The sequence below is a fragment of the Streptomyces sp. NPDC018833 genome, from assembly GCF_044390825.1.
Classification (GTDB): domain Bacteria; phylum Actinomycetota; class Actinomycetes; order Streptomycetales; family Streptomycetaceae; genus Streptomyces.
Genome location: NZ_JBIRZM010000001.1, coordinates 352,352 through 410,022 on the forward strand (window position 1 = coordinate 352,352; position 57,671 = coordinate 410,022).

Below are 57,671 nucleotides of genomic sequence, written 5' to 3' on the forward strand. Positions count from 1 at the left end.
GGGGCGTTGTTGGCGGCCATCCCGCCCCCCGCCGCGGGCCCGGCGGCGGGCCCGGGGGGGGGGCGGGCCCCCGCCGCGGGGGGGGGGGGCGCCTTTGGGCCCCCCCCCCCTCGTCGTACCCCTGCGTCAGCCGCGCAGCTCGTCGGCGACCAGCTCCGCGATCTGCACCGCGTTCAGCGCCGCGCCCTTGCGCAGGTTGTCGTTGGACACGAACAGCGCCAGGCCGTTGTCCACCGTCTCGTCCACGCGGATGCGGCCCACGTAGGAGGCGTCCTTGCCGGCGGCCTGGAGCGGGGTGGGGATCTCGGAGAGCTCCACGCCCGGCGCGTCCTTCAGCAGCTCGTAGGCGCGCTCCACGGTGATCGGACGCTCGAAGCGGACGTTGACCTGGAGCGAGTGGCCGGAGAAGACCGGTACGCGGACGCAGGTGCCCGACACCTTGAGCTCCGGGATCTCGAGGATCTTGCGGGACTCGTTGCGGAGCTTCTGCTCCTCGTCCGTCTCGTGCGAGCCGTCGTCGACGAGGTTGCCGGCGAGGGGCAGCACGTTGAAGGCGATCGTCCGCTGGTAGACGCCGGGCTCGGGGAAGACCACGGCCTGGCCGTCGTGGGTCAGCTCGGCGGCACGGTCGGCGACGGCCTTGACCTGGCCCTCGAGCTCGGCGACGCCCGCGACCCCGGAACCGGACACGGCCTGGTAGGTCGTGGCGATCATCGAGGTCAGGCCCGCCTCCTGGTGCAGCGGCTTGAGGACCGGCATGGCGGCCATCGTGGTGCAGTTCGGGTTGGCGATGATCCCCTTGGGGCGGTCCTTGACCGCGTGCGGGTTCACCTCGGACACGACCAGCGGGACCTCGGGGTCGCGGCGCCAGGCCGAGGAGTTGTCGATCACGACCGCGCCCTGAGAGGCGACCTTCTCGGCGAGGGCCTTGGAGGTCGCGCCGCCCGCCGAGAAGATCACGATGTCGAGGCCGGCGTAGTCCGCGACAGCCGCGTCCTCGACCGTGATCTCGCGGCCCTCCCACTCGATGGTGGAGCCCGCCGAGCGGGCGGAGGCGAACAGCCTGAGCTCGTCGACCGGGAACTTCCGCTCGGCAAGGATCTTGCGCATGACCGTGCCGACCTGCCCGGTGGCTCCGACGATTCCGACGTTCACGGGGACTCCTCCGTACGTTTGTGCACCAGCTGCGGCATGGGATGCCGCTCCATGATGCGTATGTCCCCGGTCGCCTTGTCCAATCGGTTGTCCGAGGAACGGGACACATTCGGGACACGAGGAAGGGCGGGCACCCCTTGGGCGCCCGCCCTCCACCTGCGTCGCACCCGTTACGGCGCGACCTTCTCGATCACGACACTGCCGGTGCCCGCGGCGGTGCCGCGGGCATTCAGCAGCCGCACCTCACCGAAGAACTGCCGTCCCTCGGGAGCGGCGCCGCTCACCAGCACCTCGGCGTTGACCTGCACCGTTGCGCCGTTTGCGAGCCGGACCGGCTCCGCGCCGACCTTGACCTCGCCGAGCGAGGGCGCGAAGTACACATCGCGGTAGTCGTACGTGGTGCTCCCGGCCGGGACCGAGTAGCCGTCGACCTCGATGGTGTACGTACCGGCGGCCGGCTTCACCAGACTGACGGCCTCCTCCGAGTCGCCGTCAGCGGACGAGCCGACCGTCACGCCGTCCTTTTTGACCGTTAGGTCCAGGTCGGCGGACTTGTCGGAGACGTTGCCGATGACGACGTCGAGGCGTTCGACGCCCTCCCCGACGACGACCGTGGTCGTCTGCGTCTCGCGGTGGGCGATCGTCGGCTCCGTGACCTTCGAGGAGCCGAGCGAGCCGCCCACGAGCTTGCCGTCGATGGCGGCGAAGCCGTTGGTCACGTCCCAGCGCACCGCGGCCGGGGTGCCGGTCTTCGCCTCGGGCAGTACCTGGACGGCCGGGTCGAAGGAGGCTCCGAGCACGGCGACGTCCAGCTCGTACGGGTTGTCCAGCAGCGGCGACGTACGGCGCGACTCGACCTCGATCTCCCAGACACCCGGCTGCGGGTCCGCGTAGGACCGCAGGTCGGGGCGGCAGGTGTTGCTGGGACTGGCGTAGTTCGGGTAGCAGTTCACCGTCGATGTCGGGTCCGACGGGACGCCGTAGGGGTGGATCGCGATGAAGCGGGTCTGGCTGCCCGCCGCGAGACCGCCCAGGGCGACCTCGAGGCTCTTCGCGTCCTCGGGGACCGTGACGAAGTACGACCGGTGGCTGTTGCGCTGCACCGAGTCCGCCGCCGAGATCGCGTACGACGGCCTGACCAGCTCCTGCGCGGCGACCACGGTGGTGAGCACCTGCTTGTCGAGGCCCTCGGTGCGCGGGTCGTCGACCTCCAGGATCGCGCTGCGCACACCGGCGGAACGCGGCGTGGCGGCGACCTTGACGGTGACCGGCTGGTTCAGCGGGAGCCTGACCTCGTCGTCACCGACGATCCGGAAGGTGCCGTCGTTGTTCTCGAAGTGCAGCTCGTGGTACACGGGACGGTCCGGCCCGGTGGTCCGGGTGACGGTGATCTCGTAGGTCTTCTTCTTGCCGACGGTCGCCCCGCCCTCGCGGTCGTACAGGCCGGCGCCGAAGCCCGGCTCCTTGAGCGCGAAGTCGATCGCGGTGTCGACCGGGGCCTTGACCCGGTACTCGTGGGCGGTGGCACCCTCCTCGACGGCCTCCCAGGCGTCCACGATGTTGATCCGGCCGGTGCCTTCCTCGTGCGCCTGGACACCGCGGATGTGGTCGGCCGTGCTGACGAGCGCGGTCCGCAGCTTCGCCGGGGTCAGCTCGATGCCACGCTGCTTGGCCGCGGAGAGCAGCAGCGCGGCCGCGCCCGCCGTCTGCGGCGAGGACATCGAGGTGCCCTGCAGCATCGAGTAGCCGGCCGGGAGCTCGTAACCGGCCTCCTTGACCGGGCCGCCGGGCGCCCAGGTCTGCGTGGTGTTTATGGAGGCGCCGGGCGCGGTGACGGTCGGCACGAAGCCGCCGTCCTCGCGCGGGCCGCGGGAGGAGAAGGGCAGCATGGCGTACCTCTTCTCCACGGCCGAGCCGTAGTTCGCCGCCCACGTCTCCTTGGAGATCGAGGCGCCGACGCTGATGACCTTGTCGGCCAGGGCCGGGTCACCGATCGTGTTCACGCCGGGGCCGCTGTTGCCGGCCGAGATGACCAGCTGGACACCGTAGGTGTCGATGAGCCTGCCGTAGAGCTCGGCACGCGCGTTGTTGCCGTCGTTCAGCGCGGGCAGGCCCCCTATGGACATGTTGACGATGTCCACACCGCGGTTGATGACCAGGTCGGCCATGCCCTCGGTGAGCGCGACGTTGGTGCAGCCGCCGCTCCAGGTGCAGGCGCGCGAGGAGACCAGTTTGGCGCCGGGCGCGGCGCCGTTCATCCGGCCGCCGAAGAGGCTGTTGGCGGCGGTGATGCCGGCCACGTGGGTGCCGTGCGAGCCCTCGATGACGCCGATGTTGACGTAGTCGGACTTCGCGCCCGCGGCGTTGTGGACGACGTCCTTGCGGACCTCGATCACGAACGGGATGCGCTCGACGACGTCGGTCGCCGGGTCGTCCGTGCCGAAGTAGCCGACCTGGAAGCCGTTCTTGTACGGCTTCATCACCGTTTCGTCGGTGAAGTCGGCGTCGTTGTCGAGGTCCACCCGGGCGGTGCGGGTGCCCGCGTCGTAAAGCACGCCCCAGACGTCGGTGGTGTCACCGTCCCGGTTGAGGTCGCCATTCATGTCGCCGCCCTTGGTGGCGGCTTCCGCGAACGCGCGGTACTTGAAGGAACCGGCCGGAGCGGTGAAGGTGCGGCCGCCGGCCGTGAACGTCGGACCGGTCACGTCCGTGTTCATCCGCAGCCAGGTGCCGTCGCCGTCGGCCACCGGGTCGGTCGCCGTCACCCAGTCGACGATCTTGCGCTCGCCGGTGGTGGTCTTCTGCAGCGCCGGGTGGGCGATGTCGACACCCGAGTCGAGGATGCCGATGGTCACCCCGCGGCCGTCGGCCTTCGGGTTGTCCTGGACGAAGTCCACCGCGCCGGTCTCGAAGGACGGGTTGTACGGGTTCTTCGCGGGCGTGTGCCTGCCGGGCGCCGGGTATGTGGCGGACTGCGCGCCGGCGGTCCGCGCGGCCCTGGTGGTGTCCGCGGCCGGCGTCGGGTCGTCCAGCTCGATCTCGTGCTTGAGGTCGATGCCGTGGACGCTGGAGAGCTTGGCCGCCGCCTTCAGTGCGCTCTCGGCTTTCTCGGTGGGCAGCGTCGCGCGCACATAGCCGAGCTTGTCGAAGGTCCTGCCGACGGTGGCGCCCTCGACCGCGGCCAGCTGGCCGGCGACCTGCTCGGTCGCCCCGGGGGCGGTGGCGACCATGACGGTCACGTTCTTGGCACCACTGGCGTCGGCCTCGGCGAGCAGGTCGGCGTCGGCCGCACCGAGCTTGTCCGCATCGGACGCCGCGGTCTTGAGGCCCTTGGGGGCGGCGGGGTCGTGGGCGGGTGCCGAGGCGACGGCCGGAACGATGCCGGCGGCGGCCAGCGCGGCCACCAGCGAGGCGGCTGCCGCCACGCGCGCCGCGCGTCTGTGGCCGGGTACGGAGCGCTCTGGACTCGGGCTCTGGGACTGGGGGGTCATCTGCATCCCTGTTGGTGAAAGAGAGGGTCCGGAATTCGGTACCGGATGACCGCTCAGCCTTTCGTAAATGACACAGGTTTGTGGAGACTTGACCCAGGGATGATGTCGTCATGGCGGAGATCCGCCAGTGCGATGCATACGCCACGGCAGCCGAATCGGGCGCCGGGGCCCGCGATTCACCGCTCGCGGGCCGACTGTGCGTGCGCAGGTTGGGGGGCGCCTAGCGCGGGCTGACTGTGTGTTCGGTTGGGGGCGCCTTGCGCGGGCCGGTGTGCGTGCGCAGGTGCGAGTCGCTCTTCGCGGCCGACTGTGCGAGCGCTGGTACGAGTCGCCCTGCGCGGGCTGACTGTGTGTTCGGTGCGAGTCGCCCTTCGCGGGTACGCGTTACTGCTCTCGGGTCCGCGCGTAGTGGCGGGACGCCTTCGCGCGGTTGCCGCACAGGGTCATGGAGCACCAGCGGCGGGTGCCGTTGCGCGAGGTGTCGAAGAAGTGCAGGACGCAGGCGTCGTGCGCGCAGGCGCGGATCCGCTCGGGTGCGGTCCGCATCAGGTCGAGGTGGCCGCGGGCGGCGAGCCAGCCGGGGCCCCACGCCGGGTCGGCGAACTCCGCCTCCTCACCGGGCCCTTCGTCCGTCAGCGTGGCGCGGATGCGTCCGTGCGCGAGCACCGCGTCGACGCGGGCGGCGGCGCCGTCGTCCGTGCGGTCGATCAGTGCCGCCAGGGCGTCCCGGGCGGCACGGGTGTTCTCCAGCGTGGCCGCGTCGGCGGCGAACCGGTCGGCGAGGCCGTTCGTCCGCAGCCAGATCCCCAGGCCGTCGGTGTCCTTGAGCAGGTCCTGCAGCTCGCCGTCGTGAACCCAGCGGGTGTTGAGGAGGTCGAGCGAGATCGGCTCACCGAGAAGGGGGCGGGGATCGGCGGCGGGCATAGGGCTTCCTTCGCTCCGTTGCGGCTAACCCCTCAAGGGTACGTTGCCGGTTGCGCCGCTCACGTCTAACCGCTAAATTGAATGTGAGCGGTTAGCCACTGGAGCGGGACCGCACGACGCAGAGAGGTCTTCCATGACGTCCACCAGCACACTCGCGGCCGGCCATGTCGGGCTGAACGTGACCGATCTCGGCCGCTCCCTCCCCTTCTATGCCGACGCGCTCGGCTTCGAAGTCCTCGGCGAGGGCAAAGAGGACGGTCGGCGCTTCGCCTTCCTCGGCCGCGACGGCACCCTCGCCCTCGCCCTGTGGCAGCAGGCCGGCTCCGCCTTCGACACCACCCGCGCCGGACTGCACCACCTCGCCTTCGAGGCCGCGTCCATCGACGACGTCAGGGCGGCCGAGGCACGCCTGAAGGACCTCGGGGTCGACTTCGCCTACGACGGAGTCGTGGCGCACCGGGAAGGCGCGGCATCCGGCGGCATCTTCTTCCACGACCCCGACGGCACCCGCCTGGAGATCTACGCGCCTTCCGGCGCCGAGGAGTCGCCCGCCCCCAGCGCCGCAGCGCCCACCTGCGGTTTCTTCTAGCCGTCCGCGGCTGCCCCGCCAGGAGCTGACTCCCATGGACCTCGCACCGAGCCCTTACCACCACGGTTCACTCGCCGTGCAGCACCGCGTCGGCGTCGCGGAGCAGGCCGCCCACGTCGGCCGTTCCATCGGCTCCGGCATCAAACCGGTCGCCGCGGCCTTCCTCGGGCTGCAACCCATGCTCGTGCTCGGTGCCGCCGACGCGGCGGGCCGGATGTGGGCCTCGCTGCTCACCGGACGGCCCGGGTTCCTGCGGGCCACGGGAGCACACTCCGTCTCGATCGCCGCGAATGTCTCCGGGCACGATCCGCTCGCGGAGACACTGGCCGGCGGTCCCGTGGCGGCCGGGGCCATCGCGCTGGACCCGCGCACCCGGCGCCGGATGCGGATGGGCGGCACGGTCCGCCCGTCCGCCCGCGGACTGCTCGTCGAGACCGAAAGGGTCTTCGCCAACTGCCCCAAGTACCTCCAGAAAAGAGAGCTGTACGAGACCGGGCCCGAGACGCCCGAGACCGGTGCCGTGCGGCGCGGCGAACGCCTCGACCCCGACCAGACGGCCTTCGTCCGCGCCGCCGACACCTTCTTCGTCGCCACCGGCACGCCCGACGGCGCCGACGCCAGCCACCGGGGCGGCAACCCCGGCTTCCTCCGTGTCTCCTCGCCCACCGAACTGAGCTGGCAGGACTATCCCGGCAACGCGATGTTCCTGACCCTCGGCAACCTGGAGCGCGACCCGCATGCCGGACTGCTCCTGCTCGACTGGGCCACCGGCACCACGCTCCAGCTCACCGGCACGGCCCGCACCGAGCACACACCCGGCGGCGGCCGCACCGTCCGGTTCTCCGTGTCCGGCGTCGTACACGCCGAGGCGGCCTCACCGCTGCGCTGGTCCGAGCCCGAGTACTCCCCGGCGAACCCGCCCGTCCGCACGGGACCGCCGATGGCCTCACCGGATGAACAGGGAGCCGAGGGCAGCGGCGTACGCCCTCGGCATACCGGATGAACGGATCCTGCTCGCCTGCTGGGGGCGGCCGACGGCACCAGGAAGGGGACGCAGCCCGGCGGCGGCATGGACCACGGCGCGGGGCCCCTGGACACGGTCGTCCGCGAGGCCGAAGGGGGGTATCTCCCGGACGGAGTCCGGGGGAGGGGCCGACTGCGCGGCGGAGACGACCGCCCTGCCCGGCATCGACTCGATGCGCCGCCGCCACCTGCGCCGACTCGGGCACGTTCGCGGCCTTCCAGGGTCTGCGGATCGTCTACGAGGGCCGCGTCACGGTGGTGAACTGCGGTCCGAGACAAAATGGGCGGCCGATCCGGCCGCATGGCATTCCTGGACGCGGTACCGGGACTCGACCGGGTCACCGTGGTCGACAGCGGACTCCAGCCGTGGCGCTCCCGGCCGGCGCTCGGTCGTGTCTTTCAGCGCGGCAGCACCACCACATAGGCCGCCGGCTCCCGGTCCGCCGCGGCCATCAGGGCCGTACGCACCACGACCGCCTGTTGCTCGGGCGACTCCCGCAGCTTGCGGGGCGTGATGTGCACGACGGTGATGCCCAGGCCTTCGAGAACGTCCCGCTTGCGGGCGTACTCCGACCACAGGGCGTCCTCGTCGTGCCGGGGGGTGCGGGTGTCCAGCTCGACGGCGACGGCCTGATCGGGCCAGTACGCGTCGACCCCGCCCAGGTGGGGACCGCCGGGCAGCCGCAGATCCACGTTCCACAGCGGCTCGGACAGGTTGTGGGCGCGCACCAGCTCGTACAGCCGGCCCTCGGACAGTGACCGGCACTCGGCGAGCAGCGCGTCGACGGCGGCCATGACGTGGGGGAGGTTCAGCAGCCGGGCGTCGGTCAACTCCCGTACGACAGCGGCCGGTTCGCAGTGACCGCCGCGAACGGCCTCCGTGAGCAGCAGCCGGACCCGCTGCGGGTCCTCGGTGAGCCGGCCGACGGCGTCGGCGAGGGCGCGCGCCACAGGAGCGACCGGCACGCCGGTGACCGCTTCGGCCTTCGGCAGCACCTGCCCGCGCACCACCCGGACGTACCCGGTGGACCGCAGCCGCCGCGTACGGGGCACGAGCACGTCGATCACATCGAGAGAGGTCAGCGAGGGGGCGCTGGAGAACCCGTGCAGCGCGAGGGCGGCCAGTCCGGTGACCATCGCCTCGCCGTGGCGCACCGTCTGCGTCCGCTGGGCCGGTACCGCGGGCCGCCCGGCGTACAGGAGCGCGGCGCGCAGCCGCTCGTCATCGGTCGCGGGGCCGGACCGCAGGAGGTACACCCCGGGCAGCAGCACCTGCCAGGGCCCACCGGCACGGCACTGCGCGGCGGCACGCGCCGGAGTCACACCCTGGGCACGCAACTCGGCCCCGGAGACGACGAGCCGGGTGAGGCGGCGGGGGAGGAGGGGGAGGGGAGTGTCGCACTGTTCCATGCCGAGGGGATGCCCCTGGGTGTGCGGTGGGCTAACCGCTGTTACAAGCTCGTCGGCATTTCGGGACAAGGCCGCACTAAAGTACGCGCGTTCGAGTTCCGATGGGGGCGCGGGTGGGGGGCTGCTGCGCGGTGGCCCTTCCCCCACCCCGCCCCTTCCCGAACTGGGGCTTCGCCCCACACCCCGGTACCGCCCTTCGAGCGGTGTCCTCGAACTCCTCCTGGACTTCGCCCGGGAGGACCCCAGAGCCCCACCGGCCTCGGCTGCTCCGGCGTCGTCACTGCCGACCTCGCCGCCCGAACCCCTGCGCGACCTGGTCCGACAGTCCGGCGCGTCCTCCGGGCGTCGCCCGGCTCCCTGGCGGGCTGGATCCGGCCCGTCGGCGTTTGAGGCGCCGAGGTGCCCACCGGCCTTGGCGGGGCCGGGGGCTGCGTCGGCTCCGGCGTCGTCACTGCCGACCTCGCCGCCCGCACCCCTGCGCGACCTGGTCGCCCCAGGCGGGCTGGAATCCAGCCTCGCCGGCGATTGAGGCGCAGAGGGCCCACGCCCGCAGGGCGTAGGGCGAGGGTCCGGGGGCGGAGCCCCCGGGTCACGGGAAGGCACGGGGGACAAGCTCCTGTGGCGGTCACCGCCACACGAGCGCGGCCCCCATCCTCACGCGCCGTCCCGCTCCTGCGCGCGCAGTGCCCGAGCCAGGTCGTCGCGGGCCTCGAGCACCAGCCGCCGCAGCGCCGGCGCCGCCGACTCGTGTGCGGCCAGCCACTCGTCCGTCGCCGAGAGCGTCTGCGGTGAGTCCTGGAGCGACGGGTACAGGCCGCGCACCACGTCCATCCCGATCTGGATCGACCGCTCCGACCAGAGCCGCTCGATCGCCTCGAAGTACTTCGGGGCGTACGGCGCCACAAGATCACGCTGTGACGGCTGGACGAAGCCCGCGATAGTCGCCTCCACCAGTGCGTTGGACAGCGCGTCCGACTCCACCACCGCCGCCCACGCCTGTGCCTTCACCGCCGGGGACGGCCGTGCCGCGAGGCAGCGCACCTCGTGCCGCTTACCCGACGCCGTGTCGTCCCGCGCCAGCTCCGCCGCGATCGCCGACTCCTCCGCCCGGCCGTGCGCGGCCAGCGGCTCCAGGAACGCCCAGCGCAGCTCCTGGTCCACGTCCAGGCCGTCGATCGTCGCCGTACCGTCCAGCAGTCCGGACAGCAGCCCGAAGTCCGCCTCCCGGGCCGCGACCGACGCGAAGAACCGTGCCCACGTCAGCTGGTGCTGGCTGCCCGGCTCCGCGCGCCGCAGCCCCGCGAGCGCCCCCTCGGCCAGCAGCCGGCCGCCCTCCTCGCGCCATGCCGGCGCCGCGTAGTTCACCAGCGCGGAGCGGGCCCACGCGTGCAGCATCTGCAGCACACCGATGTCCGATTCGCGTCCAGCGAACCGCAGCACCAGGTCCATGAAGTCCCGCGCCGGCAACTGCGCGTCCCGCGTCAGGTTCCACAGCGCCGACCAGGCCAGCGCCCGCGCCAGGGGGTCGTCGATGTCGCCCAGGTGCGCCCGCAGGGTCGCGAGCGAGTCCTCGTCGAAGCGGACCTTGCAGTACGTCAGGTCCTCGTCGTTGACGAGAACGAGCGACGGCCGCTCCGCACCCGCCAGCTCGGACACCACCGTGCGCGCCCCGGCGACGTCCACTTCGGCGCGCGCGTACCGGACGAGTTTGGTTTCCTCCACCCGGTACAGGCCGACGGCCACCCGGTGCGGGCGGAGCGTGTCGCCGTCCTGGGCGATCGCGAGCTCGGCGATCCTGCCGCTCGCGTCGTACACGGCCTGCGGCGTCAGGGAGTTGACACCCGACGTCTCCAGCCAGGAACGCGACCACTCCTTCATGTCCCGCCCGGAGGTCTCCTGGAGCACCGAGAGCAGGTCGCCGAGGCGGGTGTTGCCGTACGCATGGCGCTTGAAGTAGCGCCGCGCGCCCTCCAGGAACGCCTCCCGCCCCACGTACGCCACCAGCTGCTTGAGCGCCGAGGCGCCCTTGGCGTAGGTGATGCCGTCGAAGTTGAGCTTGGCGTCCTCCAGGTCACGGATGTCGGCCGTGATCGGGTGCGTGGACGGCAGCTGGTCGGCGCGGTACGCCCAGGCCTTGCGGTTGTTGGCGAAGGTGACCCAGCCACTCGTGAACCGGGTGGCCTCCACCATCGAGAACGAGCCCATGAAGTCCGCGAAGGACTCCTTGAGCCACAGGTCGTCCCACCACTGCATGGTGACCAGGTCACCGAACCACATGTGCGCCATCTCGTGGAGGATCACGTTCGCCCGGCGCTCGTACGACGCCTGCGTCACCCGGCCGCGGAAGACGAATTCCTCACGGAAGGTCACACAGCCCGGGTTCTCCATCGCGCCGATGTTGTACTCGGGCACGAAGGCCTGGTCGTACTTCCCGAACGGGTACGGGTAGTCGAAGTGGTCGTGGAAGAAGTCCAGACCCTGCTTGGTGACCAGGAAGATGTCGTCGGCGTCGAAGTGCCTGGCCAGACCCCTGCGGCACATCGCGCCCAGCGGGATCCGCAGCACGGTGCCGTCGGCGAGCTCCCGCTCGTACAGATCCGTCTCGTAGTGGTACGGGCCGGCGACGACGGCCGTGATGTACGTGGAGATCGGCCACGTCTCGGCGAAGCGCCACACCCCGTCCTCGGCGCGGGCGCCCTCCCCGTTGCTCCACACGGTCCAGCCCTCGGGTGCGGTCACCTCGAAGCGGAACGGGGCCTTTAGGTCGGGCTGCTCGAAGTTCGCGAACACCCGGCGCGCGTCGGCCGGTTCGTACTGCGTGTAGAGGTAGACCTCGCCGTCCTCGGGGTCGACGAAGCGGTGCAGCCCCTCGCCGGTGCGGCTGTACGCGCACTGCGCGTCCACGACGAGCACGTTCTCGGCGGCCAGGGAGTCGAGCGCGATCCGGGACCCGTCGAACGCCGCGGCGGGATCGAGCTCCCGGCCATTGAGCGTGATGCTGCTCACGGACGGGGCGATCAGGTCGACGAAGGTCGGCGCCCCCGGCTCGGCGGCACGGAAGCGGATCGTGGTCACCGAGCGGAACGTGCGCGGCCCGGACCCCTCCTCGGCGTCCCCGGCCGCGGACCGCACGTCGAGGGCGATGTCGTACCCGTCGACGGACAGCAGCTCGGCCCGGGCGCGGGCCTCGTCGCGGGACAGATTCTCACCGGGCACGGGCACTCCTTCGTGTCTCGTTCGAACAGCAGCGATCCTCCCATGTGGTCCTGGCAGCCGGTACGGGGGAATCCCTCGCGCGCGGGTCGCGTTGCCCCGGGGAGGCAGGCAGGGTGCCGCCCTTCACAAGGAGTGACATGTCCGACAACGGCAAGACGCCAGTTGACTTCTGGTTCGATCCCCTGTGCCCCTGGGCCTGGATGACCTCCCGCTGGATGCTGGAGGTCGAGAAGGTCCGCGACGTCGAGGTCCGCTGGCATGTGATGAGCCTCGCGGTGCTGAACGAGAACAAGCTGGACGAGCTTCCCGAGGAGTACCGGGAGATGCTCGCCACCAAGGCATGGGGCCCGGTGCGGGTCGTCGTCGCCGCCGCGCAGGAGCACGGCGAGGAGGTGCTCGGCAAGCTGTACACCGCGCTCGGCACCCGCTTCCACAACAAGGGCGAGGGGCCGACCACGGCGGCGATCCGCGAGGCGCTGGAGGACGTCGGCCTGCCCGTCTCGCTCGCCGAGTACGCCGACAAGGACACCTACGACGCCGAGCTGCGCGCCTCCCACGACGAGGGGATCAGCAAGGTCGGCCAGGAGGTCGGCACGCCGGTCATCGCGGTGCCCGGTTCCGACGGCGAGCAGATCGCCTTCTTCGGTCCGGTGGTCACCCCCGCGCCAAAGGGTGAGGAGGCCGCCCGCCTGTGGGACGGCACGCTGATGGTCGCGTCGATTCCGGGCTTCTACGAGATCAAGCGGACCCGCACGCAGGGGCCGATCTTCGACTGAGCCCGGGTACGGAAGACGGCCCCCGCGAGTCACTCCCCCAGAGCATCGCCCGGGAGGGGTGCCCACGCGGGGGCTGTCCTTCTTCCGCCTGCCCGGTGAAGGTTGAGAAGACGATCACGAGCAGGACCTCCTCACCGCCGGTCAGGGAGCGATCAACGAGGTGCAGTCGGCCCCGGCCTCGACGGCCGCGGTGTACGAGGCCGCGGTCTCCTCGGGCCACCGGCCCACCGCGCCGCGGTGGCCGATCACCAGCGGCCCCTCGGGCCGCTTCGCCGCCTCCGCGGCGGCGGGCGCGGCGGGCAGCGCGGTGGCGGCGGCGGCCGCCCCGGAGGCGGACAGCAGCGAACGGCGCAGGTGCCGACGATCAGCCGACCGTCGCCGGGTGCGGTGCCCCCCGCTCCGAGAGCGCAGGCCGCCAGATCGTAGGGCCCGTTGGCGATGGGTGCGCCGGAGGGGAGCGTGCCCTCTGGATTCGTTTGAGCTCACGGCGCGTCGTGTCGCGCTGGCCGCGTCCAGGTGGGACAGCGGCTCGTCCAGCAGCAGGACGTCGGGTTCGCGGATCAGCGCCCTCCCGAGTGCCACCCGCTGGCGCTGCCCGTTGGACAGTTCGCCCACGGGCCGCTCCAGCAGGGCCTCGATGCCGAGCAGGCCGGCGATCTCACCGATCCGCTCGCGCGCCTGGTGTGCGGGGAGGCGGTGGCGCGGCGAGCGGAGCGGGGAGGCGAGATTGTCATATGCAGAGCGGTGTGGATAGAGGGCGTACGACTCGAAGCACATGGCGACGCCCCGGTCGTACGGCTCCACTCCTGTCACGTCCTCGCCGTCGAGCTACGACCCGGCCGGGGCGATCGCGTATCCCCTGGCGTCCCGCGGCGAACGGTTCCCCTTCGTCGCCCCCGACGCCACCGCCTTCCTGCTCGGCACCCTGGCGAACGACGCCGACCAGTGGGCCGCCCTGCTCCAGGGCGTGGGCCTCGTCGAACGGCTGTGCCTGGACTACCTCGACCACCTCGGCGCGCCTCTGCACGGACCGTTCACCTTCACCGGCGGCGCGGTGCGCAGCGACCACTGGAACCAGCTGCGCGCCGACATCCTCGGCCGGGAGGTCCGTATTCCGCGCGCCGCGGAACCGGCCCTCGGCATGGCCGTCCTCGCGGCGTACGGAGCGGACGGCGCGGCCACCTTGAGCGGGGCAGCCGAGCGGATGGTGCGCCTGCGCGGGACGGTACGGCCGCGTCGCGGCGAACGCTTCACCGAGCCGTACCTGACGATGGTGGCCGAACTGGAGCGGCGCGGTTGGCTCCCGGAGCCGGTCGCCGCGCACGCCCGAGCCCGTACGGAGGAATCCCGATGACCGCCACCCTGCTTCTCGCCCGCCACGGGCAGACCCTCTGGCACGCGGAGAACCGCTACGCGGGCGTCAGCGACGTCGCCCTGACCGACGAGGGCCGCCGCCAGGCGGAGGCCCTCGGTTCCTGGGTGAAGGTGTACCCCGTCGACGCCGTCTGGACCTCCACGGTCTCCCGGGCGATCGAGACCGCGGAGCCGGCGTGCCGGGCCCTCGGGCTCGTACCACGGACCGAACACGCCCTGCGTGAATGCGACTTCGGCGCCGTCGAGGGCCGCACGCTCGCCGAGTTCGCGGCCGACGACCCGGCCGGGGCGGACGCCTTCCGCGCCGATCCGGTGGCGCACCCCTTCCCGGACGCGGAGGACCCCCGGGCCGCGGCGGCCCGGGGGTCGGCAGCGCTGCGCCGGATCGCCGGCGCGCACGAGGGGGAGCGGGTGCTGGTGGTCGCCCACAACACCCTGCTGCGGCTGGTCCTCTGCGACCTGCTCGGCATTGAGCTCGCCGACTACCGCAGGGTCTTCCCGCAGCTGCGGAACGCGGCGGTCAGCGAGCTGCGCCTGCGGGCGGACTCCGAGCGGGCCGCGCTGATCAGTCTCAATCTGCCGTGCTGAACTCGGTGGCTTCGGTGGCCACGGTCGCCGCGCGGGACTCGCGCACCTTCTGGAGCGCGAAGCCGATCGCGGCCAGCACCAGGGTCAGGACGCCGGTCCCCAGCAGCTGGAGCCGGGTCTCCTCCTGGCGCAGCATCAGCAGGAAGACCGCGGCCATGCCCAGCAGGGCGATCCAGGTCAGGGCCGGGTACAGCCACATCTTCACGACCAGCTTCTCGGGCGCCTCGCGCTCGGTGCGGCGGCGCAGGATCAGCTGGGAGACGGCGATGAAGATCCAGACGACGAGGATGATCGCGCCGATGGTGTTCAGCAGCCACATGAAGACGTCGTCGGGGCGCCAGTAGCTCAGCAGAACGCACAGGAAGCCGAAGGCGGACGAGACGAGCACCGCGGTACGCGGCACGCCGCCGTTGACCCGGCCGAGCGCCTTCGGGCCCTCCCCGCGTGCCACCAGCGAGCAGGCCATGCGGGAGGCGCCGTAGATGTTGGCGTTCATCGCCGACAGCAGGGCGACGAGCACGACCACGTTCATGATCTGTCCGGCCGCCGGGATGCCCAGGTGGTTCAGCGTCGCGACGTACGGGCCGAGCTCGACGACCTTCGGGTCGTTCCACGGCACGAGCGTGACGATGAGGGCCATCGAACCGATGTAGAAGACCGCGATGCGCCACATCGCCGTGCGCACGGCCTTGGCGACGCCCTGCACGGGGTGCTCGGACTCGGCGGCGGCGATGGTCACCGTCTCCAGGCCGCCGTAGGCGAAGACCGAGGCGAGCAGACCGACGACCAGGCCTTCGGAGCCGTTCGGCAGGAAGCCGCCGTCACCGGTGAGGTTCCCCGTGCCCGGCGCATCGCTGCCGGGCAGGACCCCGACGATGGCGAGCACGCCGATGCCCAGGAAGAGGACGATCGCGCCGACCTTGAGGGCGGCGAACCAGAACTCGAACTCGCCGAAGTTCTTCACCGCCGCCAGGTTCGTGGCGCAGAAGACCAGCATGAACAGGGCGACCCAGGCCCACTCGGGGGTTCCCGGCAGCCAGCCCGTCATGATCTTGGCGGCTCCGATCCCCTCCAGACCCACGGCCACGCAGAGCAGGAACCAGAAGGACCAGCCCGCGGTGAAGCCCGCCCACGGCCCGATGGCACGCTCGGCGTGCACGGAGAAGGAGCCGGAGGCCGGGTTCGCGGCCGACATCTCGCCGAGCATGCGCATCACCAGCATGACGAGCAGGCCGGAGAGCGCGTAGGCGATGACGATGGACGGGCCGGCCGCGGCGATGCCGGCGCCCGAGCCGACGAAGAGCCCGGCGCCGATGACACCGCCGAGGGCGATCATCGACAGATGGCGTTGTTTGAGTTCGTGCGTGAGCACGCCGTCGGCCTTCTGGTCGACGGGCGCGGGCACGGGGGTCCGGGACATGGGCGGCCTTGTTTTTCAGCTGACGGGGGAGCAGCCGACAGTCTGGGCGCCATGTCCTCTCAGAGGGAACACATGTCCGCTATACGGTCACGATGTTCACGCAAGGTCAGCACGCCGACACATCGCGCCCGCCCAATCACCCTTCCCGTGACCGCACTTCGCGGATGGCCGACACCAGCAGCACGGCGGCGGTCGCCCCGGCCGACCACAGCACCTGAGGACGGGCCGCGTCGTCGTCCCGTGTCCGTGACATAGCCCTCGTCGCCGGCGGCGCCGTCATCACCGGCATAGCGGCCCGGATCTCCGTGCCGGTCCCCGGCTCCCCGGTCCCGGTCTCCGGCCAGACCTTCGCGGCCCTCCTCGTCGGCACGGCGCTCGGTACCCGCCGGGGCTTCGCCGCCCTCGGCCTGTACGCGGTGGCGGGCGTGGCCGGTGTGCCCTGGTTCGCCGAGGGCGCCTCGGGCCATGCGATGCCGTCCTTCGGCTACATCCTCGGGATGCTGCTCGCCGCGACCGTGGTGGGCGCCCTCGCCCGGCGCCGACCGGAGCGTGCTGCGCACGGCGGGCGCGATGGCCGCGGGCTCCGCGATCATCTGCGCGGTCGGCGTCCCGAACCTGGCGCTGGCGACGGGCATGTCGTTCGGCGAGGCGGTCATGGCCGGCCTGGTCCCGTTCCTGATCGGTGACGCGCTGAAGACGGCCCTGGCGATGGGCGCACTGCCGACGGCGTGGAAGCCGGCCGGCCGGCGCGGCTGAGTCCCGCACCGGCGAACGCCGCAGCCCCGGCCCGCCAAGCGGACCGGGGCTGCGGCGTTGCGGTGTGTCAGCCGGAGACGGGAGCGGCGGCCGCCTTGCGCTTGCGCAGGACGTCGAGCACCACGACGATGCTCACGACGATCGCGGCGACGAGCACCGACAGGAGTGCGACCTGCCGGTTGGCGTCGTCGTAGACCATGTAGCCCAGGACGAACGTGATCACCGCGGCGGTCGCCCAGGTCAGGTACGGGAAGAGCCACATCTTCTCGCCGAAGACGGCCAGCAGGCTGATGACGACGAAGGCGCCGATGGCGACGACCTTGATCCCGGCGAACCAGAATTCGAACGCGCCGCAGGAGGCGACCGACGCCAGGTTGGTCGCGGTCAGCACGACCATGACGATCAGCGCCCAGCCCCACTGGGGCACCGCTGGTATCCAGCTCTCCAGGATCGCGGTGCCCGCCGTCGCCTCCACGGCGAGGACCACGACCCAGAAGAACCAGTACAGCCAGCCGATCGAGAAACCGGCCCAGCGGCCGAGGACGCGGTCCGCGTAGGCGGAGAAGGATCCGGAGTTCGGGCTGGCGGCCGCCATCTCGCCCAGCATCCGCATCACGAAGACGACCAGCAGGCCGACGAGCGCGTACGACACGAGGATGGCGGGCCCCGCCGCCGCGATGCCGGAGCTGGATGCCGCACTCGTCGCTCCGACCCGGTCCGGGCCGAGCAGGGCCCCGGACCGGTGTGCGCCTGCCCCGCATGCCACACTCGAACCATGCGCGTGTACCTCGGCTCCGACCATGCCGGCTTCGAACTCAAGAACCACCTCGTCGAGTGGCTCAGGGCCCATGGCCACGAGCCTGTGGACTGCGGTCCCCACATCTACGACGCCCAGGACGACTACCCGCCGTTCTGCCTGCGTGCCGCCGAGCGGACGGCAGCGGACAAGGACAGCCTCGGCATCGTGATCGGCGGCTCCGGCAACGGCGAGCAGATCGCCGCCAACAAGGTCAAGGGCGTCCGTGCCGCCCTCGCCTGGAGCGAGCAGACCGCAGCGCTCGGCCGCGAGCACAACAACGCCAACGTCGTCGCCATCGGCGGCCGCATGCACTCCCTGGAGGAGTCGACGAAGTTCGTCGAGATCTTCCTGAACACGCCGTACTCGGGTGAGGAGCGTCACACCCGCCGCATCGAGATGCTCTCCGCGTACGAGACCACCGGCGACCTCCCCCCGATCCCGGCGCACCACCCGCAGGAGCCGACCGCCTGATGCCCGAAGGGCACACCATCCACCGACTGGCCGCCGACCACTTGGAGAGGTTCGGCGGCCGGTCCGTGCGCGCCACCAGCCCCCAGGGCAAGTTCTCCGACTCGGCCGCCCTCGTCGACGGCCAGACGCTGGAGACCACCGAAGCCCACGGCAAGCACCTCTTCCTCGGCTTCGGGCCGCTCGGCTGGGTCCACATCCACCTGGGCCTGTTCGGCAAGGTGAACTTCGGCGACGCACCCGCGCCCCCGCCCACCGACACGGTGCGGCTGCGCCTGGCGAACCCGGACTCGTACGTCGATTTGCGCGGTCCCACCACCTGCGCGCTGCTCACCGACGGCGAGAAACGGGCGATACACGACCGCCTCGGCCCCGATCCGCTGCGTGACGACGACGGACCAGGGCGGGCCTGGGCGCGGATCTCCCGCTCCCGTACCACGATCGCCGCCCTCCTCATGGACCAGAAGATCGTCGCGGGCGTCGGGAACGTCTACCGCGCCGAGGTCCTCTTCCGCCACGGCATGGACCCGTATCGCGCGGGCAAGGACCTCACCCGGCGTGAATGGGACGCGATCTGGGACGATCTGGTGGCCTTGATGCGCGAGGGCGTGCGCAACAACCGCATCGACACCGTCCGTCCCGAGCACACCCCCGAGGCGATGGGCCGCCTGCCGCGCGTCGACGACCACGGCGGCGAGGTCTACGTCTACCGCCGGGCGAACATGCCGTGCCACATCTGTGGCGGCGAGATCCGCACCGCCGGTCTCGCCGCCCGCAATCTCTTCTGGTGCCCGTCCTGTCAGGGGAACTCAGGTCCCAAGGGAGCACCTCCCACGGCGGCCAGGCCGTAGAGGTCAATTCGAGGCGGGGGGCCGGGGGTTACAGCCCGCGGCCGCATCGTCCCGCGCCCTAGAACCCGTGCGGCAACCACGGCGCCACAGCAGAGCCGAAGGCGACATCCGCCTCCGCCAGCGCCCCCTCCCGCAGCTCCCGCACCCGCCCCGCACCCGCCAGCGACGACAGCGACACGCCGCCCAGGTACGCCGCCCCCAACTCCCGTACCGAGAGAGCCAGTTCGGCGGCATCCTCGGTCCGCTCGCAGGACGCGGCCTTCGCGTCGCCGGTCAGCCGCCAGCGCCCGCCGTTCCAGGGGCAGAAGGCGTCCTCGACGTCGAGGACCACATCCACCTGCGCCTGGTAGGTCCGCGCCGCCAGCGCGGCACCCACGTCCACCAGCCGCACGTGCAGCGAGTCCCTCAGCCGTACGTTGCACCGGCGCACGTCCGTCACCAGGTGCAGCAGCGGGTCGTCCACCGGCCGGTTGCGCGCCTGCACGGTCGACGTCAGGTCGATCTCGCACAGGAACCGCCACAGCGCCGCGTACGCCGCGGGATCCAGCGCGTCGATGTGCCGGACCGAGACGGAGCCCTCCGGGCCCGCCGGTGACCACTCGGGTTTGTTGTGGAAGCGGACGTAGCCCACGACCTCGCCGTCCCGCTCGGCGAGGACGCACTGCATCGGCGACGCCCCCTCGCGCTCGCTCGGCGGATCGAGCAGCGCCAGGCCCTCCCAGCCCGGGGTACGGGCGAGCATTCCGGGCCGTGAGCCGATCGTGCGCCGGTACACCCGCTCACAGGCGTCGGCGCCCTCCTCGACCGTCACGAAGCGCAGCCGTACGTCGTCCGTGCCCGGCGGGACGAGGAGCCGCACCCGTGAGGAGTCGATCTCCACGGACATCTGGTGGCTTGCGGTGCCGTACCCGAACCGCCCGTAGATCACGGGCTCGGATGCGGTGAGCACCGCGAGCGGCTCGCCCAGGGCGCGGACGTCGTCGAGTTGGCGGCGCATCATCGCGGTGAGGATGCCGCGCCGGCGGTGCGTCGCCGCGACGCTCACCATCGTCACGCCCGCCGCGGGCACCATGGCGCCGCCCGGCACCGACACCTGGAACGTGAACGCCCCGGCCGTGCCGACGCACTCGTCGCCGTCCCACGCGGCCAGCGACCGGTCGAGCTCGGTCAGCGACTCGAACAGCCTGCGCTCCTGCCGGGAGTCGGCGACACCGCCGAAGGCGCGTTCCAGTTTTCCGTACCACTGATCCCACTCGGACCGCTGCAACACCCGGAGTTGAGTCGTCATATGCCATGCCTACCAGCGGCGACCTGCCCGTCGCGACCCAGTTTCGAACGCATTGTCGCGGGGGTCCCCCTGCACGCGGGCCGCGCCGGATGGATAGGGTCCACCGCAATGGCCCGCGGCGCAGCAGCAGACTCGTTCACGGCCCGGATGCGGAAAGCCGTGTACCGGGTCCGCACCGCCCTGCGCCGGTCCGCCGTCGACTATTTCCGCGGCGGCGGCTCCGACCGGATCGCGTTCGCCGGACTGCTGTTGACGATCCCCGCCATCACCTTGGGCACGATCGCCTCGCCGGTGTGGTTCTCACCGGTCGCCCTGGTGCTGCCGATCGTCGCCGGCGGTCTGCTGCTGCGGCCCGCCAGCCTCATCGGCCTGTACGCCACGGCGGCGGGCGCGCTGATAGTGGAATCCATAGTGCTGGGGCCGTACAGCGAGGGCCCGGCCAGGGTCACTCCCGGCACGGTGCTGGTCGTGGCGGCCTGTGGCTTCTTCGGGCTGCTGATCGCGCAGTTCCGGGCCAGGGTCGGCGTGCCGTGGCGGCGCGGTGGCACCATGCTCTTCGACCTGCGCGAACGCATCCGCGTCCAGAGCGCGCTGCCGCGGCTGCCGCAGGGCTGGCACCGTGAGATGGCCCTGCGCCCGGCGGGCGGTCAGTCCTTCTCCGGCGACTTCGTGGTCGCGGCCCGCACGAACGGCGGCCGGACCCTGGAGGTCGTCCTCACCGACGTCTCCGGCAAGGGCATGGACGCGGCATCCCGGGCGCTGTTGCTGTCCGGCGCCTTCGGCGGACTGCTCGGCTCGCTCCCGCCGCACGGCTTCCTGCCCGCGGCCAACGGCTACCTCCTGCGCCAGGACTGGGACGAGGGCTTCGCGACCTCCATCCATCTGGTCCTCGACCTGGAGTCCGGCGACTACGAGCTGCTGTCCGCGGGCCATCTGCCCGCGCTCCAGCTGCACGCGGGCAGCGGCCGCTGGGAGGAGAAGGCGGCCGAGGGCCCGCTCCTCGGGATCTACGACGGGGCGCAGTTCGACCCGGTCAAGGGCACTCTGCGCCCCGGCGACGTACTGATGCTGTTCACCGACGGCCTGGTGGAGGCGTCGGGGCGGGACATCAGCGAGGGCATCGACCGCCTCACCGGCGAGGCCGACCTCTATGTGGGCCCCGGCTTCGAGGGCGCGGCCTGGCACCTGATCGAGGCGGTCGCCAAGGACGTCAACGACGACCGGGCGCTGCTTCTGCTGTGCCGCCGGCCCTAGTGTCGCGCCCCGGCCGCCGGCGTTCTTCGGGGTGCGGCGGCTTCCGGAGCCGTACAGTCGTGCCATGCCGCAGAACTTGAGCCCGGCCGAGATCGAGGCCATCGCCCGCGAGGCCCACGCCGGCCAGACGGACAAGGCCGGACGCCCGTACGCCGAGCACATCGCCGCCGTGGCGGAGGGCGTACGCGCCCGGGGCGGTAGCGAAGAGCAGATCGCCGCGGCCTGGCTGCACGACGCCGTCGAGGACGACGCCCTGAGCCGTGAATGGCTGGAAGGCGCGGCGCTGCCGCAGTCCGTGAAGGACATGGTCCTCGCCCTCACCAAGGGTGAGGGCGAGGACCTGACGTCGTACACCCGGCGCATCCTGGCCACACCGGGCGCGCTCGTGGTGAAGGAGGCGGACCTGGCGCACAACTCCGACCCCGCGCGCCTGGCCCTGCTCGACGAGGAGACGCGCGCCAGGCTGACCGAGAAGTACGCGAGGACGCGGCGGCTGCTGGGCCTGGAGGACGCAGGGACCTGAAGCCCTGGCGCCCTCAGGGCGTCTCAGCGACGCGCGCCGACCTCGCCCGCGTCCCTGCGGAACGCCCACGTCATCTCGGGCTCGGTGACGGGCCGCAGCACCCGCCGGACCGGCGGGGTGCACAGCAGCGTGACCGCACCCGCCGCGAACAGCGAGACAAGGACCAGGCCGAGCGGGCTGCCGAGCCAGGCGTTCTCCTCGAAGACGCCGAAGTAGTCGCCGCCCTTGACCAGGAAGCCGTGCAGCAGATAGCCGCAGATGGTCCCGGCGCCCAGGGCCGTCATCCAGTTCCTGCGGCCCGGCACCCAGGCGAGGAAGGCGACCGACAGGACCAGCGCACAGGCGAGAAGGCCGAGGAAGACCACGACCCCCGACCACCACGGGGCCCCGAGTTCCTGCACGCTGCTCGACCGGTAGAACCAGTTGAGCCTCATCCGCGGCGCGGCCCAGTACGCGAACAGTGCCGTGCCGGCGAGCAGCGGCAGCGTCAGCAGCCGCACCTCGCGTCGTCGCACCAGCTGGAAGTGCTCCGGCTTGAGGCACAGGCCCAGCACGAAGAAGGGCAGGAACTGCAGCACCCGCTGCAGATTGAGGTCCGCCCCGATGTTCGGCGTGAGCGCCGCGAGGGTGGCGATGACCAGCGCGATCGGCAGCGGCCGGCGGACGATGCGCCACAGCGGTGTGGTCAGCCGCCAGATGAAGAGCGCGGCCAGGAACCAGGTCAGATAGAAGGGGTCGAGCAGGCTGACCGGATGCCCGGGGTCGTCGTTCGCGTACCGGGCGAACAGGGAGTACATCACCTCGAAGACGACGTACGGCAGCGCGATCCCGGTCAGCAGCCTGCGCAGCTGATGCGGCTTGCCCTGGTAACTGCGCGAGAAGTAGCCGGAGACGATGATGAACGCCGGCATGTGGAACGTGTAGACGATCATGTACAGCGCGCGGGCCGCCCGACTGCCGTCCATCACCGGCTCCCAGGCGTGCGCGACGGCCACCAGCACGATGGCCAGGTACTTCGCGTTGTCGAAGTAGGCGTCGCGGTCGGCGGACTGCTTCGGCTCCGGAGCCGGCCCCGGAGCCGACTTCAGGCCGGTCCCGGCCGTGGCGGGAGCGGTCGCCGCCCGGGCGGCTGGGGTGGGTCCCGACTCCGGAGCCTCGGGGATCGGAGCCCTCTGATATCCGTGCGCAGCGTGGAACATTCAATGCACCTTAGCCGCGCGGATTCGATTTCGTAAAACACCCAGACGTTCGGTCCATTCGAACCTGAAACCGCCACCAACCGCCCCCTATGCCCCAATTAATCCCCATTGAACAGGGCATATCGCAGCACCGGGGAGGTGACATGAATTACATCGCCAAACAGCCTTCGAATTTCGTGTGACCAACATGTGGGGGCATCGAAACGATCACGTCGTATTCCTTCTCCTATTTCACTCCGCCGGCCCATCGGCCGGCCGGCGCCGCCGTGCGGCGACTGCGCGGCCGACTCCGGCTTGGCGTGATCTTGACATCGACGATTCGTCACCCGGCAGCAAGGGCAGGGAGGTTGGTGGCACGATGGTGCAGGCGGGGGTGTGCTGGGCCGCACGTCCCCAGGCCGGCAAGGCGGACCGACCGAGGGTGTGATCAGTTGTGGCCATTTCACTGTCTGTGGTGCTGCTGTTGGCGATCGTCCTCGTGGTGCTGATCCGCAGTGGTTCCATCAAGCCGGGGCCGGCCATTGTGGCGGCGCTGTTCGGGTTCTTTCTCGCATCGACGGGCATGGCCCCGTCGATCGAGAGATTCATGAACTCGATAGCGGAGACGATCAACCAGATCAGGTTCTGAGCGCCCGGCCCCGGGCGCGCGACGACTGCGGGCCCTGCCCGGTGGAATCCACCGGGCAGGGCCCGCAGTGCGCCGATCGCACCGGATGCGAAAAACGCGTCAGGGCCAGGCTGGAGGATGAACCTCCGACCTGGCCCTGAGCCATGTGGAGCGGGCGACGGGAATCGAACCCGCGTAGCTAGTTTGGAAGACTAGGGCTCTACCATTGAGCTACGCCCGCACGCATGCGCCGCAGGTCACGACCGCGCGGCACGAAGAGCATCGTAGCGGGTCCGTGCCGCCGGGTGCACACATTGTTCCGCGCCCCCCTGAAGACGTCCGTAAAGGGGCCGGTCCACAGCCCCGGGGCATGTACCCTACGGTTCGCACCGACGGGGTGTGGCGCAGCTTGGTAGCGCGTCCGCTTTGGGAGCGGAAGGTCGTCGGTTCGAATCCGGCCACCCCGACCAGCAAGATCACGTTGTGAGGCTCCTCCTGCTTGCCGTTACTATGCAAGCTGCGTGCCCGTGTGTCTGATGTACCGGGCCCGATGCGCTGAACCGCTGAATCGCAGCGTCAGCGAACCCAAGAAGTCAGCCACCAAGGAGACCGAACCGTGAAGAGCGCCGTGGAGACCCTGAACCCGACCCGGGTTCGGCTCACTGTCGAGGTGCCCTTCGAGGAGCTCAAGGCCAGCCTCGACGCGGCGTACAAGAAGATCAACCAGCAGGTCACGGTCAAGGGCTTCCGCAAGGGCAAGATCCCGGCCAGGGTCATCGACCAGCGGTTCGGCCGCGGTGCGGTGCTGGAGGAGGCCGTCAACGACGCCCTCCCGAAGTTCTACACCGAGGCGGTCAACGAGGCCGAGATCAACCCGCTCGGCCAGCCCGAGGTCGACATCACGGAGCTGAAGGACGGCGAGACGCTGAACTTCACCGCCGAGGTGGACGTCCGCCCGACCATCGAGATCCCGGACTACTCCGGCATCGAGGTCACCGTCGACGCCGTCGAGGTCACCGACGAGGACATCGAGAAGTCCGTGGAGCAGCTGCGCGAGCGCTTCGCCTCCACGAACCCCGTCGAGCGCGCCGCCGCCGAGGGCGACGTCGTCACGATCGACCTCGAGGCCAAGGTCGACGGCGAGGTCCTGCCCGACGGTGTCGCGAACGGCGTTTCGTACACCATCGGTTCCGGCGAGCTCCTCGACGGTATCGACGAGGCCGTCACCGGCCTGGAGGCCGGCGGCGAGGCCACCTTCACCTCGCAGCTGAAGGGCGGCTCCGCCGAGGGCAAGGACGCCGAGGTCACCGTCAAGGTCACCGCCGTCGCCGCCCGTGAGCTCCCCGAGCTCGACGACGACTTCGCCCAGATGGCGAGCGAGTTCGACACCCTCGAGGAGCTGAAGGCCGACAGCCGCAAGCGCCTCGAGAACATGAAGCAGTACGACCAGGCCACGCAGGCCCAGGAGCGCGTCCTGGAGAAGCTGCTCGAGCTGGTCGAGGTCCCGGTCCCCGAGAAGCTGCTCGAGGACGAGGTCAACACCCGCAAGCACAACCTCGAGCACCACCAGCTCGGTCAGATGGGCCTGACCCTCGACAAGTACCTGGAGATCCAGGGCAAGACCGCCGAGGAGTTCGACGCCGAGACCAAGGAGCAGGCGGTCAAGGGCATCAAGACCCAGTTCGTCCTGGACGAGCTGGTCAACCGGGAGAAGCTCAACGTCAACCAGGAGGAGCTCACCGAGCACCTCATGCGGCGTGCGGCGTCCTCCGGCATGAGCCCCGACCAGTTCGCCCAGGCCGTCGTCGAGGGCGGCCAGGTGCCGATGCTCGTCGGCGAGGTCGCCCGCGGCAAGGCGCTGGCCGTCGTCGTCGAGGCCGCCACGGTCACCGACACCAACGGTGAGGTCGTCGACCTCGAGGACGAGGACGAGACCGAGGCCGCCGCCGAGACGGTCGAGGCCGTCGTCGAGGGTGACGAGGCCGCGGAGAAGTCCGAGGCCTGAGCCTCGCGCCCCTTCATGGACGGGCTCCGGACGCCGCAGGGCGGCCGGGGCCCGTCGGCGTAGACGGCCGGACCGGGCACACCGCCGGGGCCCAACTACCTTGCGCTCCGAGCGAACAGTTCGGGAACCGGGATGGCTATGTCCGACCTGCGCGTTAGGGTCCATGAATACGAGGGCAGGGGAGTCCCCGCCCCCGGTACGAAGACGCTGAGACGGCCGAAGCCGTCAGAGACGAGCAGGTGGACACGTGACGAATCTGATGCCTTACGCCGCCGGCGAGCCGTCCATCGGTGGTGGCCTCGGCGACCAGGTCTACAGCCGGCTGCTCGGCGAGCGCATCATCTTCCTCGGCCAGCAGGTCGACGACGACATCGCCAACAAGATCACGGCGCAGATGCTGCTCCTGGCCGCCGACCCCGACAAGGACATCTACCTCTACATCAACAGCCCCGGTGGCTCGGTGACGGCCGGCATGGCGGTCTACGACACCATGCAGTACATCCCGAACGACGTGGTGACCATCGGCATGGGCATGGCGGCCTCCATGGGCCAGTTCCTGCTGACGGGCGGTGCCGCCGGCAAGCGCTTCACCCTGCCGAACACCGACATCCTCATGCACCAGGGTTCCGCCGGACTGGGCGGTACCGCCTCGGACATCAAGATCCAGGCCGAGTACCTGCTCCGCACCAAGAGGCGCATGGCGGAGATCACCGCACAGCACTCCGGGCAGACCGTGGAGACGATCATCCGCGACGGTGACCGCGACCGCTGGTTCACCGCGGAGGAGGCCAAGGACTACGGCCTCATCGACGAGATCATCTCCGCCGCATCGGGTGTCCCGGGCGGCGGCGGCACCGGCGCCTGAGCCGTACCGCCCTCACCCCCAGCCCGCAGAACGCCACCAGGATGGTGAACACCCATATGAGCAACTTCCCCGGCGTCTCCGCCAGCGGCCTCTACACGGGCCCCGCGGTGGACAACCGCTACGTCGTCCCGCGCTTCGTCGAGCGCACCTCGCAGGGCGTGCGCGAGTACGACCCGTACGCCAAGCTCTTCGAGGAGCGCGTGATCTTCCTCGGCGTGCAGATCGACGACGCCTCGGCGAACGACGTGATGGCGCAGCTGCTGTGCCTGGAGTCGATGGACCCGGACCGCGACATCTCGATCTACATCAACAGCCCCGGTGGCTCCTTCACCGCGCTGACCGCCATCTACGACACGATGCAGTTCGTGAAGCCGGACATCCAGACGGTCTGCATGGGCCAGGCGGCGTCCGCCGCGGCCGTGCTGCTGGCCGCCGGCACCCCCGGCAAGCGGATGGCCCTGCCGCACGCGCGCGTGCTGATCCACCAGCCGTCCTCGCAGACCGGACGGGAGCAGCTCTCCGACCTGGAGATCGCGGCCAACGAGATCCTGCGCATGCGCGTGCAGCTGGAGGAGATGCTCGCCAAGCACTCCACCACGCCGATCGAGAAGGTCCGCGACGACATCGAGCGCGACAAGATCCTGACCGCCGAGGACGCGCTCGCGTACGGCCTTGTCGACCAGATCGTCTCGACCCGTAAGACCACGGCCGCAGCGGCCGCCTGACGGATCCGGCGCACCTTGGTGCGGTACACGACAATGTGAACCGCACCAAGGGGGGCCCGAACGAGGGGCCAGGCAAGGTACCGTCGGATATGAGGCACCAGGAGCCGGCTGAACCAAGCCGCTCCCAGGCGAAGGGGAAGCACCTCGTGGCACGCATCGGTGATGGCGGCGACCTGCTCAAGTGCTCGTTCTGCGGAAAGAGCCAGAAGCAGGTGAAGAAGCTCATCGCAGGCCCCGGGGTGTACATCTGCGACGAGTGCATCGACCTCTGCAACGAGATCATCGAAGAGGAGCTCGCCGAGACGAGTGAGGTGCGCTGGGAGGAGCTTCCCAAGCCGCGCGAGATCTACGAGTTCCTGGAGAGCTACGTCGTCGGCCAGGAGCCGGCCAAGAAGGCGCTCTCCGTCGCGGTGTACAACCACTACAAGCGCGTCCAGGCCGGCGAGAACGGCGGCGCGCAGGGCCGGGACGACGCGATCGAACTCGCCAAGTCCAACATCCTGCTGCTCGGGCCCACCGGCTCCGGCAAGACACTGCTCGCCCAGACGCTGGCCCGTATGCTCAACGTGCCGTTCGCGATCGCCGACGCGACCGCGCTGACGGAGGCGGGTTACGTCGGCGAGGACGTCGAGAACATCCTCCTCAAGCTGATCCAGGCGGCCGACTACGACGTCAAAAAGGCCGAGACCGGGATCATCTACATCGACGAGATCGACAAGGTCGCCCGTAAGAGCGAAAACCCGTCGATCACCCGGGACGTCTCGGGTGAGGGCGTCCAGCAGGCCCTCCTCAAGATCCTCGAGGGCACGACGGCCTCCGTCCCGCCGCAGGGCGGCCGGAAGCACCCCCACCAGGAATTCATCCAGATCGACACGACGAACGTACTGTTCATCGTGGGCGGCGCGTTCGCCGGCCTGGAGAAGATCATCGAGTCCCGCGCGGGAGCGAAGGGCATCGGATTCGGCGCCACGATCCGCTCCAAGAGGGAGATCGAGGCGAGCGACCAGTTCCAGGAGGTCATGCCGGAGGACCTGGTCAAGTTCGGCATGATCCCGGAGTTCATCGGCCGCCTCCCCGTCATCACCTCGGTCCACAACCTGGACCGCGAGGCGCTGCTGAAGATCCTGGTCGAGCCGCGCAACGCGCTGGTCAAGCAGTACCAGCGCCTGTTCGAACTCGACGGTGTGGAACTGGACTTCGACCTCCCGGCCCTGGAGGCCATCGCCGACCAGGCGATCCTGCGCGGCACGGGCGCGCGCGGCCTGCGCGCCATCATGGAAGAGGTCCTGATGTCGGTGATGTACGAGGTCCCGTCCCGCAAGGACGTGGCCCGCGTGGTGATCACGGAGGACGTGGTCCACAACAACGTGAACCCGACGCTGGTGCCGAGGATCGTGAAGGACGAGGGCAACGGGCGCCACGAGAAGTCGGCGTAGGCGCGCGGAGCGCGCGCGAACGTGGAAGGGGCGCCGGGCAGTTGGACTGCCCGGCGCCCCTTCCACGTTCGTCAGAGCTTGACGCGGACTTCCTTGCGGAACTTCGCGGTGATGGAGGCAGCGTCCTCAGGCGACGTGCCCTTGCCGGACATGAGGCTCGCCATATCCATCGGGATCACGAAGCCGAGGGTGCTGTGGTCGCCCCACACGCACACCGACATCCTGAACTCCTTGGGGCCGGCGCTCGGCGCGTCGGCGTCGGGCTTGGACTTGATCTGCTGGCACTTCACCACGGCGCCCTCGGCCTCGGCGGGCGTGAAGACCTGCGGTTCGCCCACGAGTTCGGCCTCGTCGTCCTTGTCCTTCTTGGACTCAGCCTCGATGCTTGCGAACACGCGGTCGACGACCTTCTCCGGGTCCTCGATCTCGCCGTAGAGACCGCCGAACTGGAGCAGCTTCCCGGCCAGCGGGTTGTTCTCGTCCTTCACCTGGTAGCTGGCCTCGACCTGCTTCGCGTTCTTGACGCCGTTCTTCTCTGCGTCCTTGAGGAAGTCGTCGCTGTCGCCGCCGCCGCTGTTGGGCGACTTCTTGTACTCGGTGAGCACGGTGTCCGGCGTCGTCAGTTTGTGCGGGCCGTCGTCGGCGACGTCGCTCCCGCCCCCGCCGAAGACGAAGTACGCACCCACACCCAGCGCCGCCACAACCGCCACCGCGCCTATGATCAGGCCGGTCTTCTTGCCGCCGCCGCCCGCAGCCGGCGGCGGCGGGTAGGCGCCCGGGCCCGCGCCGTACTGAGGCTGCTGGCCGTACTGGGGCTGCTGGCCGTACGGGCCCGGCTGCTGGGGCTGGCCCCACTGGCCCGGCTGGCCGGGCTGCTGCTGCGGGTAGCCGTAGCCCTGCGGCGGAACGCCCTGCGGAGCCTGCTGCGGATACCCGTAACCGGGCTGCGGGGCCGGCGGCTGCTGGCCGTACGGCCCCGGCTGCTGCGGCTGGCCGCCGTACGGCCCCGGCTGGTTGTAGCTCATTACGGGTGTTCCCCTCGTGATGTTTATGTGTTCCGAACATCCTGTCGCAAGCGCCGACCCCCCGGGGCGGCGGGGGGCACACCGTTACGGAACAATCGCGTTTCAGGACCGCCCCGTGACACCCCTAAACTGACCCCGTGACCGAGAACACTCAGCATCAGCCAGCCAGCACCCCCGAACTGCCGACCCAGTACGCGCCGGCCGAGGTAGAAGGGGCGCTGTACGAGCGCTGGGTAGAACGCGGGTACTTCGAGGCGGACGCCAAGAGCGAGAAGCCGCCGTTCACGGTCGTCATCCCGCCGCCGAACGTCACCGGCAGCCTCCACCTCGGCCACGCCTTCGAGCACACGCTCATCGACGCCCTCACCCGCCGCAAGCGCATGCAGGGTTACGAGACCCTGTGGCAGCCTGGCATGGACCACGCCGGCATCGCCACGCAGAACGTGGTCGAGCGGGAACTGGCCAAGGAGGGCAAGTCCCGCCACGACCTCGGCCGTGAGGCGTTCGTCGAGCGCGTCTGGCAGTGGAAGGGCGAGTCCGGTGGCCAGATCTCCGGGCAGATGCGTCGCCTCGGCGACGGTGTCGCCTGGTCGCGTGAGCGCTTCACCATGGACGAAGGCCTGTCCCAGGCCGTCCAGACCATCTTCAAGAAGCTCTACGACGACGAGCTGATCTACCGCGCCGAGCGCATCATCAACTGGTGCCCGCGTTGTCTGACGGCCATCTCCGACATCGAGGTGGAGTACCAGGACGACGACGGCGAGCTCGTCTCCATGAAGTACGGCGACGGCGACGACACCATCGTCGTCGCGACCACGCGCGCCGAGACGATGCTCGGTGACACCGCCGTCGCCGTCCATCCCGACGACGAGCGCTACAAGCACCTGGTCGGCAAGCAGATCAAGCTGCCGCTGACCGACCGTACGATCCCGGTCGTCGCGGACGAGCACGTCGACCCGGAGTTCGGTACCGGCGCCGTCAAGGTGACGCCGGCACACGACCCGAACGACTTCGAGATCGGTCAGCGGCACAACCTGCCGAGTGTCGCCGTCATGGACGAGCACGCCGTCATCACGGCGCACGGGCCCTTCCAGGGCCTGGACCGGCTCGAGGCCCGGTCGGCGATCGTCGGCGCGCTGCGCGCGGAGGGCCGGATCGTCGCCGAGAAGCGGCCGTACCTCCACTCCGTCGGCCACTGCTCGCGCTGCAAGACCACCATCGAGCCCCGCCTGTCCATGCAGTGGTGGGTCAAGGTCGGTCCGCTCGCGAAGCCCGCAGGCGACGCGGTCCGTGACGGCCGGGTCAAGATCCACCCGCAGGAGATGGAGAAGCGGTACTTCGACTGGGTCGACAACCTCCACGACTGGTGCATCTCACGCCAGTTGTGGTGGGGGCACCGCATCCCCGTCTGGTACGGGCCGAACGGCGAGACCGTCTGCATCGGACCCGACGAGCAGCCCCCGAGCGGCGACGGCTGGACCCAGGACACCGACGTCCTCGACACCTGGTTCTCCTCCGGCCTGTGGCCCTTCTCGACCCTGGGCTGGCCGGAACAGACCGAGAGCCTCGCGAAGTTCTACCCGAACTCCGTCCTGGTCACCGGCTACGACATCCTCTTCTTCTGGGTCGCCCGGATGATGATGTTCGGTCTGTACGCGATGGACGGCACCCCGCCGTTCCACACCATCGCCCTGCACGGCATGGTCCGCGACCAGTTCGGCAAGAAGATGTCGAAGTCCTTCGGCAACGCGGTCAATCCGCTGGACTGGATGGACAAGTACGGCTCCGACGCGCTGCGGTTCACGCTCGCGCGCGGCGCCAACCCCGGTGTCGACGTCCCGATCGGCGAGGACTGGGTCCAGGGCTCGCGCAACTTCGCCAACAAGATCTGGAACGCGACCCGCTTCGCTCTGATGAACGGCGCCACGGTGGAGGGCCCGCTGCCCGCCCCTGAGCAGATGTCCTCCACGGACCGATGGATCCTGTCGCGGCTGAACACCACGGTCGCCGAGGTCGACGCCTACTACGAGGACTACCAGTTCGCGAAGCTCTCCGAGTCCCTGTTCCACTTCGCCTGGGACGAGGTCTTCGACTGGTACGTCGAGCTGTCGAAGACCACCTTCTTCGAAGGTGGCGAGCAGGCCAGGGTCTCCGGCCGGGTCCTCGGTGAGGTCCTGGACGTGATGCTGCGCCTGCTGCACCCGGTCGTCCCCTTCGTCACGGACACCCTGTGGACGACGCTGACCGGCGGAGAGTCGCTCGTCGTCGCCGACTGGCCGAGCGACAGCGGCTTCCGCGACGAGCCCGCCGAGCGGGAGATCGAGCTCGTGCAGCGGGTCGTCACCGAGGTCCGCCGCTTCCGCAGCGACCAGGGCCTGCAGCCCGGGCAGAAGGTCCCGGCGCGGCTCACCCTGGACGGCACCGCGCTCGCTCCGCACGAGGCGGCGATCCGGCAGCTGCTGCGTCTCCAGCCGGAGGGCGAGGGCTTCCACGCCACCGCCTCCCTGCCGGTCGCCGGTGCCACGGTCGCGCTGGACCTGTCGGGCACGATCGACGTCGAGGCCGAGCGCAAGCGTCTGACGAAGGACCTGGCCGCGGCCGAGAAGGAGAAGGCCCAGGCGACGGCCAAGCTCGGCAATGAGGCGTTCCTCGCGAAGGCGCCGGACCATGTGGTCGACAAGATCCGGGGGCGGCTCGCCACCGCGGACGACGACATCGCCCGCATCACGGCCCAGCTGGCGAACCTGCCGCAGGGTTGAGCGACGCCGTGACGGGCGAGGCCCCGGGGGACGCCCCCGGGGCCTCGCCCGTTCCTGTCGGTGCCGCTCCGTAGACTGGATCCCGTGAGTGAGCACCCCGACCCGTTCGACGAGATCGTCGATGCCGACGAGACACCATCCGCTACCGCGGGGCGAGACCGTGACCCCGACCTGGCGGTGATCGAGGCCGGCAGCCGCACCCTGCGCGCGCAGGCCGGGACGCCGCAGACCGATGCCGTGCCCGCCCGGCCGGCGGACCCGGAGGTGGACAGGGCGCTGCGCAAGGTCGAGGCCGACCTGGCGACGCGCTGGGGCGAGACCAAGCTGGAGCCCTCGGTCTCCCGGATCTCCGCCCTGATGGACGTGCTGGGCGAGCCCCAGCGCGCGTACCCCTCGATCCACATCACGGGGACGAACGGCAAGACGTCCACGGCCCGCATGATCGAGGCGCTGCTCGGCGCCTTCGACCTGCGCACCGGGCGTTACACCTCGCCCCACGTCCAGTCGATCACCGAGCGGATCAGCCTGGACGGCGCGCCCATCGAGGCCGAGCGCTTCATCGAGACGTACAACGACATCAAGCCGTACCTGGACATGGTCGACGCCGCCCAGGAGTACCGGCTCTCCTTCTTCGAAGTGCTCACCGGCATGGCGTACGCCGCGTTCGCCGACGCCCCGGTGGACGTCGCCGTCGTCGAGGTCGGCATGGGCGGCAGCTGGGACGCGACGAACGTGATCGACGGCTCGGTCGCCGTGGTCACCCCGATCGACCTGGACCACACCGACCGGCTCGGCTCCACCCCCGGCGAGATCGCCGGGGAGAAGGCCGGGATCATCAAGCAGGGCGCGACGGTCATCCTGGCGCAGCAGCCGGTGGACGCCGCCCAGGTGATGCTGAAGAAGGCCGTGGAGCTCGATGCCACGGTGGCCCGGGAGGGCATGGAGTTCGGTGTGGTCTCGCGTGAGATCGCGGTCGGCGGCCAGCTGCTGACGCTGCGCGGACTCGGCGGCGAGTACGAGCAGATCTTCCTCCCGCTGTACGGAGCCCACCAGGCGCACAACGCCGCGGTCGCGCTCGCGGCGGTCGAGGCGTTCTTCGGTGTGGGCGCCGAGCAGGCGCGTGTGCTGGACCCGGAGACGATCAGGAAGGCGTTCGCCGCGGTCGCCTCGCCCGGCCGTCTGGAGGTCGTGCGCCGCAGCCCCACGGTCGTGCTGGACGCCGCGCACAACCCGTCGGGCGCACGGGCGACGGCCGACGGCATCACGGAGTCGTTCGGCTTCTCCCGCCTCATCGGCGTGGTCGGCACGAGCGACGACAAGGACGTGCGCGGTCTGCTGGAGGCGTTCGAGCCGATCTTCGCCGAGATCGTCGTCACGCAGAACTCCAGCCACCGCGCAATGGACGCGGACGAGCTCGCGGCGATCGCCGTGGAGGTCTTGGGTGACGAGAGGGTGGTCGTCGAGCCGCGCCTGGACGACGCGCTGGAGGCGGCGATCACCCTGGCGGAGGAGGAGTCGGAGTTCTCGGGCGCGGGCGTCCTGGTGACCGGCTCCGTGATCACGGTCGGCGAGGCCCGGCTGCTGCTGGGGAGGGGCTGACATCCGATGCGTACGCTCTGTGCATCCACGCTGATCGGCGAGTTCTTCGTGATCGGCTTCGCCGGTCTCGTGGCCATGAAGTCGGACGGCGCCTCGCTGGCCGTGGTGTGGACGGTCTGCGGGGTGGCGATGCTGCTCTCGCTGCTGCTGTGCGGCATGATCACGCGGCCGGGGGGGATCCAGCTCGGCTGGGCGCTCCAGATCGCCCTGATCGCGAGCGGGTTCGTCGTGCCGGCCATGTTCTTCCTCGGCGCGCTGTTCGCCGCTCTGTGGTGGGCGTCGGTGTTCTACGGCCGCAGGATCGACGAGGCGAAGGCCAAGTGGGCGGCTCAGGCATCGGCAGGACCTGACGCTGCGTAATCGGCGGCGTCGTCCGCCCTGTAGCCTCATCAGTGCCTGCCGGCCGGATGGGACGCGGCAGGCACTGAAACCCGCACATGAAGGAGCCCGTACCGTGAGCCAGCGCACGCTCGTCCTGCTCAAGCCCGACGCCGTACGACGCGGCCTGATCGGCGAGATCATCGGCCGTATCGAGGCCAAGGCCGGCTGGAGCATCACCGCGCTGGAGCTGCGCACGCTGGACCAGGAGACCCTGGAGCAGCACTACGGAGAGCACAAGGGCAAGCCGTTCTACGAGCCGCTGGTCGCCTTCATGTCCTCCGGCCCCGTCGTCGCCCTCGTGGTCGAGGGCGAGCGCGTCATCGAGGGCGTACGCCAGCTGGCGGGTCCCACCGACCCGATCGCGGCGGCTCCGGGCTCCATTCGTGGTGACTTCGGCACCATCGTCCGGGAGAATCTCATCCACGCCTCGGACTCGGAGGAGTCCGCCATTCGAGAGCTGAAGATTTTCTTTCCGGGTCTTTCCTGACAAGACGTCAGCCGAACAGCGCTCATGACCTGGGGCGACCGAAGGAATTTCGGTCGCCCCTTGGCATAGGCCGGAGCATTGCGGGAACGCATCGTTGCGACACATCGTCACCTAATCAGAGGTGGACCAGCGCGCCGTGTCCGTGGGGACGGCACTACGATGTAAGCCTCCACGCCACACCACCCACCTCGCCATCCTGAAAAGCCATCAAACGCTCGATTTGGGAAGGCCAGACGCATCCTCATGGGGAACAACATGTCGTTCATCGGCCGTGACATGGCTGTCGACCTCGGGACCGCCAACACGCTGGTGTACGTCAGAGGCCGGGGGATCGTTCTCAACGAGCCGTCCGTCGTCGCGATCAACACCAACACGGGCGGCATTCTCGCGGTCGGCGCCGAGGCGAAGAAGATGATCGGCCGGACGCCGGGCAACATCGTTGCCGTCCGGCCGCTGAAGGACGGCGTCATCGCCGACTTCGAGATCACCGAGCGGATGCTCCGCTACTTCATCCTGAAGATCCACAAGCGCCGGTACCTCGCCCGGCCGCGCGTCGTCGTCTGTGTCCCCTCCGGAATCACAGGTGTCGAGCGTCGTGCGGTCATCGAGGCGTCGACGCAGGCAGGCGCCCGTCAGGTGCACATCATCGAGGAGCCGATGGCCGCGGCCATCGGGTCCGGCCTCCCCGTCCACGAGGCCACCGGCAACATGGTCGTCGACATCGGCGGCGGCACCACCGAGGTCGCCGTGATCTCCCTCGGCGGAATCGTCACGGCACAGTCCATCCGCGTCGCCGGCGACGAGCTCGACAACGCGATCATCCAGCACATCAAGAAGGAGTACTCGCTCCTGCTCGGTGAGCGGACCGCCGAGAGCATCAAGATCACCATCGGTTCCGCGTACGAGATGGACGAGGAGGAGCACACCGAGATCCGCGGGCGTGACCTCGTCTCCGGTCTGCCCAAGACCGTGGTCATCTCCGCCGCGGAGGTCCGCAAGGCCATCGAGGAGCCGGTCAACGCGATCGTCGACGCCGTCAAGACGACACTCGACAAGTGCCCGCCGGAGCTGTCCGGCGACGTCATGGACCGCGGCATCGTCCTCACCGGCGGTGGTGCACTGCTGCGCGGCCTCGACGAGCGGCTGCGCCGCGAGACGGGCATGCCGATCCATATCGCGGAGGACCCGCTGGACTCGGTGGCGCTCGGATCCGGCAAGTGTGTCGAGGAGTTCGAGGCGCTCCAGCAGGTACTGGACGCCCAGCCGCGTCGTTAGCCTGGTGACGGCCCGGCAGCAGCTGGGCCGCCGTCCGCCGTTCGGGGCCTGCGGGGCCCCGGGCGGGGTCCTTCCCCCCCCTCCGCCTCAAGGGCGGGACCGTTGTTCCACCGACACCACGATTCCAACGAGGAAGGCACGGCCGCCGCACGTGAGGGACACACGAGAGAGCCGGCTGCTCCTGGTGCTGCTGATCGCCATCGCGTTCGCCTTGATCACGGTGGACATCCGCGGCGGTGAGGACTCGCCGGTCGACGGAGCCCGCCAGGCCGCGGCCACGGTCTTCGGCCCTGTCGAGAGCGGTGTCGCGGCGGCCGTCGACCCGATCGGCAACGCCATCGGCGCCGTACGGGACTCCGGCGAGCGGCACGACCGCATCAGCGAACTGGAGCGCGAGAACGCCGAGCTCAAACAGCGGCTCGGCAGCGACGACCGCAACCGCAGCCGGCTGCGCGAGCTCGACGGCCTGATCCGGACCGCGGCGGCCGGACAGTACGGCATCAAGGGCGCCGAGGTCATCGCCATAGGAGCGGCCCAGGGCTTCTCCTGGACGGTCACCATCGACATCGGCGCGAACGACGGCATCAGGCGTGACATGACCGTCATCAACAGCGACGGACTCGTCGGCCGCGTCACCACCGTCGGACCCAGCACCTCCACGGTCCTGCTCGCCAGCGACCCCGACTTCACGGTCGGCACCCGTATGGAGAAGACCAGCGAGCTGGGCTTCGCGACCGGCCAGGGCGACCGGCCGCTCCTCGTCCAGCTCCTCAACGGCAAGTCCAAGGTCAAGAAGGGCGACCGGCTGGTCACCTTCGGCTCACAGGCCAACAAGCCGTTCGTACCGGGGGTCCCGGTCGGTGAGGTCATCCGCGTCGATCCCGCGGGCGGCGACCTCACCCGGAACGTCTACGTCCGCCCGTACGCCGCCTTCAGCAGGCTCGACATCGTCGGCGTCGTCGTCCAGGCACCGAGCAGCGACCCGCGCGACATGGTCCTGCCGCCGAAGCCCGCCAGGCCCAAGCCGACGCCCACCGTGACGGTGACCGTCACACCCGGTGCGTCCGACGACGGCGACGGGCAGGTCCAGGGCGACGCCGACACCCCGCAGGACGGCCAGGCACCGGACCCGCAGACGCAGGACGACGGACAGGCCGCCCAGGACGCCGCACCTGATCCACCGGGTGACAACGCGGCCGATGTCCAGAACGACGAGTAGTGGGAGCTGATCCGTTCATGCGCTTCAACCGGATGCTGCTCTCCACGACCCTGGTCGTGGTCGCCCTCGTCATCCAGGTCACCATTCTCGCCCGCCTCCAGTTGCCCGGCGCGGTTCCCGACCTGATGCTGCTGACCGTCCTCGGACTCGCCATGGTCTACGGCCACGTCGCGGGCGCCTTCGTCGGCTTCGGCGCCGGCCTCCTCGCCGACATAGCGCCGCCCGCCGACCACGCGGCCGGCCGCTACGCGCTCGTCCTGTGCGTCATCGGCTATCTCGCCGGCCTCGTCCGGCCCGACAACGGGCAGCAGTTGCGCTCCGCCACCGGTCCCATGCTCGTGGTCGTCGCCGCCGCCGTCGGCGCCACCCTGCTGTACGCGGGAGTGGGTGCCCTCGTCGGCGACACCGCCGCCCGCCATGTCGGCCTCGGCAGCCTGCTGTTCACCGCCGCCGTCTACGACCTGATCCTCGCGCCCTTCACCGTGCCGCTGATCATGTGGCTGGCCAGACGCAGCGACAGCGACCCGCTCGCCGAGAGCCAGAGCGGCAACGTCCAGGACGTCGCCTCCGGCTGGCTGTCCTCCGGCACCGGTCTGCGGATCGGCGCCCAGCGCAGCGGGCTGAAGATCAAGGCGGCCAGGACGCGGGCCACACGGGCCGGACGCATCAAGGGAGTCAAGCGACTGTGACCGAGGGGGCAGCAGCGTGAGCAACATTCCGGAGACGGGGCGGACCCCCCGGGTCCAGGTCCGGCTCGTCATCATCCAGGTACTCGTCTTCTCCCTCCTGCTCACTCTCGGCGGCCGGCTCTGGTACCTCCAGATCCGCAACGGCGACGAGTACGCCGACGAGGCAAGCGGCAACCACGTGCAGCGCGTCGTCTCACCCGCCGTACGCGGCTCGATCCTCGACGCCCGCGGCATCCCGCTCGCCGACAACGAGACCCGCCTGGTGGTCTCCGCGTCCCGCACCGAGCTGATGAAGATGAAGGACGACGGGAAGGCCGTCCTCACCCGACTGGCGGGCGTCCTCGGCATGAAGCCGAAGGAGGTCATGGACAAGGTCAGGCTGTGCGACTCCAAGACGCCGCAGCCCTGCTGGAACGGTTCCCCGTACCAGCCGATCCCGGTCACCGACGAGGCCACCACGCAGCAGGCGCTGCAGATCCGGGAGAGTTCCGAGGACTTCCCCGGCATCACCGCCGAACCCACCGCCGTACGCCGCTACCCCGCACCGGGCAAGGCGCGCACCGCGCAGGTGCTCGGCTACCTCTCCCCGGTGACCGACGAGGAGATCCAGCAGGCCAAGGACACCGACTCGCCGCATCTGCGCTCCGACCAGGTCGGCCGCTCGGGCCTGGAGCGCACCTACGACAAGCAGTTGCGCGGCAAGGCAGGCGTCACGTCGTACGAGGTCGACAAGCTCGGCCGGGTCATGGGCCAGACCGAGGCCGACCCGGGCGTGCCCGGCTCCAACGTCGTCACGAGCATCGACGCCCGGGTCCAGGCCGTCGCCGAGCACGAGCTCCACCAGGCGATGAAGACCGTCCGGCACGAGACCGACAAGATCACCGGCCGCAGGTACGAGGCCGACGCGGGCGCCGTCGTCGTCATGGAGTCCAGGACCGGCCGCGTCGTCGCGATGGCCTCCCAGCCCGACTACGACCCCAACGCCTGGGTCGGCGGCATCTCCGCCAAGGACTACGCCAAGCTCACCGGCAAGGGCTCCAACTACCCGCTGCTCAACCGGGCCATCCAGGGCCAGGCACCCGCCGGCTCCGTCTTCAAGGTGGTGTCGGCGAGCGCGGCCGTGCGGGCCGGCTACCCCTTCGACGGCCGTTACAACTGCAGCAGCTCCTACAGCATGGGCAACCGGAGCTTCGCGAACTTCGAGTCCAAGGGGCACGGGCCCATCTCGCTCGGCGACGCCCTCAAGTTCTCCTGCAACACCGTCTTCTACCGTCTCGGCCACCAGGAGTGGCAGCGCGACGGCGGCATAAAGCCGAAGAAGAACGCCCACGACTGGTTCTACCGGACCGCCCATGACTTCGGATTCGGCGCCGAGACCGGCGTCGACCTGCCGAACGAGGTCATCGGCCGCATCCCCGACCGCCAGTGGAAGAAGAAGTTCTGGGAGGCCAACAAGGACTCCTGGTGCAAGCAGGGCAAGAAGGGCGGCACGTACGTCGAACAGATCGCCTACGAGAGCTGCCTCGAAGGCAACCAGCTGAAGGCCTTCGACAGCATCAACTTCGCCATCGGCCAGGGCGACGTTCTCATCACGCCCATCCAGCTGGCCACCGCCTACGCCGCCATCAGCAACGGCGGCACCCTGTACAACCCCACCATCGGCAAGGCCGTGATCAGCCCCGACGGCAAGAGGATCGAGGAGATCAAGCCCGACGCCCACGGCAGGCTGCCGGTCGACGCCGAGACCATCAACGACCTCGACAAGGGCCTGCGCTCCGTCGTCGAGCCCGGTGGCACCGCCGCCTGGCGGTTCGGCGGCTGGCCGCAGGACAAGATCCCGATGCGGGCCAAGACCGGCACCGCCCAGGTCTACGGCAAGCAGACCACCTCGTGGTTCGCGACCTACACCGACGACTACACGATCGTCATGACGATCTCCCAGGGTGGTACGGGCTCCGGCGCGTCGGGTCCCGCGGTGCGCAACATCTACGACGCGATGTACGGCCTGGACAAGGAGGGCAACCAGGACCTGAAGAGGGCCCTGCTTCCCCAGCCGCAGAAGGGCCTGCCCAAGATCCTCCCGGACGGCTCGATCGACGCCCCGGAGATCAGGCCCTACGTTCCTCCGAAGCCGAAGGACCCCGAACCAGTGCTCGCGGGGTCGCCCGCACGGAGGGACTGACATGACAGGCCCAGGCGGCTTCTCCGTCTCCGGCTACGGCCCGGGGCGCGACGGTCTGTGGAACCGGCTCAGCGCCCGCGACTCGATCGCGCGCAGGCTCGACTGGCCGCTGATGTCCTCGGCGATCGCGTTGTCGGTCATCGGCACCCTGCTCGTGTGGTCGGCCACCCGAGGACGCACCGAACTCAACCAGGGCGACCCGTACCACTTCCTCGTCCGGCACAGCCTCAACATCGGCATCGGCTTCGCCCTCATGGTGGGCACGATCTGGCTGGGCCACCGGATGCTCCGCGGTGCGGTGCCGATGCTGTACGGGCTCTCGGTGGTGCTCGTCCTGCTGGTGCTCACGCCGCTCGGCGCCACGATCAACGGTGCCCACGCCTGGCTCGTCATCGGCGGGCTGTCGCTCCAGCCGTCCGAGTTCGTGAAGATCACGATCATCCTGATGATGGCGATGATGCTCGCCGCCCGGGTCGACGCGGGCGACCAGCTCCATCCCGACCACCGCACGGTCGCCAAGTCGCTCGGGTTCGCCGTGCTGCCCATGGCGATCACCATGCTGATGCCCGACCTCGGCTCGGTGATGGTCATGGTCGTGATCGTGCTCGGTGTGCTGCTCGCCTCGGGCGCCTCCAACCGGTGGATCCTCGGCCTCATCGGCACGGGCGCGGCGGGCGCCGTCCTGGTGGCCGCGCTCGGGCTGCTCGACGAGTACCAGATCAACCGCTTCGCCGCCTTCGCCAACCCCGAGCTCGACCCCGCCGGTGTCGGCTACAACACCAACCAGGCGCGGATCGCGATCGGCTCCGGCGGGCTGTACGGCGCGGGGCTCTTCAACGGCCACCAGACCACGGGCCAGTTCGTGCCCGAGCAGCAGACCGACTTCATCTTCACCGTCGCAGGCGAGGAACTGGGCTTCCTCGGCGCGGGGCTGATCCTCGCGCTGCTCGGCGTCGTGCTGTGGCGGGCCTGCCGCATCGCCCGGGAGACGACCGAGCTGTACGGCACGATCGTCGCGGCCGGGATCATCGCCTGGTTCGCCTTCCAGTCCTTCGAGAACATCGGCATGGCGATGGGCATCATGCCGGTGGCCGGTCTGCCGCTGCCGTTCGTGTCGTACGGAGGCACGTCCATGTTCGCGGTGTGGATCGCGGTGGGCCTGCTCCAGTCGATCCGGGTCCAGCGCCCGATAAGCGCATAGCCGGAGGGGAGCACCCCATGCCCCACGGGCTGTGGGGGAGGGCAGCACCCGGGCACACGTCCCGGGTACGGCGGGGCGTTGCGATGGCGCGTCCGCCCCGGCACGCGGGGGTCGGGGGAGGGCCGGAGCCCCTTCCCCGCTCCCGGCGGGTCGCCGGCAACGGCCGGCGGGCGACGGCCCGGCGGCGCACTGCCGCCGCGGCGCGCGGGCGACTAGATTCGGTTCATGGCGGACACCAAGCGCGAGATCGAGCGGAAGTACGACGCCGGCCCCGACGCCCGGCTGCCGGACCTGACACGGGTGTCCCAGGTCGCCGACGTCCGGGACCGGGGTGTCGACGAGCTGGACGCCGTCTACTACGACACCGATGACCTGCGGCTCGCGGCCGCCTCCGTCACCCTGCGCCGCAGGACCGGGGGCGCCGACGCGGGCTGGCACCTCAAACTGCCCGTGGCCCCCGAAGTCCGCGACGAGATCAGCGCCCCGCTGTCCGACGACATCCCCGGCGAACTGGGGGCGCTCGTACGCGTGTACACACGCGACGCCGACCTCGCCCCCGTCGTCCGCCTGCGCTCGGTCCGCACCGTACGCCACCTGCTCGACGCCGACGGCGCACTCCTCGCCGAGGTCAGCAGGGACGAGGTGCACGCCGAGCGGCCGGCGGACGGCGGGCGCACCGCCCGCTGGGGCGAGATCGAGGTCGAGCTCGCCGACGGCGGCGACCCCGCCCTCCTCGACGCCGTCGACAAGAAACTCCGCAAGGCGGGACTGCACAAGGCCACCACACCGTCCAAGCTCGCCCGGGCCCTCGCCGAGACCGGCACCGCCCCGGCGTCCCGGCCCGTGGCACCGCCCCCGCGCACCGCGGGCGACCACATCCTCGGCTACCTCCGCGAACAGGTTGACGCGCTCGTCTCCTACGACCCCGGCGTCCGCAGGGACCTGCCCGACGCGGTGCACCGGATGCGCGTCGCCACCCGGCGGCTGCGCAGCGCCCTGCGCACGTACCGGAAGATCCTCGACCGTGAGGTCACCCGGCCCGTGACCGACGAGCTCACATGGCTCGCCGGGGAGCTCGGCGTCGCGCGCGACCAGGAGGTCCTCGCCGAACGGCTCCGCTCCCGCGTCGACGCGCTCCCCGACACCCTGCTGCTCGGGCCGGTCGCCGCACGACTGAAGGCTTGGGCGGTCGCCCGCGGGAGCGATGCCCGCGGGACCGCGGTGGCCGCCCTCGACAGCACCCGCTACCTGGACCTGCTCTCCGCACTCGACGCCCTGCTCGAAGAACCGCCGTTGCTCAAGGCCGCCGGCAAGGCGGCCGACGCCGCGCTGCCGGACGCGGTGCTGAAGGAGTACGACCGGCTGTCCCGCCGCGTCGAGCACGCCCTCGCCCTGCCCGCCGGCGGGGAGCGGGACGTGGCCCTGCACGACGCCCGCAAGGCCGCCAAGCGCACCCGTTACGCGGCGGAGGCCGCGACGCAGGCGCTCGGCCGTCCGGCGCGGCAGTTCGCCAAGCGGATGAAGGCCGTGCAGAAGGTCCTCGGTGAGCACCAGGACAGCGTCGTCGCCCGAGACGCGCTGCGTGACCTGGCGATCCGGGCGGACGCCGCGGGCGAGTCCTCGTTCACCTGGGGCCTTTTGTACGGCCAGGAATCCGCCCGCGCCGCGGAGTGCGAGGCCGAGCTGCCGCAGGTGTGGGAGCGGGCGACGGCCCCCGGACTGCGGGCGGCTCTGACCGGCTGAGCACCGGGGTACGCTTGATGGTCACCCCCTGTCCGCTCACGAGAGACACCACGATGCCTGTCGAGTCGGTCTTCCCACGCCTGGAAGCGCTTCTCCCGCATGTCCAGAAGCCGATCCAGTACGTCGGCGGAGAGCTCAACTCCACCGTCAAGGACTGGGACGCCTGCGATGTCCGCTGGGCGCTCATGTACCCCGACGCGTACGAGGTCGGACTGCCCAACCAGGGCGTCATGATCCTCTACGAGGTACTGAACGAACGCGAGGGCGTGCTCGCCGAGCGCACCTACAGCGTGTGGCCGGACCTCGAGGAGCTGATGCGCGAGCACCAGGTCCCGCAGTTCACCGTGGACAGTCACCGCCCGGTCAAGGCCTTCGACGTCTTCGGGCTGAGCTTCTCCACCGAGCTCGGCTACACCAACATGCTCACGGCCCTCGATCTCGCGGGCATCCCGCTGGAGTCCAGGGACCGGACGATCGACGACCCGATCGTACTCGCCGGAGGCCACGCCGCCTTCAACCCCGAACCGATCGCAGACTTCATCGACGCCGCGATCATCGGTGACGGCGAGCAGGCCGTCCTGGAGATGACCGAGATCATCCGTGCCTGGAAGGCGGAGGGCCGCCCGGGCGGGCGCGAGGAGGTCCTCTTCCGCCTCGCGAGGACGGGCTCCGTCTACATCCCCGCGTTCTACGACGTCGAGTACCTGCCGGACGGCCGCATCGGCCGCGTCGTGCCCAACAAGTCGGGTGTCCCGTGGCGGGTGTCCAAGCACACCGTCATGGACCTCGACGAGTGGCCCTACCCCAAGCAGCCGCTGGTCCCGCTCGCGGAGACCGTCCACGAGCGGATGTCCGTCGAGATCTTCCGCGGCTGCACCCGCGGCTGCCGCTTCTGCCAGGCCGGCATGATCACGCGCCCCGTGCGGGAGCGAAGCATCACCGGCATCGGCGAGATGGTGGACAAGGGACTCAAGGCGACGGGCTTCGAGGAGGTCGGCCTGCTGTCCCTCTCCTCCGCGGACCACAGCGAGATCGGCGACATCGCCAAGGGCCTCGCCGACCGGTACGAGGAGGACAAGATCGGCCTGTCCCTCCCCTCCACCCGCGTCGACGCGTTCAACGTCGACCTGGCCAACGAGCTGACGCGCAACGGCCGTCGGTCCGGTCTGACCTTCGCCCCAGAGGGCGGCTCCGAGCGCATGCGCAAGGTCATCAACAAGATGGTCTCGGAAGAGGATCTGATCCGGACCGTCGCCACCGCGTACGGCAACGGCTGGCGTCAGGTGAAGCTCTACTTCATGTGCGGCCTGCCGACCGAGACCGACGACGACGTGCTCCAGATCGCCGACATGGCGGCCAACGTCATCGCCAAGGGCCGCGAGGTCTCGAGGTCCAACGACATCCGCTGCACGGTGTCGATCGGCGGCTTCGTGCCCAAGCCGCACACCCCCTTCCAGTGGGCGCCGCAGCTGTCCGCCGAGGAGACCGACGCCCGGCTGGAGAAGCTGCGCGACAAGATCCGCGGCGACAAGAAGTACGGCCGCTCGATCGGCTTCCGCTACCACGACGGCAAGCCGGGCATCGTGGAGGGCCTGCTCTCGCGCGGTGACCGCCGTGTCGGCGCCGTCATCCGCGCCGTGTACGAGGACGGCGGCCGCTTCGACGGCTGGCGCGAGCACTTCTCGTACGACCGCTGGATGGCCTGCGCCGAGAAGACGCTGCCGGACTTCGGCGTCGACGTCGACTGGTACACGACCCGAGAGCGCACCTACGAGGAAGTCCTGCCCTGGGACCACCTGGACTCCGGTCTGGACAAGGACTGGCTCTGGGAGGACTGGCAGGACTCGCTGGACGAGACCGAGGTCGAGGACTGCCGCTGGACGCCGTGCTTCGACTGCGGTGTGTGCCCTCAGATGGATACGGCTATACAAATCGGCCCCACCGGCAAGAAGCTGCTCCCGCTCACGGTCAAGAAGTAGCAGTGACCTGCGGCGATGCCATCCGGCGGATGGCTGAGGCGCTTGCCGACGTACCCGAGGCGGACCGCGCTGAAGCCTTTCGAGGGCTCGGCGTGAAGGAGCGCGAGCAGGCTCCCCGCCCTAAGCGGTGCACGCCACTTCCCGCCCCTCGGCAGGACTCGGGCATCGTCTCGGCGGTCGAGTGGGTGTAGGGCGTAGAGAGGCGTTCGGACGATCCTGTCCGGGCGCCTCTCGGCGTTCCTGGGGCCCTGTTTATGCGACAACGTGCATGAGTCACGTTCGTGCATGGACGGCCGCGAGCGCCCCCCGTACGGTCGTCTCAGGCGGCCTGACCGGGCCGACAAGTCAAGGGGGTTCCGCATGGCACGCGAAGAACTGACTCGGCTCACCGGCAACGGCAACGGCACGTGCGGAGAGGACGACTGCCCGAACGTCTACCGCACCGCTTCCGGCTCCATCGTGGTTCAGGGCGACGTGTCCGACGTCTTCACGCCCCCGCAGGGCGAAGGGCTCGTGGAGATCCCCGAGAATGTTCTTCGGGAGGCCGTTCGTGCTCTTGGCTGGTGACGAGTGGCGGGCGATGCTCCGGGGCTTCCGGTCGGAGGCGTGGCGGCTGGAGGCCCTGCCCCAGTACCTCGTACCGCAGGAGGCGGAAGAGCTTGAAGCCTTCCGGGCGGGCAAGCGCGTCGACCCGCACGCCTACTCGTCCGCGTACACGGAAGACCTGAAGCGATTGCGCGGCGAGGGCAAGAGCAAGGGGCGAGTGCACGTCCTGACTCGACCGCTCTCCGAGTACCTGCGCTTCGAGTTCTCGCGGTACTACGCCCCGCACGCGCTCGCCGGGGAGGAAATCCGCATCCTTGACGTGACCGAGCGAGAGAACCCCTTGCCGGAAATCGGGGACTTCTGGATGTTCGACCGCTCGACGGTCGTCCTGATGCACTACGAGGGCGACGGCACGCAGATCAGCCGGGAGCTGTACGAGGGCGACCCTGCACCTTTCATCGAGTGGCAGCGCATCGCCGTTGCCGAGTCGGTTCCCTTCCTGGAGTACGCGGAGCGCGTGACGGAGTGACGTTCGAAGCTGAGCAGCTTGGCGAGTCGGGTACCGAACTTGCCTCTCTGCTTCGGGACTTGCGCAAACGAGCCGGCCTCTCAGGGGACCGGCTCGCAGCACGCTGCAACATGTCCCAGTCGAAGGTGTCTCGCATCGAGAACGGCAGGACACGGCCGTCCCTGGTCGATGTCGAGCAGATCTTGCGAGCGCTGGACGCTCCACCGGAACTGGTCGCCGAGGTCTCCGCCCTCGCCAGGATGGCGAACACTGAGTGGCGGAACATCCGAGAGCTTCGGCGCAAGGGGCTCGGTACGAGACAGGCCGAGCTGAAGTCGCTCGAAGCGTCCTCCACGCAGATGCGGTACTTCCTGCTCTCGATGGTTACCGGCCTGCTCGCAACACCGGAGTACGTACGGGCGAGCCTGGTTCACTCGACGGCCGACACGAGCAAGGCCGTCGCGGGGAAGCTAGGACGGCAAGCCGTCCTCTACGACACCTCGAAGCGGTTCACGTTCGTTCTGACTGAGCAGGCGGTTCGCTGGCCGGTCGTCTCCCCACTGGCACTGGCCGAGCAGATGGACCGGCTGGCGTCCCTGTCCTACCTCCCCACCCTTCAGATCGGGGTGATCCCTGTGGGTGCACCGACGCCCCGAACCCCGCTGAGTACGTTCACCATCTACGACACCGCGTTGGTCACCATCGAGACGACGGCGGGAAGTCTCGTACTCCGCGACGGCCGGGACGTTCAGGCGTACCTGAAGGAGTTCGCCGGGTACGAGGAACACGCCCTCTTCGGCACAGACCTCCGGGCACGGCTCGCCGAGTGGTCCGCCGCTTGCCGTGCATGACTTCAGTCGACTACGTGACTGAAGCGCCATTCCGTGCGCACCCCGGGGGATCATCCTTCGGCAGGCGAACAGTCGGGAGGTCGCACGGATGAGCACACCCAAGACGACGATGGCAGGGCCGGTGAACCTGACCCTTCCGGAGGGAGACCCGGACCCCGTCGCGGGCTGTCGGCAGTGCCTCGGCGTCGCCGTGACCCGAGCCAACGCCCGATCGGTCGGCGACTACTCGAAGGCGACGGACGCGAACGTCGTGCTCCGCACGCACATCCGGGAAGCCCACGGGGCCGAGTGATGGCTCGCACGGTACTGCGGTTCGTGACACACCGGATCACGCGGCATCCGGACACGGACGTGGCCTTCGAAGCGGAGTGCCTGCACTGCAAGTGGAAGGCAGAGCCTTCGCCTGACAGTGCGGCGGTCGATGTCGAGTGCATGAGCCATACCGGCCTGAGCAACCATCGCGGCTTTCGGCGGATCTGCACGTCGTTCGCCATGGTGGTGCGGGCCGAAAAAGACAGACCCCCGGCGCACTGAGGGACGGCAAGCAACCGGCAAGAAGCTGCTGCCGCTGACCGTCGTCAAGTAGCGTACGGCCCAGGCGATTTCGGGACACGGCCCGGCCACAGGGGAGCCCCTGGGCTGGGCCTTCGTGCGTCCCTCGTCGGGAAAGACCTGCGGGAACAACGGATCCGTACTGGTCCGCCGTGCGTCATGACCGACATGGAGTGCGAGAAGCCGCCGACGGCGGGTGGGCAGCGGCAGTACGGCGCGGTCAAGGAGTACGAACCCGGGGACGGGTGTCTGGCGCAGCTCATCAGGATTCCGCTGCGGATCGTCGTTGTGCTCCTGGTCGTCCCGGTGCGCATCGTCTGGGACGTGCTCGTCGTCTGCGGACAGACGCTGCACCGGATGCTCCTGCACCCGCTCGGCCGCGCGCTCGCCTGGACCGGCCGGGCCGTCCTGCGGTATCTGCTGATCCCCCTCGGCAAGGCGTTGTTGGTGTGGCCGTGGGTGGCGCTGTGGCGGTACGTGGTGGTGCCGGTGGTGATGTACGGGCTGGTCGTGCCGGCCGGGTGGCTCTACCGGTATGTGCTGACCCCGCTGGGCCGGGGCGTTGTGTGGGCAGTGGCGAATCTGCTGGTCGCACCGCTGGTGTGGATGGTGTCGAACCTGCTCGTCGCTCCCCTGGTGTGGATCCACCGCCATGTCCTGACCCCACTGGGCCGGGGCATCGCGTGGGTCGTCACCCATCTGCTGGTCGGCCCCCTGGTGTGGATCAACCGGTACGTACTGACCCCGCTCGGCCGCGGCGTCGTGGCCGCGCTGCGCCTGCTCGGCAAGGCGTTGTTCGTGTGGCCGTGGGTGGCGCTGTGGCGGTACGTGGTGGTGCCGGTGGTGACGTACGGGCTGGTCGTGCCGGCCGGGTGGCTCTACCGGTATGTGCTGACCCCGCTGGGCCGGAGCGTTGTGTGGGCGGTGACGAACCTGCTGGTCGCGCCGCTGCTCTGGGTTCACCGCTACGTCCTCGCGCCGATCGCCCGGGAGACCGTCGCCGCCCTCCGGCTCGCATGGCAGGCCGCCGGGTATGTGTCGCGCGCCGTCGGCCGGGCGCTGAAGTGGCTCGCCTGGAACCTCGCGGGCCGCCCGGGGCGCTGGTTCTACCGCACCGTGTGCACCCCGGTCGGGCACTTCGTGCGCGACGCCCTCTGGCACCCGGTCAAGCGGGCGGCCGTCGAGACGGGCCGGACCGCGCGCGCCGCGTTCGCCGCGGCCCGCGAGACGCTGCGCCGGGCACGCCGCGACGCATGGCGCGCCCTGGGCGGCGGGACGGCGCATCCGGCGCCCGTCACGCCCATGACGGGCACGGTGCGGCGTGCGCGTAACCTGGGAGATACGCAACAACCACAGACCGTTCCCGGCGCGGCGGCCGAGACCGAGATCTCCCTGCGAAAGCAGGGGTGAGCCGGCCGGCCCCGAGGGAACCCCCCGCACGTCCGAGGGCGGCGCGCCACCCGCGCCGCTCCGCACCGAGGAGAAGAACCACTGGGCAAGCGACAGCCCGAAGGCCCGCCGCCCGCACCCGCGGTGCAGCGCATCCGATTGCGTTACACCAAGCGCGGCCGCCTCCGGTTCACCAGCCACCGTGACTTCCAGCGCGCCTTCGAGCGGGCGCTGCGGCGCGCCGAGGTGCCCATGGCGTACTCGGCGGGCTTCACCCCGCACCCGAAGGTGTCGTACGCCAATGCCGCACCCACCGGCACAGGCAGCGAGGCCGAGTATCTGGAGATCGCCCTCACCGAGCACCGCGACCCCGACAAGCTGCGCCAGCTGCTCGACGAGTCGCTGCCGGACGGGCTCGACATCATCGACGCCGTGGAGGCCCGCACCTCCGGACTCGCCGACCGGCTCACCGCATCCGTGTGGGAGCTGCGGCTGGACGGGGTCGAGCCCGAGGCCGCCGAGAGTGCCGTTGCCGCGTTCCTCGCCGCCGGGACCGTGGAGGTCCAGCGGAAGACGAAGAACGGCATCCGGACCTTCGACGCCCGCAGTGCCGTAGCGGACCTGCAGGCGGATGGTCCACAGCCTGATAGGCCAGGAGAGGGCCCCTGTGCGATACTGCGGCTGGTTGTTCGGCACGTAACACCTGCCGTGCGACCCGACGACGTCCTGTCCGGTCTCCGAGCTGTGGCCGACCTGGCGCCGCCGGTCCCCGCAGCGGTGACCAGGCTGGCGCAGGGGCTCTTCGACGAGGAGTCCGGCACGGTGACCGACCCGCTCGCGCCCGACCGCGAGGCAGCCCCGGCCGCTCCATCCATGGCCGCCGGGACAGCCCCTGCGACGGCGCCGGAAGGTCCCGCCGCGTAAGGACGGTCGTCGTAGCGCGGCTCTGGACACTCGGGAGCCACCTGAGACGGGCCGCGCATTGACACAGGAGACTTTCGCCAGGCCGTACGTACATCGCGTACGGAACCGGCGAGCCAGACATCAGCTCCCGTGCGGCGCCCGCGCCCCGGACGGCGGCACCGCGCACATCACGCGGGCCGCAGCCGGACCGGACAAGGCGCGGCGCCCGGGAGCGCGACGGGAGAAACGCCCGCATGCTCGAGCCGACCGAACCCGGCACCGCCGGGAACAACAACCAAGAACACGCCACACCCAGCGACACGCTGCCCCCGCGCAGGCGCCGCGCCGCGTCGCGTCCGGCGGGCCCGCCGAGCGCTGCCGCGGCGGATGACACCGCCGCGGTGACCGAGGTCGTTCAGGCCGCGCCCGCACCTGTCGCGGCCGCTGCCGTGACCACCGAGAGCGTCGAGCCGGCCGCAGCCGAGGCGCCCGCAGACGAGGCGCCCGCAGACGAGGCGCCCGCGCCGCGGACCCGTCGTCGTGCGACCCGCAAGGCGACCGCTCCGGCGGGTGCGCCCGAGACGGCGGAGCCGGCCGAGGCCGGGTCCGACGAGACGGCCGCGCCACGTACGCGACGCCGCGCCGCCCGCAAGGCCACCGCGCCTGCCGGTGCGCCCGCCGCCGGCCCCGTACAGGCCGAGGCCGCCGACGCCCTGGAGACCGAGGAGGGCGTCGAGGCCGACGAGACCTCCGAGGCCGAGGAGACAGCCGAGCCGGTCGTCGCCGAGACCGCCGCCCCGCGCCGTGCGCGCCGCCGGGCGTCCGCTCCCGCCGGGGCTCCCAAGGCCGTCGAAGCACCCGCCGCCGCGCCCACCCAGGCGGAGGCCGCGCAGGCCGTGGTCCCCGCCGTGGCGGGAGTGTCCGCCGTGGTGGCCGAGAGCGACGAGGCCGAGGCACCCGCCCCGCGTACCCGCCGCCGGGCCGCGCGCAAGGCGACGGCTCCGGCCGGTGCACCGCAGGTCGCGGAGAGCGAGGAGGCGGAGATCTCGCAGATCGCCGCGCCGGCCGCGGACGCCGAGGCCGAGGCGCCCGAGCCGCGGACCCGCCGTCGTGCGGTGCGCAAGGCGACCGCTCCGGCCGGCGCCCCCGAGACCGTCGAGGCCGCTGCCGCCGCTCCGTCGGCGCAGGCCGCCGAGCCCGAGGCCGCCCAGCCGGAGGCCGCCGAGGCTGTCACGTCGCGTCGCCGCCGTCGTGCGTCCGCCCCTGCGGGTGCGCCGCAGGCGACCGCCGGCGAAGAGGCCGAGGCCGAGACGGCCGCGCCCGGCCCGCGCAAGGGCAGGGCGGCCCGCAAGGCCACCGCGCCCGCAGGCGCCCCGGCCGCCGTGGTGTCCGTCGAGGACACCGCCGAGGCGGGCGAGAGCCTGCCCGAGAGCGCGGTCGAGCAGATCGCCGCCGAGGAGGCGGAGGTCGCCGCCGCGGAGAAGGCCGCCACTCGTGGCCGCACCCGTCGGCGCGCCGCGACGCCGGAGTTCACCGCTCAGCCGCGGGCCGCGGCGCAGGCCGAGGAGGCCGCGGCTCCCGCCCGAGGCCGCCGTGCCCGCCCCGCCGTGCCCACCTTCCAGGCCCCGGTCTTCACGGAGCCGATGTTCCAGACGCCGGAGACGGCTGCCGCCGCTGCCGCCGCGGCCGCGAGCGGTCCGGAGCCGGAGGCGGACGAGGAGTCCGTCGAGACGGTCGTCGAGACCGCTGCTCCTGAGCAGCCCGCCGGTCGCCGTCGCCGTCGCCGTCGCGGTGAGGCCGCCGAGCCCGTCGAGGCCCCCGCCGCCCCCGCCCCCGCCCCCGCCGCCGAGGCCGTCCCGGCCGAGGAAGAGGCGGAGCCCGAGGAGGCGGAGGCCGCGCAGGCCGAGGAGTCCGACGAGTACGAGGACCGGCCATCGCGCCGTCGTCGTCGCGGGGGCCGTCGCCGCCGTCGCGGTGAGGCCGCCGACATGGACGAGTCCGCGGAGGAGGCCGCCGAAGAGGCCGAGGCCGCCGAAGAGGAAGCGGACGAGGAGGACGAGGAAGAGGCCGAGGCGGGCACGCCGTCCGCCGCCGGGACCAGCAGCAGCCGTCGCCGTCGCCGTCGCCGCCGTCGCAGCGGTGAGGCCGCCGGGGAGGGCGAGACGGGCGCGGACGACCCCGAGCGCACGGTCGTCAAGGTCCGTGAGCCCCGCAAGAAGGAGGAGCCGAGCGACGAGGTCCAGTCCATCAAGGGCTCGACCCGTCTGGAGGCCAAGAAGCAGCGCCGCCGCGAGGGCCGCGAGCAGGGCCGCCGCCGGGTGCCGATCATCACCGAGGCGGAGTTCCTGGCCCGCCGCGAGGCCGTCGAGCGGGTGATGGTCGTCCGCCAGAGCGGCGAGCGCACCCAGATCGGCGTCCTCGAGGACAACGTGCTCGTCGAGCACTACGTCAACAAGGAGCAGGCCACCAGCTACGTCGGCAACGTCTACTTGGGCAAGGTCCAGAACGTCCTGCCGTCGATGGAGGCCGCCTTCGTCGACATCGGCAAGGGCCGCAACGCCGTGCTGTACGCGGGCGAGGTGAACTTCGAGGCGCTGGGCATGGCGGGCGGCCCGCGCCGTATCGAGGCCGCCCTCAAGTCCGGCCAGTCCGTGCTGGTCCAGGTCACCAAGGACCCGATCGGTCACAAGGGCGCCCGGCTGACCAGCCAGGTGTCCCTGCCCGGCCGCTACCTGGTCTACGTGCCCGAGGGCTCGATGACCGGCATCAGCCGCAAGCTGCCCGACACCGAGCGCGCCCGGCTGAAGACCATCCTCAAGAAGATCGTCCCCGAGGACGCGGGTGTCATCGTGCGCACCGCCGCCGAGGGCGCGAGCGAGGACGAGCTGCGCCGTGACGTCGAGCGTCTGCAGGCGCAGTGGGAGGAGATCCAGAAGAAGTCGAAGAACGGCAACGCGCCGACGCTGCTCTACGGCGAGCCGGACATGACCGTCCGGGTCGTCCGCGACATCTTCAACGAGGATTTCTCCAAGGTCGTCGTCAGCGGTGACGAGGCGTGGGAGACCATCCACGGCTATGTCTCGCACGTGGCGCCCGACCTGACCGACCGCCTGCAGCGGTGGACCAGCGAGGTCGACGTCTTCGCGGCCAACCGGATCGACGAGCAGCTGATGAAGGCCCTGGACCGCAAGGTCTGGCTGCCGAGCGGCGGCTCGCTGGTGATCGACAAGACCGAGGCCATGGTCGTGATCGATGTCAACACCGGCAAGTTCACCGGCCAGGGCGGCAACCTCGAGGAGACCGTCACCAGGAACAACCTGGAGGCGGCCGAGGAGATCGTGCGCCAGCTGCGGCTGCGCGACCTGGGCGGCATCGTCGTCGTCGACTTCATCGACATGGTGCTGGAGTCCAACCGGGACCTGGTCATGCGCAGGCTCCTGGAGTGCCTGGGCCGCGACCGGACCAAGCACCAGGTGGCCGAGGTGACCTCGCTGGGCCTGGTGCAGATGACCCGCAAGCGGGTCGGCCAGGGTCTGCTGGAGTCGTTCTCGGAGACCTGTGTCCACTGCAACGGCCGTGGCGTGATCGTGCACATGGAGCAGCCGTCCGCCGTCGGTGGCGGTGGTGGCAAGCGTGCGAAGAAGCGTGGCCGCGGCGGTGCCGCTGTGGAGCACGAGCACGTCGAGCCGCTGGCCGAGCCGGCGGAGCCGGAGATCGAGACCGAGGCGGAGGTCGCCGCGGAGGCGGCCGCGCCTGTGGCGCTCGAGGAGCCGGCGTTCGCGCCGGACGAGGAGCTGTACAGCAGCATCGCGGAGGCCGAGGCCGCCGCCTCGCGCGGCCGTGGCCGCCGCAGGGCGACCCGCAAGGTGTCGGCCCCGGCCGGTGCGCCGAAGACGGCGGAGCCTGCTGTGGCTGCGCCCGAGCCGGTCGCTGCGCCAGAGCCCGAGGCTCCGGTGGCGGCCGAGGTGGTGGAGGCGGCTCCCGCGGGCCGTACGCGCCGTCGCGTCACCCGTAAGGTGTCGGCTCCGGCCGGTTCCCCGGCGCCGGCCGAGGTGACAGTGGCACCGGTGGCGCCGGTGTCCGAGCCCGAGGTCCCCGCGGTCGCTGCCGAGGAGGCCCCGGTCGCGGCTCCGCCGCGTGCCCGCCGCCGGGTGACCCGCAAGGTCACCGCCCCGGCCGGTTCGCCGTCGGGCGCCGAGGAGGCCGCGATCGTCGTGGTCCCCGCCGAGCCCAAGGCGGCCGAGCCGCAGCCGGAGCCGGCGGAGGCCGAGGCACCGGTGGCCAAGAAGGCAGTCCGCAAGACGGCAAAGAAGGCCACGGCGAAGAAGGCTGCGGCCAAGAAGACGGCCGCGAAGAAGACGACGGCGAAGAAGACGGCCGCGAAGAAGGTCTCGAAGAAGACGGTGGCCGCCGACCAGGCGTCCGCGTCGGTCTCGGCGACCACGTCCGAGGACTAGCCACCCATACGACGCGGCCCGGCCCCTGTTCCACGGGGGCCGGGCCGCGTCGTATGTCCTCCGGCCGGCTCGTCGCCGCCGCGGGGCCGCGTGACCCTCCGTACTGCGGAGAGGCCCGCGGCACGCGCCACACATGGTTCGCGGCCCCGCGCAGCCGAGCGACACGGTGCCCGCCCGCGTACCTGGCCGGATTCTCTCGCCACGTGGCCCGGATGTTCGCCGGATCGCAGGCTCCGTCCGTCACCGGGTCACGCGCGCGAGCCGCAGGCGCAGTCGTCTGATCGCAGGACGCGACCGGTCTCAGCCACCCATGTCGCTGCACGGCCCTGCCCAGTGGGTGCCTCCCGACCGTTCTGCACCCTCCGGGCGGCCGAAACGATGCGGTGTGTCCACCCCCTGCGCGTCCCGGCCCGTCAGGGCTCGGAGGGGCACCGCTGGGATGCGGAAGGGTCCGTGGCGCTCCCCGTTCCCAGGGGCCACGGGCCCTTCGACGTGCCGCCCGTAAGGGCCCGCGCGTCAGCGCTTCGCGGACGTCAGTGCCTTCAGGCGCTTCAGCACCGCCTTCACGATCGCCACCCGGCCCACGCGCAGCACCAGCTTGTTGCGCTTCTTCGCCGGCGTCGCGTAGCGGGGAACGCCCCGGCTGATCCAGCGCGTGTTCGTCAGGTCGGACTGCGGCGCCGCCGGCTTGGACCAGCCCTTGCCGCGCTGCGACGGCAGCCACAGCGACACCGTCCACGAGCCGGGGGCCAGGCCGTCCAGGGAGACGTTGGCCGTGAAGGCGCTGTCGCCGTCCGGGGTGACCGGCACCGTGACCGACCTGCCGCCGTCGTCCTCCAGCCGTACGCCCAGCACGCCCGCCGGCAGCCCGGCGAGCTTCCAGCCGCCGTTGACCTCCAGCTGCGAGGGGATCGTCGTCGACCAGCGGGTGCCTTCGATGCGGAGCTTGTCGGCGACCTTGTGCTTGTTCTCGCCGACGTCGAGCGTCAGGTTGCTGTACGGCTGGGTGTAGTACAGCGCGGCGGCGAAGTTCTCCTCGCCGTCGGCGACGACGTACGTCTGCGGCTTGGCGTCGACCGTGGCCAGACGCCTGTGGCCGAAACGGATCTCCTTGACGACGTCCTGGACCCGCACGGCGACGAAGACGTCCCACAGCCCCTCGGGGAGGCGGCCGCCGGCGACCGCCTTCGTCAGGTCGAGCTCGACCGAGAAACCGGCCTCCGGGTAGCGGTACTTGCCGCCGTCCTCCTTGCCCGCGCCGAGCTCGGGCGTGGCCACGACCGTCGTCGGGAAGCGGTGCTCGGCCTTGGTGTCGCGCTCGCGCAGCACCAGCTCCGTGCTGCTGGGCACATCCTGGGCGACCCGCCGGAGATAGGCGTGACCGGTCATCTTCAGTACGCCGCCGTCGATGGTGACCGAGTCCAGCCGGTGCCGGTCCCCGAGCGCCGTCGTGACGTCGAAGATCTCGTCGGGGATGCCGCGCTCGGCGTCGCGGAAGAACGGCAGCAGGGTGTACGCCCGGTCGCCCTCGACGAGGATCCCGGGCTGCTCGCCGCTCGAGCGGTGGCCGCGGTCGACCTTCTCCAGCTCGATGGACTCCTGGAGCATCCCGCGCTGGACGAGCTCACAGCGCAGCCGCGTGATCGCGTTCACCCCGGCCTTGAGCGAATCCGGGTAGGAGCGCTCCAGCAGGGCGCGCAGCTGCTCGTAGTTCTTCTGCTGCAGCTCCGGATCGGACTCCCTGGCCAGATGGATCAGGGCGTGGAACATGTCGATCGACAGGTGCCGGTTCAGCAGGCCGTCGCGGTCGGGTCCGGCCGGGACATGCTTTTCGACGAGGTCGACCATCAGCTCCAGGACCTTGATGCGGCTGTCGGCGCCGCGCGTGGAGGTGGTGATGTTGCCGCCGTCGTCGCGCTTGACGATGTACAGGCAGTCGTAGTCGGCGACGACGGAGATGCCGTCGGCCTTGAGGTAGAGCATGCCTGTGAAGAGCTGATCTTCACAGGTCTTGTACCCGAGCGGGAAGCGCAGACCGTGCTTCTCGATCAGCTCGCGCCGGATGAGCTTCAAGGGGTTGAGCGCCCAGTAGACCCGGGAGTTGAAAACGTCGGTGCGGGGCTGGTTGCGCACGAACATCGAGGCGGGCGCGCCCCGGCCGTTGACGCCCTTCATCTTGCCGAGCACCACGTCGGTCTGGTTCTTCTCGGCCATCGCGAGCATGCGCTCGAGCGCTTCCTCGCCGAGGTAGTCGTCGGCGTCCAGGAAGAAGACGAACTTTCCGCGCGCGTGGTCCAGGCCCTTGTTGCGGGGGGCCGAGGGACCGCCGGAGTTCTCCTGGTGGAAGACCTGGAACAGGCCGGGGTACTCCGCGGCGAAGCGTTCCAGCTCCCTGCCGGTACCGTCGGTGGAGCCGTCGTCGACGGTGATGATCTCCAGCCGGTCGCGCCCGATCGACTGCTCGACGACGGACGTCAGGGTCTTCGTCAGATACGGCATGGCGTTGTAGGCGCCGATGATCACCGAGATGTCCGGCGTGGTCAAAGCTCGTCGTCCGTTCCGCGTGCAGCCCGAGCGCTGGTCGCTGCACGCGCAGCCCCCCCGGTCGACTCGATGGCCATTGTTGAGGTGTTTTTCAAGGAAAGTCGGCGCACCAAGATCCTACAAACCACCCCATCGTGTGGAGGCACTGTGGCCGTCACGTTTCGGTGACAGCTGACTACATGAGGTTTGAACGGGGCCGGTTTGACCCGCCGACGGCAGGTCCGTAACCTTGTCAATCGGCGTGTTTCCATATGCGTCCACCCCTGAGCACCTCCCTCCCGGTCCGCCGGGAGAGGCCGCTCGTCCATTCCGGATCGTCATGGGCCCGCGCCCGTGTGGGCGGCTGGCATCAGGGGTTTCGTTCCGAGCGAGAGAGAGATCCGCGTGTACGCCATCGTGCGCAGCGGTGGTCGCCAGCACAAGGTTGCTGTCGGCGACATCGTTGAGGTTGACAAGATTTCCACCGCCAAGGTTGGCGACACGGTCGAGCTCTCGACCCTGCTCGTTGTCGACGGCGACGCCGTGACCAGCGACCCGTGGGTGCTGGCCGGCATCAAGGTCACGGCCGAGGTCGTGGACCACCACAAGGGCGCGAAGATCGACATCCTTCGCTACAAGAACAAGACCGGCTACCGCCGCC

At 70.5% G+C, this 57,671-nt stretch carries 44 protein-coding genes, 2 tRNA genes and 3 pseudogenes (1 of these 49 cut by a window edge); 36 read left to right on the forward strand and 13 right to left on the reverse strand.

Annotation, left to right across the window (positions count from 1 at the left end):
- Positions 1-126: 126 nt before the first annotated feature.
- From ACH5AF_RS01575 to ACH5AF_RS01585, 3 genes are all read right to left on the reverse strand, one after another.
- On the reverse strand, positions 127-1,155 hold the full coding sequence (locus ACH5AF_RS01575) for an aspartate-semialdehyde dehydrogenase (protein ID WP_398899266.1): 1,029 nt from the start codon (positions 1,153-1,155) through the stop codon (positions 127-129).
- Between the two features lie 170 nt (positions 1,156-1,325).
- Entirely contained in the window at positions 1,326-4,652 is a 3,327-nt protein-coding gene (locus ACH5AF_RS01580; RefSeq protein ID WP_398899267.1) for a S8 family serine peptidase, read from the reverse strand.
- A gap of 378 nt (positions 4,653-5,030) precedes the next feature.
- Positions 5,031-5,570, reverse strand: coding sequence for a CGNR zinc finger domain-containing protein (locus tag ACH5AF_RS01585; protein ID WP_398899268.1), 540 nt, complete (start codon positions 5,568-5,570; stop codon positions 5,031-5,033).
- A gap of 133 nt (positions 5,571-5,703) precedes the next feature.
- On the opposite strand from ACH5AF_RS01585, the gene ACH5AF_RS01590 reads away from it, so the two are divergent.
- On the forward strand, positions 5,704-6,159 hold the full coding sequence (locus tag ACH5AF_RS01590; protein ID WP_398899269.1) for a VOC family protein: 456 nt from the start codon (positions 5,704-5,706) through the stop codon (positions 6,157-6,159).
- Positions 6,160-6,193: 34 nt separating this feature from the next.
- Positions 6,194-7,162: a pyridoxamine 5'-phosphate oxidase family protein gene (locus tag ACH5AF_RS01595; RefSeq protein WP_398899270.1), complete on the forward strand. Its 969-nt coding sequence runs from the start codon at positions 6,194-6,196 to the stop codon at positions 7,160-7,162.
- A gap of 419 nt (positions 7,163-7,581) precedes the next feature.
- On the opposite strand, the gene ACH5AF_RS01600 is transcribed toward ACH5AF_RS01595, so the two are convergent.
- On the reverse strand, positions 7,582-8,592 hold the full coding sequence (locus ACH5AF_RS01600; protein WP_398899271.1) for a hypothetical protein: 1,011 nt from the start codon (positions 8,590-8,592) through the stop codon (positions 7,582-7,584).
- A gap of 654 nt (positions 8,593-9,246) precedes the next feature.
- Complete coding sequence (gene pepN / locus ACH5AF_RS01605) at positions 9,247-11,808, reverse strand: aminopeptidase N (protein ID WP_398899273.1); 2,562 nt, start codon at positions 11,806-11,808, stop codon at positions 9,247-9,249.
- Between the two features lie 137 nt (positions 11,809-11,945).
- Between pepN and ACH5AF_RS01610 the strand changes: the two genes are divergently transcribed.
- Positions 11,946-12,584: a DsbA family protein gene (locus tag ACH5AF_RS01610; RefSeq protein ID WP_398899274.1), complete on the forward strand. Its 639-nt coding sequence runs from the start codon at positions 11,946-11,948 to the stop codon at positions 12,582-12,584.
- A gap of 507 nt (positions 12,585-13,091) precedes the next feature.
- Here the strand turns inward: ACH5AF_RS01610 and ACH5AF_RS01615 are convergent.
- A pseudogene (locus ACH5AF_RS01615) lies at positions 13,092-13,412 on the reverse strand (ATP-binding cassette domain-containing protein); the annotation flags it as partial.
- Between ACH5AF_RS01615 and ACH5AF_RS01620 the strand changes: the two are divergent.
- Positions 13,360-13,938: an FGGY-family carbohydrate kinase gene (locus tag ACH5AF_RS01620; RefSeq protein WP_398899275.1), complete on the forward strand. Its 579-nt coding sequence runs from the start codon at positions 13,360-13,362 to the stop codon at positions 13,936-13,938. The pseudogene ACH5AF_RS01615 and the gene ACH5AF_RS01620 sit on opposite strands and share 53 nt — an antisense overlap.
- Positions 13,935-14,546 carry a histidine phosphatase family protein gene (locus ACH5AF_RS01625; protein ID WP_398899277.1) on the forward strand — a complete coding sequence of 204 codons (612 nt, stop codon included), beginning with the start codon at positions 13,935-13,937 and terminating at the stop codon, positions 14,544-14,546. Before ACH5AF_RS01620 ends, ACH5AF_RS01625 begins: the two co-directional genes overlap by 4 nt.
- Here ACH5AF_RS01625 and ACH5AF_RS01630 read toward each other — a convergent pair.
- Positions 14,530-15,966: an amino acid permease gene (locus tag ACH5AF_RS01630; RefSeq protein ID WP_398899279.1), complete on the reverse strand. Its 1,437-nt coding sequence runs from the start codon at positions 15,964-15,966 to the stop codon at positions 14,530-14,532. The two genes, ACH5AF_RS01625 and ACH5AF_RS01630, sit on opposite strands and share 17 nt — an antisense overlap.
- A gap of 233 nt (positions 15,967-16,199) precedes the next feature.
- Between ACH5AF_RS01630 and ACH5AF_RS01635 the strand changes: the two are divergent.
- Positions 16,200-16,722: pseudogene (locus tag ACH5AF_RS01635) on the forward strand (biotin transporter BioY); the annotation flags it as partial.
- 268 nt (positions 16,723-16,990) lie between these two features.
- On the opposite strand, the pseudogene ACH5AF_RS01640 reads toward ACH5AF_RS01635, so the two are convergent.
- A pseudogene (locus ACH5AF_RS01640) lies at positions 16,991-17,524 on the reverse strand (amino acid permease); the annotation flags it as partial.
- Between ACH5AF_RS01640 and ACH5AF_RS01645 the strand changes: the two are divergent.
- Entirely contained in the window at positions 17,498-17,992 is a 495-nt protein-coding gene (locus tag ACH5AF_RS01645) for a ribose-5-phosphate isomerase (RefSeq protein ID WP_398899280.1), read from the forward strand. The pseudogene ACH5AF_RS01640 and the gene ACH5AF_RS01645 sit on opposite strands and share 27 nt — an antisense overlap.
- Positions 17,992-18,840: an Fpg/Nei family DNA glycosylase gene (locus ACH5AF_RS01650; RefSeq protein ID WP_398899282.1), complete on the forward strand. Its 849-nt coding sequence runs from the start codon at positions 17,992-17,994 to the stop codon at positions 18,838-18,840. The genes ACH5AF_RS01645 and ACH5AF_RS01650 overlap by 1 nt, the downstream gene beginning before the upstream one ends.
- A gap of 58 nt (positions 18,841-18,898) precedes the next feature.
- Here the strand turns inward: ACH5AF_RS01650 and ACH5AF_RS01655 are convergent, their stop codons facing one another.
- Positions 18,899-20,128: a GNAT family N-acetyltransferase gene (locus tag ACH5AF_RS01655; RefSeq protein WP_398899284.1), complete on the reverse strand. Its 1,230-nt coding sequence runs from the start codon at positions 20,126-20,128 to the stop codon at positions 18,899-18,901.
- Between the two features lie 108 nt (positions 20,129-20,236).
- Between ACH5AF_RS01655 and ACH5AF_RS01660 the strand changes: the two genes are divergently transcribed.
- A complete protein-coding gene (locus ACH5AF_RS01660; RefSeq protein WP_398899285.1) occupies positions 20,237-21,382 on the forward strand; it encodes a PP2C family protein-serine/threonine phosphatase in 1,146 nt (381 codons plus the stop codon).
- A 64-nt stretch (positions 21,383-21,446) separates the two neighbouring features.
- Positions 21,447-21,905: an HD domain-containing protein gene (locus tag ACH5AF_RS01665; RefSeq protein ID WP_398899286.1), complete on the forward strand. Its 459-nt coding sequence runs from the start codon at positions 21,447-21,449 to the stop codon at positions 21,903-21,905.
- A 23-nt stretch (positions 21,906-21,928) separates the two neighbouring features.
- Here the strand turns inward: ACH5AF_RS01665 and ACH5AF_RS01670 are convergent, their stop codons facing one another.
- The gene (locus tag ACH5AF_RS01670) at positions 21,929-23,104 is read right to left on the reverse strand and encodes an acyltransferase family protein (protein WP_398899287.1); all 1,176 of its coding nucleotides are present in this window, start codon (positions 23,102-23,104) and stop codon (positions 21,929-21,931) included.
- A gap of 433 nt (positions 23,105-23,537) precedes the next feature.
- Between ACH5AF_RS01670 and ACH5AF_RS01675 the strand changes: the two genes are divergently transcribed.
- Positions 23,538-23,732 carry a hypothetical protein gene (locus ACH5AF_RS01675; protein ID WP_398899289.1) on the forward strand — a complete coding sequence of 65 codons (195 nt, stop codon included), beginning with the start codon at positions 23,538-23,540 and terminating at the stop codon, positions 23,730-23,732.
- A 146-nt stretch (positions 23,733-23,878) separates the two neighbouring features.
- On the opposite strand, the gene ACH5AF_RS01680 is transcribed toward ACH5AF_RS01675, so the two are convergent.
- Positions 23,879-23,952, reverse strand: a tRNA-Gly gene (locus ACH5AF_RS01680).
- Positions 23,953-24,104: 152 nt separating this feature from the next.
- On the opposite strand from ACH5AF_RS01680, the gene ACH5AF_RS01685 reads away from it, so the two are divergent.
- The 5 genes from ACH5AF_RS01685 to clpX all read left to right on the forward strand — a co-directional run bounded on the left by ACH5AF_RS01685 (position 24,105) and on the right by clpX (position 28,742).
- Positions 24,105-24,181: transfer RNA gene (locus ACH5AF_RS01685), tRNA-Pro, on the forward strand.
- A gap of 146 nt (positions 24,182-24,327) precedes the next feature.
- Positions 24,328-25,716 (forward strand): trigger factor, encoded by a 1,389-nt coding sequence (tig, locus tag ACH5AF_RS01690; protein ID WP_398899290.1) that lies wholly within the window; start codon positions 24,328-24,330, stop codon positions 25,714-25,716.
- A gap of 259 nt (positions 25,717-25,975) precedes the next feature.
- Positions 25,976-26,581 (forward strand): ATP-dependent Clp protease proteolytic subunit, encoded by a 606-nt coding sequence (locus tag ACH5AF_RS01695; RefSeq protein WP_398899765.1) that lies wholly within the window; start codon positions 25,976-25,978, stop codon positions 26,579-26,581.
- 41 nt (positions 26,582-26,622) lie between these two features.
- Positions 26,623-27,306, forward strand: coding sequence for an ATP-dependent Clp protease proteolytic subunit (locus tag ACH5AF_RS01700; protein ID WP_398899291.1), 684 nt, complete (start codon positions 26,623-26,625; stop codon positions 27,304-27,306).
- Between the two features lie 146 nt (positions 27,307-27,452).
- Complete coding sequence (gene clpX / locus ACH5AF_RS01705) at positions 27,453-28,742, forward strand: ATP-dependent Clp protease ATP-binding subunit ClpX (protein ID WP_177150824.1); 1,290 nt, start codon at positions 27,453-27,455, stop codon at positions 28,740-28,742.
- 71 nt (positions 28,743-28,813) lie between these two features.
- On the opposite strand, the gene ACH5AF_RS01710 is transcribed toward clpX, so the two are convergent.
- Complete coding sequence (locus ACH5AF_RS01710; RefSeq protein WP_398899292.1) at positions 28,814-29,767, reverse strand: hypothetical protein; 954 nt, start codon at positions 29,765-29,767, stop codon at positions 28,814-28,816.
- Positions 29,768-29,904: 137 nt separating this feature from the next.
- On the opposite strand from ACH5AF_RS01710, the gene ACH5AF_RS01715 reads away from it, so the two are divergent.
- The 19 genes from ACH5AF_RS01715 to ACH5AF_RS01805 all read left to right on the forward strand — a co-directional run bounded on the left by ACH5AF_RS01715 (position 29,905) and on the right by ACH5AF_RS01805 (position 54,487).
- Positions 29,905-32,526 carry a valine--tRNA ligase gene (locus ACH5AF_RS01715; RefSeq protein WP_398899293.1) on the forward strand — a complete coding sequence of 874 codons (2,622 nt, stop codon included), beginning with the start codon at positions 29,905-29,907 and terminating at the stop codon, positions 32,524-32,526.
- 84 nt (positions 32,527-32,610) lie between these two features.
- A complete protein-coding gene (locus ACH5AF_RS01720) occupies positions 32,611-34,125 on the forward strand; it encodes a bifunctional folylpolyglutamate synthase/dihydrofolate synthase (protein WP_398899294.1) in 1,515 nt (504 codons plus the stop codon).
- Between the two features lie 6 nt (positions 34,126-34,131).
- The gene (locus tag ACH5AF_RS01725) at positions 34,132-34,485 is read left to right on the forward strand and encodes a DUF4233 domain-containing protein (protein ID WP_398899295.1); all 354 of its coding nucleotides are present in this window, start codon (positions 34,132-34,134) and stop codon (positions 34,483-34,485) included.
- Positions 34,486-34,579: 94 nt separating this feature from the next.
- Positions 34,580-34,993, forward strand: a complete 414-nt coding sequence (gene ndk / locus ACH5AF_RS01730) for a nucleoside-diphosphate kinase (RefSeq protein ID WP_398899296.1) — start codon at positions 34,580-34,582, stop codon at positions 34,991-34,993.
- 255 nt (positions 34,994-35,248) lie between these two features.
- Complete coding sequence (locus tag ACH5AF_RS01735) at positions 35,249-36,268, forward strand: rod shape-determining protein (RefSeq protein ID WP_398899766.1); 1,020 nt, start codon at positions 35,249-35,251, stop codon at positions 36,266-36,268.
- 151 nt (positions 36,269-36,419) lie between these two features.
- Positions 36,420-37,487, forward strand: coding sequence for a rod shape-determining protein MreC (gene mreC, locus ACH5AF_RS01740; protein ID WP_398899297.1), 1,068 nt, complete (start codon positions 36,420-36,422; stop codon positions 37,485-37,487).
- Between the two features lie 17 nt (positions 37,488-37,504).
- Positions 37,505-38,176: a rod shape-determining protein MreD gene (mreD, locus tag ACH5AF_RS01745; RefSeq protein ID WP_398899298.1), complete on the forward strand. Its 672-nt coding sequence runs from the start codon at positions 37,505-37,507 to the stop codon at positions 38,174-38,176.
- A gap of 16 nt (positions 38,177-38,192) precedes the next feature.
- Positions 38,193-40,358 carry a penicillin-binding protein 2 gene (gene mrdA, locus ACH5AF_RS01750; protein WP_398899299.1) on the forward strand — a complete coding sequence of 722 codons (2,166 nt, stop codon included), beginning with the start codon at positions 38,193-38,195 and terminating at the stop codon, positions 40,356-40,358.
- A gap of 1 nt (position 40,359) precedes the next feature.
- Positions 40,360-41,559 carry a rod shape-determining protein RodA gene (rodA, locus tag ACH5AF_RS01755; RefSeq protein WP_398899300.1) on the forward strand — a complete coding sequence of 400 codons (1,200 nt, stop codon included), beginning with the start codon at positions 40,360-40,362 and terminating at the stop codon, positions 41,557-41,559.
- A 225-nt stretch (positions 41,560-41,784) separates the two neighbouring features.
- The gene (locus ACH5AF_RS01760; protein WP_398899301.1) at positions 41,785-43,302 is read left to right on the forward strand and encodes a CHAD domain-containing protein; all 1,518 of its coding nucleotides are present in this window, start codon (positions 41,785-41,787) and stop codon (positions 43,300-43,302) included.
- Between the two features lie 53 nt (positions 43,303-43,355).
- On the forward strand, positions 43,356-45,281 hold the full coding sequence (locus tag ACH5AF_RS01765) for a TIGR03960 family B12-binding radical SAM protein (protein ID WP_398899302.1): 1,926 nt from the start codon (positions 43,356-43,358) through the stop codon (positions 45,279-45,281).
- 360 nt (positions 45,282-45,641) lie between these two features.
- Positions 45,642-45,848: a hypothetical protein gene (locus ACH5AF_RS01770; protein ID WP_398899303.1), complete on the forward strand. Its 207-nt coding sequence runs from the start codon at positions 45,642-45,644 to the stop codon at positions 45,846-45,848.
- Positions 45,832-46,356: a DUF6879 family protein gene (locus ACH5AF_RS01775; RefSeq protein WP_398899304.1), complete on the forward strand. Its 525-nt coding sequence runs from the start codon at positions 45,832-45,834 to the stop codon at positions 46,354-46,356. Before ACH5AF_RS01770 ends, ACH5AF_RS01775 begins: the two co-directional genes overlap by 17 nt.
- Entirely contained in the window at positions 46,353-47,186 is an 834-nt protein-coding gene (locus ACH5AF_RS01780) for a helix-turn-helix domain-containing protein (protein WP_398899305.1), read from the forward strand. Before ACH5AF_RS01775 ends, ACH5AF_RS01780 begins: the two co-directional genes overlap by 4 nt.
- A gap of 88 nt (positions 47,187-47,274) precedes the next feature.
- Positions 47,275-47,478, forward strand: coding sequence for a hypothetical protein (locus ACH5AF_RS01785; RefSeq protein WP_398899306.1), 204 nt, complete (start codon positions 47,275-47,277; stop codon positions 47,476-47,478).
- Positions 47,478-47,720, forward strand: coding sequence for a hypothetical protein (locus ACH5AF_RS01790; RefSeq protein WP_398899308.1), 243 nt, complete (start codon positions 47,478-47,480; stop codon positions 47,718-47,720). Before ACH5AF_RS01785 ends, ACH5AF_RS01790 begins: the two co-directional genes overlap by 1 nt.
- A 177-nt stretch (positions 47,721-47,897) precedes the next feature.
- Positions 47,898-49,148, forward strand: a complete 1,251-nt coding sequence (locus ACH5AF_RS01795; RefSeq protein WP_398899309.1) for a hypothetical protein — start codon at positions 47,898-47,900, stop codon at positions 49,146-49,148.
- Positions 49,149-49,271: 123 nt separating this feature from the next.
- Complete coding sequence (locus tag ACH5AF_RS01800) at positions 49,272-50,051, forward strand: TIGR03936 family radical SAM-associated protein (RefSeq protein ID WP_398899310.1); 780 nt, start codon at positions 49,272-49,274, stop codon at positions 50,049-50,051.
- Between the two features lie 233 nt (positions 50,052-50,284).
- On the forward strand, positions 50,285-54,487 hold the full coding sequence (locus ACH5AF_RS01805; protein ID WP_398899311.1) for a ribonuclease E/G: 4,203 nt from the start codon (positions 50,285-50,287) through the stop codon (positions 54,485-54,487).
- A 516-nt stretch (positions 54,488-55,003) separates the two neighbouring features.
- Here the strand turns inward: ACH5AF_RS01805 and ACH5AF_RS01810 are convergent.
- A complete protein-coding gene (locus tag ACH5AF_RS01810) occupies positions 55,004-57,031 on the reverse strand; it encodes a glycosyltransferase (RefSeq protein ID WP_398899312.1) in 2,028 nt (675 codons plus the stop codon).
- Between the two features lie 384 nt (positions 57,032-57,415).
- Here ACH5AF_RS01810 and rplU point away from each other — a divergent pair, with 384 nt between their 5' ends.
- A protein-coding gene (gene rplU / locus ACH5AF_RS01815) for a 50S ribosomal protein L21 (RefSeq protein WP_015033583.1) crosses the window boundary here: on the forward strand, positions 57,416-57,671 show its 5' portion. 65 nt of this gene lie beyond the right edge of the window; only the first 256 of its 321 coding nucleotides appear in the window; it begins with the start codon at positions 57,416-57,418; its stop codon lies off the right edge, out of view.

Excerpts from the sequence above, each read along its gene's own strand:
- ACH5AF_RS01580 (WP_398899267.1), bottom strand. The coding sequence starts at position 4,652 with ATGCAGATGACCCCCCAGTCCCAGAGCCCGAGTCCAGAGCGCTCCGTA.
- ACH5AF_RS01585 (WP_398899268.1), bottom strand. The coding sequence starts at position 5,570 with ATGCCCGCCGCCGATCCCCGCCCCCTTCTCGGTGAGCCGATCTCGCTC.
- ACH5AF_RS01590 (WP_398899269.1), top strand. The coding sequence starts at position 5,704 with ATGACGTCCACCAGCACACTCGCGGCCGGCCATGTCGGGCTGAACGTG.
- ACH5AF_RS01595 (WP_398899270.1), top strand. The coding sequence starts at position 6,194 with ATGGACCTCGCACCGAGCCCTTACCACCACGGTTCACTCGCCGTGCAG.
- ACH5AF_RS01600 (WP_398899271.1), bottom strand. The coding sequence starts at position 8,592 with ATGGAACAGTGCGACACTCCCCTCCCCCTCCTCCCCCGCCGCCTCACC.
- ACH5AF_RS01610 (WP_398899274.1), top strand. The coding sequence starts at position 11,946 with ATGTCCGACAACGGCAAGACGCCAGTTGACTTCTGGTTCGATCCCCTG.
- ACH5AF_RS01620 (WP_398899275.1), top strand. The coding sequence starts at position 13,360 with ATGGCGACGCCCCGGTCGTACGGCTCCACTCCTGTCACGTCCTCGCCG.
- ACH5AF_RS01625 (WP_398899277.1), top strand. The coding sequence starts at position 13,935 with ATGACCGCCACCCTGCTTCTCGCCCGCCACGGGCAGACCCTCTGGCAC.
- ACH5AF_RS01630 (WP_398899279.1), bottom strand. The coding sequence starts at position 15,966 with ATGTCCCGGACCCCCGTGCCCGCGCCCGTCGACCAGAAGGCCGACGGC.
- ACH5AF_RS01645 (WP_398899280.1), top strand. The coding sequence starts at position 17,498 with ATGCGCGTGTACCTCGGCTCCGACCATGCCGGCTTCGAACTCAAGAAC.
- ACH5AF_RS01650 (WP_398899282.1), top strand. The coding sequence starts at position 17,992 with ATGCCCGAAGGGCACACCATCCACCGACTGGCCGCCGACCACTTGGAG.
- ACH5AF_RS01655 (WP_398899284.1), bottom strand. The coding sequence starts at position 20,128 with ATGACGACTCAACTCCGGGTGTTGCAGCGGTCCGAGTGGGATCAGTGG.
- ACH5AF_RS01660 (WP_398899285.1), top strand. The coding sequence starts at position 20,237 with ATGGCCCGCGGCGCAGCAGCAGACTCGTTCACGGCCCGGATGCGGAAA.
- ACH5AF_RS01665 (WP_398899286.1), top strand. The coding sequence starts at position 21,447 with ATGCCGCAGAACTTGAGCCCGGCCGAGATCGAGGCCATCGCCCGCGAG.
- ACH5AF_RS01670 (WP_398899287.1), bottom strand. The coding sequence starts at position 23,104 with ATGTTCCACGCTGCGCACGGATATCAGAGGGCTCCGATCCCCGAGGCT.
- ACH5AF_RS01695 (WP_398899765.1), top strand. The coding sequence starts at position 25,976 with ATGCCTTACGCCGCCGGCGAGCCGTCCATCGGTGGTGGCCTCGGCGAC.
- ACH5AF_RS01700 (WP_398899291.1), top strand. The coding sequence starts at position 26,623 with ATGGTGAACACCCATATGAGCAACTTCCCCGGCGTCTCCGCCAGCGGC.
- ACH5AF_RS01710 (WP_398899292.1), bottom strand. The coding sequence starts at position 29,767 with ATGAGCTACAACCAGCCGGGGCCGTACGGCGGCCAGCCGCAGCAGCCG.
- ACH5AF_RS01725 (WP_398899295.1), top strand. The coding sequence starts at position 34,132 with ATGCGTACGCTCTGTGCATCCACGCTGATCGGCGAGTTCTTCGTGATC.
- ACH5AF_RS01735 (WP_398899766.1), top strand. The coding sequence starts at position 35,249 with ATGTCGTTCATCGGCCGTGACATGGCTGTCGACCTCGGGACCGCCAAC.
- mreD (WP_398899298.1), top strand. The coding sequence starts at position 37,505 with ATGCGCTTCAACCGGATGCTGCTCTCCACGACCCTGGTCGTGGTCGCC.
- rodA (WP_398899300.1), top strand. The coding sequence starts at position 40,360 with ATGACAGGCCCAGGCGGCTTCTCCGTCTCCGGCTACGGCCCGGGGCGC.
- ACH5AF_RS01760 (WP_398899301.1), top strand. The coding sequence starts at position 41,785 with ATGGCGGACACCAAGCGCGAGATCGAGCGGAAGTACGACGCCGGCCCC.
- ACH5AF_RS01765 (WP_398899302.1), top strand. The coding sequence starts at position 43,356 with ATGCCTGTCGAGTCGGTCTTCCCACGCCTGGAAGCGCTTCTCCCGCAT.
- ACH5AF_RS01770 (WP_398899303.1), top strand. The coding sequence starts at position 45,642 with ATGGCACGCGAAGAACTGACTCGGCTCACCGGCAACGGCAACGGCACG.
- ACH5AF_RS01785 (WP_398899306.1), top strand. The coding sequence starts at position 47,275 with ATGAGCACACCCAAGACGACGATGGCAGGGCCGGTGAACCTGACCCTT.
- ACH5AF_RS01790 (WP_398899308.1), top strand. The coding sequence starts at position 47,478 with ATGGCTCGCACGGTACTGCGGTTCGTGACACACCGGATCACGCGGCAT.
- ACH5AF_RS01795 (WP_398899309.1), top strand. The coding sequence starts at position 47,898 with ATGACCGACATGGAGTGCGAGAAGCCGCCGACGGCGGGTGGGCAGCGG.
- ACH5AF_RS01805 (WP_398899311.1), top strand. The coding sequence starts at position 50,285 with ATGCTCGAGCCGACCGAACCCGGCACCGCCGGGAACAACAACCAAGAA.